Here is a 57152-nt window from a genome sequence, read left to right as displayed (position 1 = left end):
TGCCGCTGCTGTCGGCGATCACCCCCCGTACGCGCTCGGGCCCGAGCCGGCGCGCCAGCTCCACGAGCATGACGGCGCCCCGGTCCTTGAAGGAGAGCGTCGGCATCAGGAAGTCGAGCTTGGCGGTCACGGAAGGCGTCAGCGCGACGAGTGGCGTACGGCCCTCGCCGAGGCTGACCGACGGCGCGTCGAGCGGCAGCGCCTCCGCGTACCGCCAGAGGGAGTTGACCCGCCGGGGCAGCGAATCCAGCTGTACAGAACCGGCGTCGAAGTCGAGATCCCAGGGGCCGCCGCAGCCGGGGCAGCACCAGCCGGCCGTTTCGACGGGTGCGCGGGTGCCGTCCGCCGGGCATCGATACGTCGTGGTCATGGCCGTCAGCATGGCAGCCGTACAGGGAGCGCTCGATGTAAACCCAAGATCATCACTTCGAGTGAAACCATGGCCCACGCTTGCGGTTATCAACCGACGGTTGCCAGGCTGTAGCTGTCTGTCAAGCTGATGGGAGTGGCCCGTGGCCTTCGGTGAGCAGCCCGCCTATCTGCGCGTTGCGAGCGATCTTCGCGAGAAGATCGTCAATGGTGCTTTGCCGCCGCACGCTCGGCTGCCCTCGCAGGCCCGTATCCGCGAGGAGTACGGCGTCTCGGACACGGTCGCGCTGGAGGCGCGCAAGGTGCTGATGGCCGAGGGGCTGGTCGAGGGCCGTTCCGGGTCGGGCACGTATGTCCGCGAGCGCCCCGTGCCGCGCCGTATCGCCCGCTCCGGCTACCGGCCGCCGTCCGGGTCCAGCCCGTTCCGCCAGGAGCAGACGGAGGCCGGCGCGCGGGGCACCTGGGAGTCGAGGAGCGAGCAGGAGGAGGCGAGCGCCGAGATCGCCGACCGGCTCGGGATCGAGCCGGGGGAGCGCGTGATGCGCACGCGCTACGTCTTCCGGGAAGGGGGCGAGCCCATGATGCTCTCCACCTCCTGGGAGCCGCTCACGGTCACGGGGCGCACCCCGGTGATGCTCCCCGAGGAGGGGCCGCTCGGCGGTTGCGGGGTGGTCGAGCGGATGGCGGCCATCGACATCGTCGTGGACAACGTCCTGGAGGAGGTCGGCGCGCGCCCGGGGCTGGCGGAGGAGCTGATGGCGCTCGGCGGAGTGCCGGGCCATGTGGTGATGGTCCTGGAACGGACGTATTTCGCGTCCGGACGGGCAGTCGAGACGGCGGACGTGGTGATCCCCGCCGACCGCTACCGCATCGCGTACCACCTCTCCGTCAAGTGACGCGCAGTCAATGACTCGTATCGGACGTTCTCGTCCGCCCATGTGATCCCGAGCCGGTCTGTCGACGGGCTCGGGATGTCCGTTTTCGTGGTGCTCGTGCGGACTTGGCGGGGCGTACGGGACGGTTGAGTGTGGGGTGTATCCGCCATGGGGGGCGTGAACAGCGGGTTTCCGCCCCCCTGTTTTCGGCGCGTTGTTGGCCGGATGCGTACCTCTTCGTAAAAACACGTATCCGCTCCGTAAAGGTCAGGCGTACGCTCGGGCATATGCGTATTGCGGTTTCCTGGAGATCATCGGAGAGATGCGGGCCGGCGGCGGGAGGGGTGCGATGAACGACGGTGGGACCGCCCTTCCCTGGCTGGTGATACGGCAGGACGACAATGGTGCGCGCTACCGCGTCGGCCGGTACGCGACGCAGGACGAGGCGCAGAAGATAGCCGACAGCCTGCACGGGCGCGGGCATCAGCAGCTCTACTCGGTGGAGCGGGTCGGTCAGTCCGCGCGGTAGCGGTGCCGCCGCTGACGGGTGGGGCGGAATCGGGCCGTACGCGCCTGTAGGCGTACTCCTGCGGCCCTGTGCGCGTCCTCCCGCGGCTCCGGCCGCGCGCCCGTCAGTGGCCCCGCCCGCGCTCGCGCCTGCCCGCCCGGGCCCGCGCGGTCGCTCCGGCCGGCGCCGCGTTACGCTCCGGCGCATGGCTGATCGTGTGGTGGTGGCGGGCGCGGTGTACGACCGGGGGCGGCTGCTGGCCGCTCGCCGGAGCGCGCCGCCCGAGCTGGCCGGGCGCTGGGAGCTGCCCGGCGGAAAGCTGGAGCCGGGGGAGCTGCCGGAGCAGGCCCTCGTGCGCGAGCTGCGCGAGGAACTCGGCGTGGAGGCGCGGCCGGTGGAGCGGATCCCCGGCGAGTGGCCGCTGAAGCCCGGTCTGGTGCTCCAGGTGTGGACGGTCCGGCTGCTCTCCGGTGAGCCCCGGCCCCTTGAGGACCACGACGAGCTGCGCTGGCTCGGCCCCGACGAGATCCACGCGGTGGACTGGCTCGACCAGGACCGCCCGGCCGTGGCCGAGGCCGCCCGGCTGCTGCCCGCCTCGGGATGGTAATTGTCCCGATTATCGGGTAAGTGAATATTTACCGCCCCAGAAGGCGCGGGTCCCCCGTCTGTTCGGGATGTGGTCGGCTTGATCGACACGGAGAACGGTGCGTGTGCCGAGTGGACCTTCCCCGCCGAACCCGACGCCGTGCGCACCGCCCGCCATGTCGTGCGCGACACGCTCCGCGGCTGGAGTCTGCCCGTCGCGGTCGCGGAGATGGCCGTCCTGCTGGTGAGCGAGTTGATGACCAACTCCCTGCGGTACGCGTCGGGGCCGATCGGGGTACGGCTGGTGCTCGGCGGCGCGCGGACCGCCGTACCGGCGGAAGCCGCCGCGCCCGCGCCACTTGCCGAAGCCGCTGAAGCCGTCGAAGCCGCTGAAGTCGCCGAAGTCGCCGAGGCTGTCGATGCCGCCGATGCCGCCGAAGTCGCCGGGCCCGGCGACCTGCTGGTGGAGATCTCCGATCCGCTTCCCGATCCTCCCGTCGAGCGCGCCCCCGGACCCGACGACGAGCGCGGCCGGGGGCTGCGTCTCGTGGCCTGTTCCGCACGCCGTTGGGGAACGCGACGTGGGAAGACAGGTAAGACCGTGTGGTTCGAGCTGCCCCTCTCTGGTTAGAAGTGTGAAGGGACAACGATCACGCCCGACTCGGCTCAAAAAGAGCGAGACTGTGCTGTGATCGTGAACGGCGTGCCGGCCGGGGCCGTAGTGCTGAATACTGCGGGCAAGGCCGGTCCGGTGCGTGAGCTGGAGGGGACGGTCGCGTGAGCGAGATATCTGGGGCGGCGGGCGACGTCGTATGGCAGAGCAGTCCGCCCGGCTCGATCTATGACTACATCAAGGCCGCTTCGTTCTCGATCGGCCCGGACGGTCTGGTCGATCAGTGGAGCCAACGGGCCACCGAGCTGTTCGGCATGGGCGCGCACGAGGTCAGAGGCAGGGACCCCGTTGAGGTGCTCATGCCCGCCGATCAGCGGACGCGTGGGCGCCGCAAGGTGCGGGAGATCCTCGACGGCAAGGAGTGGACCGGGCTGCTCCCCTTCCGTGCGCCCGGCGGGCGCGGGGAGCCGGGGCTCGCCGAGGTCTATGTGATGCCCAGTGAGACGGAGACCGGCGAACGGGCCGCGCTCTGCATCGTCGTGGACGTCCGCGCGCTGCGCCGGATCGAAACCGACCTGGCATCGTCGCAGGCTATTTTCGGCCAATCTCCCTTCGGGTTTCTCCTGTTCGGCACGGACCTCAGAGTGCAGCGCGCCAACCAGCGTTTCGCCACCGTCTTCGGCGGCGGGGTCACCGATCACCGGGGCCGCACGGCGTACGACTACCTTTCCCGCTCCGAGGCCGACCGGCTGACCGCCGCGCTCCAGCGGGTCCTGGAGACGGGGGAGTCCGTCACCGACCTGCCGATCGTCGGCGTCAGGCCGGCCGACCAGGAGCGCCGCAACTGGTCGCTGAACCTCTACCGCGTCCACAGCGGTTCCGGGAACGTCCTCGGCATCGCCGGGGTCGGCACCGATGTCACGCACCGGCACGCCGCCGCCCGCGAGGCCGCCAGCGCCCGCCGCAATCTCGCGCTCCTCAACGAGGCGAGCGCCCGGATCGGCAACTCGCTGGATCTGGAGACCACCGCCCGCGAGCTGCTCGACGTCGCCGTGCCCGGCTTCTGCGACCTCGCCTCCGTCGACCTGTACCAGTCGCTGATCACCGGCGAGGAGGCGCCGCCGGGGCGCTGGGAGTCCTCCGGCGCCGAGTCCGGCGGCGGCAGCGCCCGGCTGCGCAGGGTCGGCTTCGCGAGCGCCGTCTCCGACGGGCCGCTGACGGGTCCCGTCGGCACCGACGACGAGGGGTACGTACCGCCGGACGTCGGCGCGGTCCACCGCTTCCCCTTCAGCTCGCTCAGCGCGAACGCCCTGCGCACCGGACAGGTGCAGACCATCCCGGGCGAGGCGGGCAGCCTGGTCCAGTCCAGCTTCGCCGTCCCGATGGTCGCGCACGACACCGTCATCGGGCTGGTCCAGTTCTCCCGTACGAAGGGCAGCGAGCCGTTCGGCGAACGGGACCGCTTCCTGGCCGTGGAGCTGGCCGCGCGCGCCGCCGTCTGTATCGACAACGCCCGCCTCTACCGCAGGGAGCACGAGCGCGCGCTGATCCTCCAGCGCAGCCTGCTGCCGCCCGGCGACCCCGAGGCGGCGGGTCTCGACATCGCCTGCCGCTATCTGCCGGGCACCACGGCCACCGAGGTCGGCGGCGACTGGTTCGACGTCATCGAGCTGCCCGGCCACCGGACCGCGCTGGTCGTGGGCGACGTCATGGGACGCGGTCTGCGCGCCGCGGTCGCCATGGGCGAACTCCGTACGGCCGTAAGGACCCTGGCGCTGCTCGATCTGGAGCCCGCCGAGGTGCTCTCCGCGCTGGACGAGATCGCCCGCGGCCTCGGCACGCCCAGCGGGGCCCAGCAGGCGTCGCGCGTCGCGCACAAGTCACGGGACGCGGACCTCTCCGAGGTCTACCTCGCCACCTGTGTGTACGCGGTCTACGACCCGGTCACCCGGCGCTGCACGTTCGCCAACGCCGGGCATCTGCCGCCCGCCGTGGTCGAACCGGGCGAGGAGGCGCTGATGCTCGACGTACCGCCGGGGATGCCGCTCGGGGTGGGCGGCGAGCCGTTCGAGCAGGTCGAGGTGGATCTGGCGGAGGGAGCGCTCCTCGCGCTCTACACGGACGGGCTGGTCGAGTCCAGGGACCAGCCGCTGGACGAGGGGCTCACCGCGCTCCGGGCGGCCCTCGCCAACCAGGGCCGGCCCCTGGAGGACGTCTGCGACCACGTGCTGAACACCCTCGACACCCGGCACGGCGAGGACGACATCGCCCTGCTGATGGCCCGTATCCAGGGGCTGCCCACCGAGGCGGTCGGTGACTGGCGGCTGCCGCGCGAGCCGCGCTCGGTCGGCCGGGCCCGGGAACTCTCCCGTGCGCAGCTGGTCGCCTGGGACCTCGAACCGCTGGTCGACACGGTCGAACTGCTCGTCAGCGAGCTGGTCACCAACGCCCTGCGGTACGGCGAGGGCGAGATCAGGCTGCGGCTGCTGCGCGACCGCACCCTCGTCTGCGAGGTGTGGGACGCGGGCCTGGTGCAGCCCAGGCGCCGCAGGGCCCGCGACACCGACGAGGGCGGCCGGGGGCTGCAACTGGTCGGGCTGATGAGCGCGGCGTGGGGCTCGCGCCGTACCCCGCGCGGCAAGACGGTCTGGTTCGAACTCGCCCTGCCCGACGGGGGCACGGCGGCGGAGCCGACGGTGGAGCAGCTGCTGAGCATGTTCTGAGGGCGCGGTCCCGGGCGGCCCGGCGGGCGCGCTCTCAGCGGGCGCGGCCGCGCCCGCTGAGAGCGCGCCCGCCGCCCGGTGTCGTGCGGCGCGCCATCCGCCGCTTGCGCTTGGTGTACGTGTACGCGGCGACGCCCGCGGAGCCGAGCACCACGGCGACGGGCAGTACGAGATTGACCGCCGCGCCCTGGTCGGCCGGGCTCCTGTGCGGATCGCGTACGTCCCCGGCGGACAGCCGGACGTGGTGGCACGCGTGCGGCCGGTCGAGTGCCCGGCACGCCCCGGCCCGGTCGTCGCCGAGCGCGCCCGCCCTGTCGGTGATCCGACCCTGCTTGTCGAGCGTCACCGGCCCCTCGGCCCGCGCGCCCTCCGTACCCGGTCCCGCCAGCCAGCACGCCAGGACCAGCAGCGCGAGCACGGCCCGGGCGGCTGTCCGGGTCCGGGTGGCGCGCGCGGAAGTCATCACAATCGGGAGATTATGTCCCGATAAGGGGGTGCGCGACCGGACTGTACGGCGGGCGCGGGCGCCTTCCAGGTGGAGGAAGGCAGGGAAACTTGCAAGGTTGCCTGTCTACCTCCTACGGTGAACAGATGACCGAACAGCCCGAAGGCCCGCCGGTGGAGACGCCGACCGCCGAGCGTCTGGCGGACGACGTCACCACCGTGGTCGGCAGACTCGCGCGGCGCATGCGGGTGGCCGCGGGCCACGACAGCAGGCTCACGCCCTCCCAGCGCACGGTCCTGGCGCGGCTGGAGGCGGAAGGCCCGGCCACGACGGCGGCCCTGGCCCGCGCCGAGTACGTACGCCCGCAGTCCATGCGGCTGACCCTCGCCGCCCTGGAGGAACAGGGCATGGTCGAGCGGACGCCCGACCCCGACGACGGCCGGCAGTCCGTCGTGTCGGCCACCCGGACCGGCCTGACCACGCTCGCCGAGCTGCGCGCGGCCAAGCGGGGCTGGCTGACCGAGGTCATGGCCCGCGAACTGGACGCCGCCGAACGCCGGGCGCTGGCCGAGGCCGTGACGCTGCTGGAGCGGCTGGTCGAAGGGGGTGACTCGGACGGAGGCAGGCGATAACCCGGCAGGCCGCGCGGCACGCGGCGCGGGCGTCGGTACGGACGTATCGCAAGCAAGTACGGGCGCGGGTGGTACGGGTGGTACGGGCGGTACGGGCGCGGAACCGGCCGCCGGATCCGCGGCCACCGTCGCCGTACCGGCTCCCGCGTCCCCGCCCGTCCCCGGGTCCCCCTCCGTCCCCGGGTTCAGCGCCCGTCTCACCGCGCCGCTGCTCCTCGGCTCCGTACTGAACCCGCTCAACACCACTATGATCTCCACCGCGCTGGTGGCGATCGGGCACCACTTCGGGATCGGCGCCGCCGACACCGCGTGGCTGATCTCCGTGCTCTATCTCGCCAGCGCCGTCGCCCAGCCCGTCCTCGGCAAGCTCGCCGACACGCTCGGCGCGCGCCGGATCTTCCTCGCCGGACTGGTCGTCGTCTTCGCGTCCGGACTGATCGGCATGGCGGCGCCGTCCTTCGGCTGGCTGATCGTCTCCCGGCTGCTCCTCGGCGTCGGCACGTCCTCCGCCTATCCGGCCGCCATGTCCGTGCTGCGCGACGAGGGCCGCCGGGTCGGCCGGCCCGCTCCCCGTCCCGTACTGGCCCGGCTCTCCTTCGCCACGCTCGGCTGCATGGCCGTCGGGCCCACCCTCGGCGGGGTGCTGGTGATGCTGGTCGGCTGGCGGGGGATCTTCGCCGTCAACCTGCCCGTCGCGCTGATCGCCTTCGTCGTCGGAACGCTCTGGATCCCCGCCGATCCGCCCCGGGCGCTGGCGCCCTCCGGCGAGTCGCTCGGCAGGTCGCTCGACCCGCTCGGCATAGGGCTGTTCGCCACCGCCCTCACCGTCCTCGTCTTCTTCCTCCTCGACCTCGCCCCTCCGGTGTGGTGGCTGCTCGCGCCCTTCGCCGTCCTGGCCGGTCTGCTCGCCTGGTGGCAGCTGCGCAGGCCGCGGCCGTTCATCGATCTGCGGATGATCGCCGCCAACGGCCCGCTCGCCCGCACCTATCTGCGGCACGGCACCAGCTATCTGCTGATCTACTGCGTGATGTACGGCTACACCCAGTGGCTGGAGGAGGCCAGGGGCTTCTCCTCCGGGGACACCGGGCTGCTCATGCTGCCGATGTCCCTGGCCGCGCTGGTCTGTTCGCTGCTCGGCGCCCGTACCAAGGGGATACGCGGCCCGCTGACCCTCGGCTGTCTCTCGCTGACCGGCGGCGCCGTCCTGCTGTTCTTCTTCAGCGGCTCCACGCCGCTGCCCGTCCTGCTGCTCGCCGGGGTCTGCTTCGGCGTGCCGCAGGGGCTGATCGGGACCAGCAACCAGGCCGCCGTGCAGGCCCACGCGCCGCCCGAGTCCATCGGCTCCGCCGCCGGACTCCAGCGCACCGCGCAGTACATCGGCGCCATCTCCGCCTCCAGCCTGATCGCCCTCGCCTACGGACAGCGGGCGAGCGACAGCGGTCTGCGCCTCATGGCGGGCGCTTGCGCCCTCCTCGGGGTGTTCCTGATCCTCCTGACCCTCACCGACCGGGCCCTGCGCCCCGCCCGGGGCGTACGCCACTGAGCGCCCGGCACCGACCCCTCACCGCAAGGAGCAACACCATGACCGCCACCACCCTCGACCCCAGGACCGCACTGGTCGTCGTCGACCTCCAGAAGGGCATCGTCGGACTGCCCACCGTCCACCCCGCCGCCGGTGTCGTGCGGCGCGCGGCCGAACTCGCCGCCGCCTTCCGGGCGAAGGACCTGCCCGTCGTGCTCGTACGGGTCACCGGCCGGGCGCCGGGCCGTACGGAGGAGCCCCCGCGCGCCGGTGGTCTGCCCGCCCCCGACTGGGCCGACTTCGCGCCCGAACTGGGGCAGCGGGACAGCGACATCGTCGTCACCAAGCACACGTTCGGCGCCTTCCACGCCACCGACCTCGACCTCCAGCTGCGCCGCAGGGGCGTCACCCAGGTCGTGGTGGCCGGCATCGCCACCAGCAAGGGCGTCGAGTCCACGGCCCGCGCCGCCCACGAGCACGGCTACCACGTCACCATCGCCACCGACGCGGTCACCGACATGGACGGGGGCGTGCACGACAACTCCGTCGGGAAGATCTTCCCGACGCTCGCCGAGACCGACACGACCGAGGCGATCCTGAAGCTGCTCGGCTGAGGATCCGTCGGAGCCCGTCGGAGCCCGTCGGAGCCCGCCGCCGTCCGGCGGGGCCCCGCCCGTACCGTGCGCCGTCCCGCGTGCGGTACGGGCGGGCTCCTCCCGTACGTCAGCCGCGCTGGCGCCCGATCCTGCTGCCCAGCCACACCAGCGGGTCGTACTTGCGGTCCACCGCCCGCTCCTTCAGCGGGATCAGCGCGTTGTCCGTGATCCTGATGTGCTCGGGGCACACCTCCGTACAGCACTTCGTGATGTTGCAGTAGCCCAGCCCGTGCTCGTCCTGCGCGGCCTTCGCGCGGTCGATCCCCGCCTCCCCGGCCGCGTCCAGCGGATGCATGTCCAGCTCGGCCACCCGCATCAGGAAGCGCGGCCCGGCGAAGGCGGCCTTGTTCTCCTCGTGGTCCCGCACCACATGGCAGGTGTCCTGGCACAGGAAGCACTCGATGCACTTGCGGAACTCCTGCGAGCGCTCCACATCGATCTGCCGCATCCGGTACTCCCCGGCCGCCACCCCCGGCGGCGGCACGAAGGCCGGGATCTCGCGCGCCTTCGCGTAGTTGAAGGACACGTCCGTCACCAGATCGCGGATCACCGGGAAGGCGCGCAGCGGGGTGACGGTGACGGTCTCCTCGCGGGAGAAGACCGACATCCGGGTCATGCACATCAGCCGGGGCCGTCCGTTGACCTCCGCGCTGCACGAACCGCACTTGCCCGCCTTGCAGTTCCAGCGCACCGCCAGATCCGCCGCCTGTGTCGCCTGGATCCGGTGGACGATGTCGAGGACGACCTCGCCGTCGTTCACCTCGACGGCGAAGTCCTTCAGCTCCCCGCCGTCCGCGTCGCCCCGCCAGATCCGGAACGTCGCCTCGTAGGAGGCGGAAGCGCTCGCGTTCATCCGTGAAGCTCCTCTTCGGCGAGATACTTGACCAGCTCTTCCTTGTCGAACAGGGCGAGCAGGTCCGGACGGATGGGCTCGGTGGTCCGCCGGGTGAGCGCGATCCGGCCGCCCGGGCTGTCCTTGAGCCGGCAGTACAGATTGATCCGCCGCCAGTCGGCGGCCATGGCCGGATGGTCCTCCCTGGTGTGGCCGCCGCGGCTCTCCGTACGCTCCAGGGCCGCGCGCGCCACGCACTCGCTGACCAGCAGCATGTTCCGCAGATCGAGCGCGAGGTGCCAGCCGGGATTGAACTGCCGGTGCCCCTCGACCCCGGCGCGCGCGGCCCGCAGCCGCAGCTCGGCCAGCTTCTCCAGCGCCCGGACCATCTCGGCCTCGGTTCTGATGATGCCGACCAGGTCGTTCATCGTCCGCTGGAGTTCCTGATGGACGCTGTACGGGTTCTCCGGGCCCGGCGGCACGGTGCCGGAGCCGTCCGCCGCCGGCCCCCGCGCCACAGGCCCCTCCGCCACATGCCCCTCCGCGCCGAACGGCCGCAGCGCCTCGGCCGCCGCCGCGTCGATCTGTCCCTGGTCCGGGACCGGGCGGGCGGTGCCTCCGGCAGCGTCCGCGAACCCGCTCGCGTACCGCGCCGCGTACAGCCCGGCCCGCCGTCCGAAGACCAGCAGGTCGGAGAGGGAGTTCCCGCCGAGCCGGTTGGAGCCGTGCATCCCGCCCGCCACCTCGCCCGCCGCGTACAGCCCCGCGACGCCCGGCGCGGCGGCGGTCTCCGATTCGACGGCGACGCCGCCCATCACGTAGTGGCAGGTCGGTCCGACCTCCATCGCCTCCGCCGTGATGTCGACATCCGCCAGCTCCTTGAACTGGTGGTACATCGACGGCAGCCGACGCCGGATCACCTCCGCGGGCATCCGTGTCGAGACGTCCAGGAAGACCCCGCCGTGCGGGGAGCCCCGGCCCGCCTTCACCTCGGAGTTGATGGCGCGGGCCACCTCGTCGCGCGGCAGCAGCTCGGGCGGGCGGCGGTTGCGGTCGGGGTCCTCGTACCAGCGGTCGCCCTCCTCCTCGGACTCCGCGTACTTCTCCTTGAAGACATCGGGGACGTAGTCGAACATGAACCGTCTGCCCTCGGAGTTGCGCAGCACCCCGCCGTCCCCGCGCACGGATTCGGTGACGAGGATGCCCTTGACCGAGGGCGGCCAGACCATCCCGGTCGGATGGAACTGCACGAACTCCATGTTCAGCAGCGGGGCGCCGGCGAGCAGCGCCAGCGCGTGCCCGTCGCCGGTGTACTCCCAGGAGTTCGACGTCACCTTGAAGGACTTGCCGATGCCGCCGGTGGCGAGCACCACGGAGGGGGCCTCCAGCACGAAGAAGCGGCCGGACTCGCGCTCGTAGCAGAAGGTCCCCGCGATCCGGTCGCCGTCCTTCAGCAGCCGGGTGACCGTGCACTCCTGGTAGACCTTGAGCCGCGCCTCGTGGTCGCCGTACTCCCGGAAGTCCTCCTGCTGGAGCGAGACGATCTTCTGCTGGAGCGTACGGATCAGCTCCAGGCCGGTGCGGTCGCCGACGTGGGCGAGGCGCGGGTACTCGTGACCGCCGAAGTTGCGCTGGGAGATCCGGCCGTCGGGGGTGCGGTCGAAGAGCGCGCCCCAGGTCTCCAGCTCCCAGACCCGGTCGGGCGCCTCGCGCGCGTGCAGCTCGGCCATCCGCCACTGGTTGAGGAACTTTCCGCCGCGCAGGGTGTCGCGGAAGTGGGTCTGCCAGTTGTCGCCGGAGTTGACATTGCCCATGGAGGCGGCGATTCCGCCCTCGGCCATCACCGTATGGGCCTTGCCGAAGAGGGACTTGCAGATGACGGCCGTACGGGCGCCCCGCTCGCGCGCCTCGACGGCGGCCCGCAGCCCGGCACCTCCCGCGCCCACCACCACGACGTCCCAGGCCCGGCGTTCGAGTTGCGTCATGTCGGACGATTCCCCCCTGGTGATCAGAACAGACGCGGGTCGGTGAAGGCCCCGGAGGCGAGCAGATAGACGTAGAAGTCGCAGGCGGCGACGCTGACCAGCGACGCCCAGGCCAGCTGCATGTGGCGGCTGTTCAGCTTCCCGGCCCAGCTCCACAGCCGGTAGCGCACCGGGTGTTTCGAGAAGTGCCGCAGCCGGCCGCCGACGATGTGCCGGCAGGAGTGGCAGGAGACGGTGTACGCCCAGATCAGAACGATGTTGACGAGGAAGATCAGCGAACCGAGGCCCAGATGGCCCCAGGCGTACTCCTCGTCGCGGAAGGTCAGCGCGGTGTCGTACGTCAGGACGCAGGCGACCAGCAGAGCCGCGTAGAAGAAGTACCGGTGGATGTTCTGGAGGATCAGCGGGAAGCGGGTCTCGCCGGTGTACTTCTTGTGCGGCTCGGCGACGGCGCAGGCGGGCGGCGAGGCCCAGAAGCCCCGGTAGTACGCCTTGCGGTAGTAGTAGCAGGTCAGCCGGAAGCCCAGCGGGAAGATCAGGATCAGCAGCGCGGGGGACAGCCCCCACCAGCCGCCGAACAGCTCCCAGTTGGGGCCGTGCCGCATCGGGACGCAGCTCTCCGCCAGACAGGGGGAGTAGAACGGCGAGACGTAGGGAGCCGCGTAGTAGTCGCTGCCGGAGAAGGCGCGCCAGGTCGAGTAGACGACGAAGGCGAGGAGCCCCGCGGCGGTCCCGGCGGGCGCCAGCCACCAGCGGTCCGTCCGCAGATGGCGCGCCGCGATGGCGGCGCGGGAGGCGCCGCGTACACCCGTACCGCCGGAGGGTCCCGTGGTCCGGGGCGGTGGTGGTTCGGTTCCGGTGGCCAAAGACGTCTCCTCGGTCCGTTGCGATCCTGGGTCGTACGACGCTCCGGTGCTTTCGGGCGCTAAGGCGCGCGCCGGTCGCGCACGCCCAAGCCCTCGTCGTCCGAGTCCGTCCACAGCGTGCTGTCGTACGGGGTGTCGGGGATGGTGACCAGGTCCTCCACCCGGGCGGGCGCGCAGGCGCGCGGCTCGCTCCCGGGGGCGTGCGGCCCGTTCCCCGGGGTGCGGGGGAGGTTCCGCTCCAGCTGCTCCACCGTGCGGACCAGATCGTCCAGGCGACGCCTGACCGCTGTCATTTCCTCTTGCAGGGACATGAGTTGCCCTCATTTCCACGATCACCAGTGGGCTACGGGGGATTCCCAGAGTCACTTCCCGGGTGCTCTCTGTGCTTCCTGCGAGTGTCGCGCGTCACATCGGTCCTTGTGAAGGCCGCGTCGGGATTTAGGGGGGTCCAGGGGGGCCCGCGCGGGGCGGCGCGCGCCCGGCGCGGGGGCCGTCGTTGGGCCGCACGGGTGGCGTTCGCCGCCGTACCGCCGTGTCTGCGCGGCCCCTTCCGTTCGGTCACCTTCAGTGGGTGGGCAATAGGTGTGATCATCTCTAAATTCCACAAACAGGACGAAGAGGTAACAGCCATGTCCCACGTCGGCCCGCGCGGGAGGACATGCTCCCGAACGCTCCGCTCCGTCGCGCTCCTCACCACCGGTGTCCTCGCCCTGCCCGTCCTGTCCGGGTGCACCTCGGACAACGACAAGGACGGCACCAAGGGCGCCGCGGCGCCCGATGTCGCACCCGCCGCGCGGAAGTGGGTCGAGCAGGGGGGCACCGTGCACTGGGCGGTCGACACCGTGCCCGCCACCCTCAACGCCTTCCAGGCCGACGCGGACGCCGCGACCGGCCGGATCGCCGACGCCGTACTGCCGTCCCTCCACACGCTCGACCGGAGCGGCCGGCCCCAGCTCAACCCGGACTATCTGGAGTCGGCGAAGGTCGTCGAGCGCGAGCCCAAGCAGGTCGTGCTCTACAAGCTCAACCAGAAGGCGGTGTGGAGCGACGGCCGGGAGATCGGGGCGCCGGACTTCGTCGCCCAGTGGCGCGCGCTGCGCGGCAAGGACTCCGCGTACTGGACGGCCCGCAACGCCGGGTACGAGCGGATCGAGAAGATCGAGCGCGGCGCGAACAACCTGGAGGTCCGGGTCACCTTCAACAAGCCGTACGCGGACTGGAAGTCCCTCTTCAGCCCCCTGTACCCCAAGGACGTCACGGGGACGCCCAACGCCTTCAACGACGGAGCGCGCAAGGCCCTGAAGATCACGGCGGGCCCCTTCCTGGTCAAGAAGGTGGACCGGGGGGCCAAGGAAACGACGCTCGCCCGCAACCCCCGCTGGTGGGGCGAGCCGGCCAAGCTCGACTCGATCGTGCTGAGAGCGGTGCCCAGGGGCAAGCGCGCGGCCGCGCTCGCCGACGGCAAGCTCGACATCGCGGAGATCGACAGCGGGGCGGCGAAACGTATCGCCCTGGCGCACAAGGACAAGGGATCGGGCGGTTCGCGGCCGCTCACGCACGGCCCCGGCGCCGACATCACCCCGGCCTCCGCCCTCCGTTCCTGGGCCGAGGCCAACGGTTCGGACGACGACAAGGCCGAGGAGGCCCAGGAGATCAGGGCCCGGAACGCCGAGGCCGTCGCGAAGTACGCCCGGGAGCAGAAGGGCCTGGGCGGCTTCGCCGTACGGAAGTCGCTGGAGCCCGCCTACACGCAGCTCGCCCTGAACGGCGAGTCGGGCCCGCTCGCCGACGAGCGGGTACGGCGCGCCGTGGCCCGCGCGCTGGACCGCCAGGAGCTGGCCGACCTCGTGCTCAAGCCGCTCGGGCTGCCGGCCAAGCCGCCGGGAAGCCATCTGGCGCTGCTCGGCCAGCACGCGTACGCGGACAGCAGCCGGGCGCTCGGCAAGCAGGACACCCAGGAGGCGCAGGCGCTGCTGGCGGACGCGGGCTGGACGCCGGGCGGGGCGAACAAGAAGAAGACGGGCGAGGGGACCAAGGCGGGCAGCGAGGGGCAGGGCGCGAAGGCCGGGGAGAAGAAGGACGAGTCCTCGGACGAGAAGAAGGACGAGAAGTCGCAGGACAAGAGCGGATCCTCCGCTTCCGGATCCGGCTCCGGCTCGGCGTCCGCTTCCCGTTCCGACGCCCTCTCCGACGCCGCGTCCGACGAGGGCACCTACATCGTCGGCGACGACAAGCCCCGCCAGGCCGGTCCGCGCCCCGAGTCCGCCACCCATGTCCTCGCCCCCGCCCGCACCGCCGCGGTCCAGGGCATGGCGCTGCTCCACCAGGCGGCCCGCGCCGACGACTCCGAGGTCCGCGGCCAGACGGTGAACGCCGCCCAGGACAGCCACGACAAGAAGCCCGGCGGCATGGCGGGCGCCTACGCCCCGCGCGGCACGGCGGCCCCCGCCCCCGAAGCCTCGGGAGCCGTCCCGCAGAGCGGCCCGCTCGGCAAGGACGGCAAGCCGCTGACCCTCCGCTTCGTCCTGCCCGCCGGTGAGGGCGGCGAGTCGCTGCGCGCCGTCGGCGAGCGCATCTCGCGGATGCTGGACCGCATCGGGATCGGCACGGAGATCACCAAGGTCTCCGACGACAGCTACTTCAAGGACCACATCGCCTCGGGCGACTACGACCTGGCCCTCTACTCCTGGCCCGCCACCGCCTACCCGGCGACCGACGGCCGGCCGATCTACGCCAAGCCCGTACCCGCCAGCGACGGATCGCTGCTGGTGGAGCAGAACTACACGCGCGTCGGTACGAACCACATCGACCAGCTCTTCGAGCACGCGGCCTCCGAGCTGGACGAGGGCAAGGCCCGCGACCTGGTCAGGCAGGCCGACGCCCGTATCTGGGCCGCCGCCGGCTCCATCCCCCTCTACCAGCGTCCGCAGCTGGTGGCCGCCAAGCCGGGGCTGCGGAACGCGGGCGCCTTCGGCTTCGAGGCACCGCGCTACCAGGACATCGGCTACCGGAAGGCCGGTGCCTCGGGCCCGGATCTCCAGGACCCGAAGAAGAAGTGAGAAGAACGGGCGAAGAGCAGACGAAGGCTTCGGGACCGGCTCCGTAACCGGAGACGAAAAGGCAGGTCAAACCCGCCTCGCAAGCTCAGAAACCCATCAATTGACTTGCCCGCCGGCCCGCCCGGCGGGCAAGCTCGTATCCGTCCACGACCCGGGCACCTCCTCCTCACACCCCAGCCCCGTGCCACGCCCCCGCGCACCCTGACGCACACCTCTCCGATCGGGCCGGGAAGCCCCCGACGCCTCAGCCCCGTACCATGGGACGAGCCGTGGCTGCTCCGCCCGGCGGGCGTACGAGCAAAAACAACGCCGCACCCACGATCGAGAGAAGCTCCAGCCAGCATGCCCACGCGCCACGACATCCGTAACGTTGCCATCGTCGCCCACGTCGACCATGGCAAGACCACTCTGGTTGACGCCATGCTGAAGCAGGCCGGCGCCTTCGCCGCGCACGCCGCTGAGCAGCTCGACGACCGGATGATGGACTCGAACGACCTGGAGCGTGAGAAGGGCATCACGATCCTGGCCAAGAACACGGCCGTGAAGTACCACCCGAAGACCGGTGGCGACCCGATCACGATCAACATCATCGACACCCCCGGCCACGCCGACTTCGGTGGTGAGGTAGAGCGCGGTCTGTCGATGGTGGACGCCGTGGTGCTGCTGGTCGACGCCTCGGAAGGCCCGCTTCCGCAGACCCGCTTCGTGCTCCGCAAGGCGCTCCAGGCGAAGATGCCGGTCATCCTGTGCATCAACAAGACGGACCGCCCCGACTCCCGGATCGCTGAGGTCGTCGACGAGACGTACGACCTCTTCCTGGACCTGGACGCGACCGAGGAGCAGATCGAGTTCCCGATCGTCTACGCCTGCGCGCGGGACGGCGTCGCCTCGCTGACCAAGCCGGAGGACGGTACGGTCCCGGCCGACAGCGACAGCCTGGAGCCGTTCTTCAACACGATCCTGGCCCACGTCCCGGCCCCGGAGTTCGACGAGGACGCGCCGCTCCAGGCCCACGTCACCAACCTGGACGCCGACAACTTCCTCGGCCGTATCGCGCTCTGCCGCGTCGAGCAGGGCGAGCTGAAGAAGGGCCAGACCGTCACGTGGATCAAGCGCGACGGCACGATGTCCAGCGTCCGGATCACCGAGCTGATGATGACCGAGGCGCTCACCCGCAAGCCGGCCGAGAAGGCGGGCCCCGGTGACATCTGCGCCATCGCGGGTATCCCGGACATCATGATCGGCGAGACGCTGGCCGACCCGGAGAACCCGATCGCGCTGCCGCTCATCACGGTGGACGAGCCGGCCATCTCGATGACCATCGGTTCGAACACCTCGCCGCTGGTCGGCAAGGGGGGCAAGGGCCACAAGGTCACCGCCCGCCAGGTCAAGGACCGTCTCGACCGCGAGCTGATCGGTAACGTCTCGCTCCGTGTCCTGGACACCGAGCGCCCCGACGCCTGGGAGGTCCAGGGCCGCGGTGAGCTGGCGCTGGCGATCCTGGTCGAGCAGATGCGCCGCGAGGGCTTCGAGCTGACGGTCGGCAAGCCCGAGGTCGTCACCAAGCAGGTCGACGGCAAGACGCACGAGCCGATCGAGCGCATGACGATCGACTCCCCCGAGGAGCACCTCGGTCCCATCACCCAGCTGATGGCGGTGCGCAAGGGCCGTATGGAGACCATGACCAACCATGGTTCGGGCTGGATCCGCATGGAGTGGATCGTCCCGTCCCGCGGCCTCATCGGGTTCCGTACGGAGTTCCTCACGCAGACCCGCGGCACCGGCATCGCGCACTCGATCTTCGAGGGTCACGAGCCGTGGTTCGGCGACCTGCGCACGCGCCACAACGGCTCGCTCGTCGCGGACCGTTCGGGCTCGGTGACGCCGTTCGCCATGGTCAACCTCCAGGAGCGCGGTGTCATCTTCACCGAGGCGGGCACCGAGGTCTACGAGGGCATGATCGTCGGCGAGAACTCGCGCGCCGACGACATGGACGTGAACATCACCAAGGAGAAGAAGCTCACCAACATGCGTGCGGCCTCCGCCGACACCACGGAGAACGTGGTGCCGGCCAGGAAGCTGTCGCTGGAGCAGTCCCTGGAGTTCTGCCGCGACGACGAGTGCATCGAGGTGACCCCGGAGACCGTCCGTATCCGCAAGGTCGTCCTCGACCAGAAGCTGCGCGGCCGCGCGGCCTCCCGCGCCAAGAACGCCTGACCCTCCGGCGCCGGCACCCCGCAGGACCACGGCCCGGCCCGCTCCTCCCCGTACACCGGGGGGAGCGGGCCGGGCCGCTTCGCGGGTTGTGGGCTTCTGCCGACATTGCGTTCGCTACAGATTTTTCTCGTATCTCAAGTGTTCCTCAAATCACTTGAGCAACCTCAAATGCCCCTGCATACTCAGCACATCGCGTTGATTCGCGCGATGTCATCAACGGGGCTGACGCGTATAATTTGCGTCAGCTAATGGGGGAATCATGCGCAAAGTAGTGGCTCTCGTGCTCTCGGGAGCGGCTGTGTCGCTCGCGTTCGCGGGTCCGGCCGTGGCGGCTCCGGCGGGCAACGACCCGATGTGCAACCCGGGGTCGAACAAGCTCACCTGGTCGTCCACCAGCAAGCCGTGGCTCGTGACGCACCGGAAGGTCGTGGAGAACTACACGGGCGGCACGGCGACCAAGACCTTCAGTGCCCAGAAGGTGTCCGAGGTCACGGCCTCGGTGACGGCCACCGCGGGGACCAAGGTCAGCGGGAAGGTCGGGATCGCGAGCCTGGAGGCCAATCTCGGGCTGGAGCTGAAGGCCGAGAAGAAGAAGACCAACACGAAGGCCGAGTCCATCAGCTACACGCTGTCGAAGAACGGCACGTACGTGCTGTACGCGGGCACGAAGAAGGCCACCGGCTACTACACGCAGTACCGCTGCGACCGTGGAACGAAGTGGATCAAGACCGGCCGGTACGGCAAGGTCGTGAGCTGGACCGTACCCACCGAGGGCGGCCTGCGGTGCGGCACGACTCCGCCGAAGGCTTCGCTCGCCGCGACGGTCAAGAAGAAGTACTGCTGACCCCGCGGTCCGTGGTACGGACGCCCCGGTCGCCCGCGCTTCGCGCGGGTGGCCGGGGCGTCCCGCTGTTCCGGCGCGGGTCGTCCTCCGGTCGAAGTCGAACGCTCCGCGCAACCGGTTTTCCTTGGCCATGTGTCCGGATGTCGAACATGATTCTCCGGAACATGTGTTAACGGTCCGTTTCGCGGGTGTCTGTCTGCGCTCACTTTGTCCGTATTTCGGGCGGGCTCGGCCCGGCATGTTGCCAAAACGAGACACTTTAAGTGTGGTTTACGGCCCGGACGTACTTAATAGTTGGCCATTGAGCTCGGGTCAATGGGCCATGCGCTGTGGGGGGCGCCGACTCACGAGCAAAAGCACACCAGGGGTACTCGAAAAGGCGCACTGTCAGGGGTGTCAGCGCGCGTAGACAAGTGCCCCTCTCGCAGTGACCAGTGGACTCATGAGGAGGACCCCATGCGTGGTGCCATAAGCGCCAAATGGGTCGGGCGTGCGGTTGTGATCCCTGTGGGGGAAGAGCGATCGTGACAAGTCCAGTACAGACCGAGGACGCCGCGGCGTCCACCCCTCCCGACGCGGGGAACGTGTCGGGAGACGGGATCCAAGAGGCGAAGACGCCTGCGGGACTCTCGCCCGGCCAGCTGATGTGGCGCCGCTTCAAGCGGGACCGTACCGGGGTCGTTTCGGCCATTGTCGTCATCTTCTTCTTCGGGATCGCGCTTCTCGCGCCCGTGATCAAGATGGTGTACGGCAAGGACCCTTACACCCTGTACGGGCAGGACAACCTCGACCTGCTCGACGATTTCAACATGCCGACGGGCGGGGCCGGGGGCATCTCCGCCGACCACTGGTTCGGCATCGAGCCGAACCTCGGCCGCGATGTCTTCATGCAGCTCGTCTACGGCATGCGTACCTCGATCTACACCGCGCTGGTCGCGACCGTCCTGATGGTCGTCGTGGGTGTGCTGATCGGTCTGCTCGGCGGGTACTACGGCGGCAAGGTCGACTACTGGCTCGGCCGGCTGACCGACTTCCTGCTCGGCTTCCCCAGCCAGCTGTTCTTCATCGCCTCCATGCCGGTGGTGGTGGCCGCGTTCGTACGGCCCGACGAGGAGACCCCCACGTCCCTCCGGGCCGCCGCGATCATCCTGGTGCTGTCGTTCCTGGGGTGGATGGGGCTCTCCCGGCTCATCCGCGCCGCCACGCTCTCCCTGCGCGAGCGGGAGTTCGTGGAGGCCGCGAAGATCGCCGGAGCCTCGCCCTGGCGCATCATCCGCAAGGAACTCCTGCCCAACCTGGTCACGCCGATCCTGGTGCAGGGCACCCTGCTGCTGCCGTCCACCATTCTCTCGGTGGCGTTCCTCTCCTTCGTGGGGGTCGGCTTCGTCGAACCCACGCCCGACTGGGGCCGGATGTTCGCCACGGGCGCGGACATCTACGAGCAGGACCCCTTCTACATGCTCTTCCCGGGTGTCGCCATGGTCATCTTCGTGGTGGCGTTCAACCTTCTCGGCGACTCGGTACGAGACGCCTTCGACCCCAAGTCCGGACGCTGACGTCCCAGTTGCGGGATTCGCTGCCCCCACCGGGCGCCGGTACCGGACCGGACGCACCGGCAGCAACGTTGGATCACTACTGACAGATAGGTACTCATCATCATGAGCATCTTTGGCACGCGTAAGACACGCGCTGTCGTCGTCGCCCTGGCGGCCGGCTCGCTCGCGCTGACCGCCTGTGGCGGCAACGACAACAGCGGCAGCAAGGACACGGGCAAGGGCAAGGAGGACGCCGCCAAGCAGTCGGTGGCCGTCGCCTACGGTGACGCGAAGGCGTCCACCGGCCCCGCCGCCGAGGTCACGGGCGCGAAGTCCGGTGGAACGATCTCCGTCTACCAGGAGGCCGACTTCTCGCACCTGGACCCGGGGCAGAGCTACGTCAGCGATGCCAAGACGCTCGACCGGCTGCTCCAGCGCGGTCTGACCCAGTACCTGGAAGACGACGACGGCAAGATGACCGTCGTCGGTGACCTGGCCACCGACTCCGGCAAGGAGTCCGACGGCGGCAAGACCTGGACCTTCACGCTCAAGGACGGGCTGAAGGACCAGAACGGTTCCGCGATCACGTCGAAGGACATCCGCCACTCCGTCGAGCGGCTGTACGCGCCGTTCATGACGGACGGCCCGACCTACATCCAGCAGTGGCTCTCCGGCGCCGGCACCACCTACCGCAAGGCGCTGCCGGACGGCCCGTACAAGGGCAAGCACCTGCCGGACTCGGTCCTGGCGACCCCGGACGCGAAGACCATCGTCTTCAAGTTCAAGGACCCGCAGCCCGACCTGCCGCAGGCGCTCGCGATGCCCGGCTACTCCGTCGTGCCCGAGAAGACGGACACCAAGGAGAAGTACGACACGGCCCCGGTCTCCACCGGCCCGTACAAGATCTCCTCGTTCAAGCCGGGCAAGTCGCTCACGCTCGTCAAGAACACCAACTGGGACCCGAAGACCGACTCGGTCCGGCACCAGTACGTGGACGGCTGGAACATCGAGTTCAACCACGACAAGGACGACCAGACCAAGACCATCCTGGCCGACCGCGGCGATGCCAAGAACGCCACGATGTTCACCGGTCAGATCGCCACCAACCAGGTCCGTAACGTGGTCTCCGACCCCGAGGCGAAGAAGCGCACGGTCGAGGGCTACGCGCCCTACGTCTGGCAGCTCAACTTCAACCTGGACCGGCTGAAGGACAAGAAGGTCCGCGACGCCATCGCCTACGCGATGCCCAGCGCCCAGATCTACAAGCTCGACGGTGGCGCCTACGGCGGTGAGACCGCGACCGGTCTGATCTCCCCGACCACCCCGGGCTACGAGGACGACTACGATCCGTTCGGCAAGAAGAAGAAGCCCAACGGTGACGTCGAGAAGGCCAAGGCGCTGATCAAGGAGGCCGGCGCCGAGGGCAAGAAGGTCGTCTACGCCTACGCCAACACCCCGGTCCGCCAGCAGCAGGCCGTCGTCATCGCCGACCGGCTGAAGGCCATCGGCCTGGACGTCGTCAAGAAGGAGATCGACGCCGCCACCTGGTACGAGCAGGTCGGCAAGGTCGACAACGGTCTCGACCTCTACATGACCGGCTGGGGCCAGGACTGGGCGGGCGCCTCCACGGTCATCCCGCCGCTGTACGACGGCACGCAGCTCCAGGACGGCTCGTCGGTCTACTCGCACATCAACGACAAGAAGATCAACGCCGAGATCGCCCGTGTCCTGAAGATCACGGACCCGGCCGAGGCCCAGAAGGCGTGGACCGCGCTGCACCACGACATCGTCGAGCGCATCAACCCCGCCGCGCCGATCTACTACACCAAGGTGTTCCAGATCGTGGGCTCCAACGTCGGTGGCGCGCGCTACTCGTCGGACTCCAGCTACGTCGACGTCACGCGTCTGTTCCTGAAGAAGTAAGCACCGCGTAGGCAGGTTCCGGGGGTGCGCACACGGCGGAGTGCGCACCCCCGGACCGCCGATCCTCTCCTCTCGACCCCCTCACAGCCGCCGTCCTGAGAGCAGCGACCAGCCATGCTTCAATTTCTTCTGCGCCGGAGTTTCGGCGCGGTTCTGACACTGTTTCTGATCAGTGCCGTCACGTTCTTCATGTTCTTCGCGATCCCGCAGGACCCGGCGCTCCTCGCCTGCGGCAAGAACTGCACTCCGGACGCGCTGGCTGTCATCCACCAGAACCTCGGTCTCGACAAGCCCGTGACGGTGCAGTTCTGGAACTTCATCGTCGGCATCTTCGCCGGCCGCGACTTCGCCGTCGGCCACTGCGCGGCCCCCTGCTTCGGCGTCTCCTTCGCGAACCAGCAGCCGGTGTGGGACACCATCGTCGACCGCTTCCCGCTGACGCTGTCCCTCTCCGTCGGCGGACTCATCGTCTTCCTGATCGTCGGCCTGAGCGCGGGCATGATCGCGGCGTGGAAGAAGGGCACCTACATCGACAAGGTGTTCAGCTCCGCCTCGCTGGTGCTCAGCTCGATGCAGATCTACTTCCTCGGCCCGGTCGTCCTCGGCCTCTTCGTCTACAGCACCGGCTGGCTGGACAAGCCCAAGTGGGTCCCGCTCACCGAGAGCCCGAGCGGCTGGTTCATGGGCCTGCTGATCCCCTGGCTCGTGATGTCGGTGATCTTCACCGCCAACTACACCCGTATGTCCCGGTCGACCATGATCGAGCAGCTCCAGGAAGAGCACGTCAGAGCGGCCCGCGCCAAGGGCATGAGCAGCCGCTACGTCTTCTTCCGCTACGCGTGGCGCGGTTCGCTCATCCCGATCGTCACCATCCTCGGCATGGACCTCGGCGCGCTCTTCGGCGGCGCCATGGTCACGGAGATCACCTTCGGACTGCCGGGTATCGGCCGGCTCGCCCGTGACTCGGTCATCCTCAAGGACCTCCCGCTCACCATGGGCGTGATGATCGTCAGCGCCGCCTTCATCCTCTTCTTCAATGTCATCGTGGACGCCATGTACGCCATCATCGACCCGCGCGTGCGTCTGTCCTAGGAGAACGACCGTGACCACACTCACCAAGACCGAGGACGCCGCCGCCCCCACCGGATCGGACGCGTTTCTCTCGGTGCGCGACCTGCGGGTCCACTTCTCCACCGAGGGCGGCATCGTCAAGGCCGTCGACGGGCTCTCCTTCGACCTGGCGCGCGGCAAGACGCTCGGTATCGTCGGGGAGTCGGGCTCGGGCAAGTCGGTGACCAACCTGTCCGTCCTGGGACTGCACAACCCGCAGAACACCGACATCCAGGGCGAGATCCTGCTGGACGGCCAGGACCTGACGGACGCCTCGGACAAGCAGCTGGAGAAGCTCCGCGGCAACAAGATGGCGATGATCTTCCAGGACGCGCTGACCGCCCTGTCGCCGTACTACACCGTCGGCCGCCAGATCGCCGAGCCGTACATGAAGCACTCCGGCGCGAGCAAGAAGGAGGCCCGCGCGCGGGCCATCGAGATGCTGGGCAAGGTCGGCATCCCGGACCCGAAGAACCGGGTCGACGACTACCCGCACCAGTTCTCCGGCGGTATGCGCCAGCGCGCCATGATCGCCATGTCGCTGGTGTGCAACCCCGAGCTGCTGATCGCCGACGAGCCGACCACGGCCCTCGACGTGACCGTCCAGGCGCAGATCCTCGACCTGCTCAAGGACCTTCAGCAGGAGTTCGGCTCCGCGATCATCCTGATCACCCATGACCTCGGCGTCGTGGCCAACTTCGCCGACGACCTGCTGGTGATGTACGCGGGCAAGGCCGTCGAGCGTGGTTCCGTACGCGAGGTGCTCAAGGCGCCGCAGCACCCCTACACCTGGGGGCTGCTCGGCTCGATGCCGCGGCTCAACTCCGATGTGAACGAGCCGCTGCGGCCCATCCCGGGCACCCCGCCCAGCCTGCTGAACCCGCCCACCGGGTGCGCGTTCAACCCGCGCTGCGACTACGTCGACCTGGTCGACGGCGGCCGCTGCGTGAACGAGCGCCCGCTGCTGCCCGCAGGGCGCGGCTCCGCCTGCCATCTGCCGGCGGACCGCAAGCAGCAGGTATTCATCGAGAAGATTCAGCCCCGGCTGGGCTGATGTACCGGCAACTGGGGCTATGACCATGAGCGAGAAGAACACGACCACCACCGCCGCCGCCGGGATTTCGCCGCAGCGCGGTGCCGCCTCGACCTCGGCCGAGCCGCTGCTCGAAGTGAAGGGGCTGACCAAACACTTCCCCATATACGGCGGCTTTCCGATCAAACGGAAGGTCGGCGCTGTCCAGGCCGTCGACGGCGTGACCATGAGCGTCTACCCGGGCGAGAGCCTGGGCCTGGTCGGCGAGTCGGGCTGCGGGAAGTCGACCACCGGCCGGCTGCTCACCCGGCTGCTGGAGCCGACCGGCGGCACCATCACGTACAACGGCCAGGACATCACCCACGCGGGCCGCAGGCAGCTGGCGCCGATCCGGTCCGAGATCCAGATGATCTTCCAGGACCCCTACGCGTCGCTGAACCCGAGGCAGACGGTCGGCACGATCATCTCCAGCCCGATGGAGATCAACGGCATCAAGCCGCCCGGCGGCCGTGAGGCGCGGGTGCGGGAGCTGCTGGAGATCGTCGGTCTCAACCCGGAGCACTACAACCGCTTCCCGCACGAGTTCTCCGGCGGTCAGCGCCAGCGCATCGGTGTCGCCCGCGCGCTCGCGCTGGAGCCGAAGCTGATCGTGGCGGACGAGCCGGTCTCGGCGCTCGACGTCTCCATCCAGGCGCAGGTCGTCAACCTCCTCCAGGGCCTCCAGCGGGACCTGGGGATCGCCTTCGTCTTCATCGCTCACGACCTGGCCATCGTGCGGCACTTCTCGGAGCGCGTCGCCGTGATGTACCTGGGCAAGGTGGTGGAGGTCGCGGACCGCGACTCCCTGTACAACCGTCCGCGCCACCCGTACACCCACGCCCTGCTGTCGGCCGTGCCCGAGACCGACATCGACCTGGACAAGCGGGAGCGGATCCGGCTCGCCGGGGACGTTCCCTCGCCGATCATGCCGCCGTCCGGCTGCCGGTTCCGTACGCGCTGCTGGAAGGCGCAGGACAAGTGCGCGACGGAGGAGCCGCCGCTGGTCCAGCTCTCGGACAGCGCGGGCGGACACCTGACGGCCTGCCACTTCCCGGAGGACCCCTCGACCGGGGCGCGCCAGGAGGACGTCGTGCTCGACCCGGCGCTGGCGGCCATCGAGAAGGAGCTGTCCGACGGGGAGTGATCCGTCGGTGGTACGAGAAGGGCCCGCGCCCGGGGATGTCCCCGGGCGCGGGCCCTTCTCGTGTGCCGTCCTCGTGTGCCCTTCTCGTGTGCCGTTCGGATGCCGTGAAAGTCGTCCGTAACATTCCGCCGGTCCCGGGCGTGTTTGTAGCAGAGGCAGAAACGAGTGAGGGAATCGGGACGGGGGGACGATGGCGGACGGGGTGACCAGGGCGTTCAGAGCGGACAGAACGATCGGGCCGGCCGGACGGGCCGGGCCGGGCAGAGTGCTCGGACCGACCGGGCCGGTGCGGGTGCGCGGCGCCGACGGTGCGGAGGGGCCGAGTGCGTCGGAGGAGTTCGACGCGTTCTACGCGGCCACGGCGAAGCGCCTGGTCGCGGCGGTGTACGCGGCGACCGGCGACCTGGCGGAGGCCGAGGACGCGGTCCAGGAAGCGTATGTGCGGGCCTGGCAGCGCTGGTCGAGGCTGACCCGGGAGGGCGATCCGCTGCCCTGGGTGCGGACGGTCGCGATGCGGCTGGCGATCAGCACCTGGCGCAGGACGCGCAACCGGCTGCGGGCGCAGTTCCGGCACGGGCCGCAGCCCGATCTGCCCGGTCTGTCGGCCGACCGGGTGGAGCTGATCTCCGCGCTGCGTGAGCTGACGCCGGAGCAGCGGCAGGCGGTGGTGCTGCACCATCTGCTGGACCTCCCGGTGGAGCAGGTGGCGCGGGAGACGGGCGCGTCGAGCGGTGCGGTACGGACCCGGCTCAGCCGGGCCAGGAAGATCCTCGGCGAGCGGCTCGCCGATTCCGGTGTACGGCGTGAGCGTGAGGGAGTGGTGATCCATGGCTGAGGCCGAGGAGCTGCTGGACGAGGTGGCCATACGGATGCCGAGCGCCGCGGAGGTGCGGGCCCGCGGTTCGCGGCGGCGGGCCCGCCGCAGGACGGGCGCGGTGGCGACGTTCGCCGCGATGGTGATGGCGGGCACGGCGTGGGCGATGGTGCCGGGGCCGGGCGGAGACTCGGTGCGGCCGGCCGATTCGCCCGCCGAGAAGAACCCGTACATCGAGAACGGCCAGGTCACGCTGCTGGAGGGCAGGGATCTGCCGCAGTTCGAAGCCATGCGCTGGGAGGAATCGGACTGGTCCTGGGACGAGTCGCTCCCGGTCGCCGGCATCAACGGTGTCTGCCCGTTCGTGGTGCCGTCGGACCAGGTGGAGCCGTCGGATCAGGTGCGGTACACCCGCTGGTTCGACAGCGAGGAGGGGGGCGTCGCCCGGCAGCGTGTCATCGACTACTCCGACGCCGACCAGACGGCCGAGGATCTCGCTGTCTACCGGGAGGCTCTCACCAACTGCGGACTGAGCCGGCACGGCAAGGGCGCGGAGACCTACTACGAAGGAGTGACGAAGGGGGGACCCCGGCTACGGGTGTCCATCGAGCACGGCAGTACCTGGATCTCGGTTGTGGAGGAGCAGGACCGCTTGCCGTAGTGCCCTCCCTCAGGATCGCCGCGGTCCGTCCACTGCCGTTTGACCGCCCGTACAGCCGCCATAAAGGTGCGGTTCGTCACTGTATGGGGTGTATTTGGGAGGCATTAGGACTTGCGTCTGACGAGGAGGCACATTCATGCGCGGAGCTGCTACGCACGCCAAGTGGGCCGCATGCGCGGTGGCCGTCGCCCTGGCGGCCACCGGCTGCGGTGGTGGGGGAAGCGGCGGTGGCAGCGGGGGTGGAGGTGCCGATGGTGTGGTGCGTTCGTCGTGGGGCGACCCGCAGAATCCGCTGGAGCCGGCGAACACCAACGAGGTCCAGGGCGGCAAGGTCCTCGACATGATCTTCCGGGGACTGAAGCGGTACAACCCGAAGACCGGCAAGGCCGAGGACGCGCTCGCCGAGAAGATCGACACCAAGGACTCGACCAACTTCACCGTCACCGTCAAGAAGGGCTGGACCTTCAGCAACGGGGAGAAGGTCACCGCGAAGTCCTTCGTGGACGCGTGGAACTACGGCGCCGATCTGAAGAACAACCAGAAGAACGCCTACTTCTTCCAGTACATCGACGGATACGCGAAGGTCCACCCGGACACCGGACAGCCCACCGCCCGGACACTCTCGGGGCTGAAGGTCACCGGCCCCCAGACCTTCACCGTCAAGCTGTCGCAGCGCTTCTCCACCTGGCCGGACACCCTCGGCTACGCGGCCTTCGCACCGCTGCCCAGGGCGTTCTACGACAACCACGCGGCCTGGCTCTCCAAGCCCGTGGGCAACGGCCCGTACACGGTGCAGAATTACACCAAGGGCTCGCAGATGTCGCTGCGCACCTGGAAGGGCTACCCCGGGCCCGACAAGGCCCGGAACGGCGGGGTGGACCTGAAGGTCTACACCGACAACAACACCGCGTACACGGATCTGGTCGCGGGCAATCTGGATCTCGTCGACGACGTTCCGGCCGCCCAGCTGAAGAACGCGAAGGCCGACCTGAGCGGCCGTTACATCAACACCCCGGCCGGCATCATCCAGACGCTCGCCTTCCCGTACTACGACAAGGCGTGGAACACCCCACAGGCCGCCAAGGTCCGCACCGGGCTCTCCATGGCGATCAACCGCAAGCAGATCACCGACACCATCTTCCAGAAGACCCGCACCCCCGCCACCGACTGGACCTCCCCGGTCCTCGGCGCGAGCGGCGGCTACAAGGCGGGGCTCTGCGGCAAGGCGTGCGACTACGATCCGGCCGCCGCGAAGAAGCTGATCAGTGAGGGCGGCGGTATCCCCGGCGGGCGGCTCAAGATCACGTACAACGCCGACACCGGCTCCCACAAGGAATGGGTCGACGCCGTCTGCAACAGCATCAACAACACCCTCGGCAACGACAAGGCGTGCGTGGGCAGCCCGGTCGGCACCTTCGCCGACTTCCGCAACCAGATCGGCCAGAAGAAGCTCACCGGACCGTTCCGCGCGGGCTGGCAGATGGACTACCCGCTCATCCAGAACTTCCTCCAGCCGCTCTACTACACCAACGCCTCCTCCAACGACGGCAAGTGGAGCAACCCCCAGTTCGACAAGCTGGTCAACGAGGCCAACGCCGACACCGACACGAAGACGGCGATCAGTAAGTTCCAGCAGGCCGAAGGGGTCGTCCGGGACCAGATGGCGGCCATTCCGCTCTGGTACCAGAACGGCAGCGCCGGGTACTCGGACCGGATCACCCATGTCGAGCTGAACCCGTTCAGCGTCCCCGTCTACAACGAGATCAAGGTCAGCTGACGCCGGCGGACAAACAGGGCCCGACGCTCCGGCGCTCCCGCCACCACGACCCCTGGAGCCGTTCATGGGACGTTATGTGATCCGGCGCCTGCTGCAGATGATCCCCGTCTTCATCGGCGCCACCCTGCTGATCTTCCTCATGGTCAACGTGATGGGCGACCCCATCGCGGGACTCTGCGGCGACCGGCAGTGCGACCCGGCCACCGAGGCCCAGCTGCGCAAGGACTTCGGCCTCGACAAGCCCGTCTGGCAGCAATACCTCACCTATATGGGCCATGTCTTCTCCGGGGACTTCGGCATCGCCTTCAACGGCCAGAAGGTCATCGACCTGATGGCCACCGCCTTCCCGATCACCATCCGGCTGACGATCGTCGCCATCGTCTTCGAGATCATCGTCGGGATCATCTTCGGCGTGATCACGGGGCTGCGCCGGGGCCGTCCGGTCGACACCTCCGTGCTGCTGCTGACCCTGGTGGTCATCGCCGTGCCGACCTTCGTCACCGGCCTGCTGGCGCAGCTGCTGCTCGGCGTCAAATGGCATGTCATCGAGCCGTCGGTCTCCTCCGCCGCGCCGCTCGGTGAGCTGATCCTGCCGGGACTGGTGCTCGCCTCGGTCTCCCTGGCGTACGTCACCCGGCTGACCCGGTCCTCGATCGCCGAGAACGTGCGCTCCGACTACGTTCGCACGGCCATCGCCAAGGGGCTGCCGCGCCACCGGGTGATCACCCGGCATCTGCTGCGCAACTCGCTGATCCCGGTGATCACCTTCATCGGTACGGACATCGGCGCGCTGATGGGCGGGGCGATCGTCACCGAGCGGATCTTCAACATCCACGGCGTCGGCTTCCAGCTCTACCAGGGCATCCTGCGCCAGAACACCCAGACCGTCGTCGGCTTCGTGACCGTGCTCGTCATCGTCTTCCTCGTGGCGAACCTGCTGGTCGACCTGCTGTACGCCGTGCTCGACCCGAGGATCCGCTATGCCTGAGCCGCAGGGGCCCGGCCCCGAGAGCAGCCACGAATCCATCGCGCCGACGGGCGCCGGCGGTGCGATGGACCTCGCCACCAGCGAAGGATTCACCCTGGAGAAGGGCCCCGAGGGGCCCGACGGCGGCGGGCCCGCGAGCCGGCCGCGCAGTCTGTGGTCGGACGCCTGGCGGGATCTGCGTCGCAACCCGGTCTTCATCATCTCCGGACTGATCATCGTCTTTCTGGTGATCATCTCGATCTGGCCGTCGCTGATCGCCAGTGGCAACCCGCTCTCCTGCGACCTCGCCAAGGCCCAGGAGGGATCCCAGCCCGGCCACCCCTTCGGCTTCAACGGGCAGGGCTGCGACGTCTACACCCGTACCGTCTACGGCGCCAGGACCTCGGTGGTGGTCGGTGTGCTGGCCAGCCTCGGCGTCGCCGTCGTCGGCTCCGTCCTCGGCGGCCTCGCCGGGTTCTTCGGCGGTTTCTGGGACGCGATCCTCTCGCGCGTCACCGACATCTTCTTCGGGATCCCGGTGGTCCTCGGCGGGCTGGTGCTGCTGTCCGTGGTCACCAGCGCCACCGTCTGGCCGGTGATCGGCTTCATGGTGCTGCTCGGCTGGCCGCAGATCTCCCGGATCGCCCGCGGATCCGTCATCACCGTCAAACAGAACGACTTCGTGCAGGCGGCCCGGGCCCTCGGCGCCTCCAACCCCCGGATGATGCTGCGGCACGTCCTGCCCAACGCGATCGCGCCGGTGATCGTCGTGGCGACCATCGCGCTCGGCACGTTCATCGCGCTGGAGGCGACCCTCTCGTACCTCGGCGTCGGCCTGAAACCACCCACCGTCTCCTGGGGGATCGACATCTCGGACGCCTCGCCGTACATCCGCAACGCCCCGCACATGCTGCTCTGGCCGGCCGGGGCGCTGGCCGTGACCGTACTCGCGTTCATCATGCTCGGCGACGCGGTGCGCGACGCCCTCGACCCCAAGCTGCGCTGAGGAGTGCGTCCATGCTGCTCGAAGTACGCGATCTCCAGGTGGAGTTCCACACCCGCGAGGGAGTCGCCAGGGCCGTCAACGGAGTGACGTACTCGGTCGCGGCCGGTGAGACGCTCGCCGTGCTGGGGGAGTCGGGCTCAGGCAAGTCCGTCACCGCCCAGGCGATCATGGGGATTCTGGACTCGCCGCCCGGCCGGATCACCGGTGGCGAGGTGCTCTTCCAAGGCCGGGACCTGCTGAAACTCAAGGAGGACCAACGGCGCGGGATCCGTGGCGCCGAGATGGCGATGATCTTCCAGGACGCGCTGTCCTCGCTCAACCCCGTCCTCACCGTGGGCACCCAGCTCGGTGAGATGTTCATCGTCCACCGGGGACTGAACCGCAGACGGGCGCGGGCGAAGGCCATCGAGCTGATGGACCGGGTACGGATCCCCGCCGCCAAGGAGCGGGTGGACGACTATCCGCACCAGTTCTCCGGCGGGATGCGCCAGCGCATCATGATCGCCATGGCGCTCGCCCTGGAGCCCGCCCTGATCATCGCGGACGAGCCGACCACCGCCCTTGACGTGACGGTCCAGGCCCAGGTCATGGATCTGCTCGCCGAGCTCCAGCGCGAGCTGAACATGGGGCTCATCCTGATCACCCACGACCTGGGCGTCGTCGCCGACGTCGCCGACCGGATCGCCGTGATGTACGCGGGCCGGATCGTGGAGACCGCCCCCGTGCACGACATCTACAAGGCCCCCGCCCACCCCTACACCCGCGGGCTGCTGGAGTCGATCCCGCGGCTGGACCAGAAGGGCCGCGAGCTGTACGCGATCAAGGGTCTGCCGCCGAACCTGCTGCACATCCCGCCCGGCTGCGCCTTCAACCCCCGCTGTCCGATGGCCCAGGACGTGTGCCGTACCGAGGTGCCGCCGCTGTTCGAGTCCGGAGAGGGCCGGCACAGCGCCTGTTTCTTCTGGAAGGAGACGCGTGATGGCTGAAACCGCGACGGCCGGTGCCACCCGGGCCACGCCCACCGCCGAACCCCTCCTGGAGGTCCGGGACCTGGTCAAGCACTTCCCGCTGACCCAGGGCATCCTGCTCCGCAAGCAGATCGGCGCGGTCCAGGCCGTCGACGGGGTCTCCTTCGACCTGGCGCCGGGCGAGACTCTGGGCATCGTCGGGGAGTCCGGCTGCGGCAAGTCGACCGTGGCCAAGATGCTGGTGAACCTGGAGCGGCCCACCTCCGGCGTGATCCGCTACAAGGGCGAGGACATCACCCGGCTGTCCGGTCGGGCGCTCAAGGCGGTCCGCCGCAATATCCAGATGGTCTTCCAGGACCCGTACACCTCGCTCAACCCCCGGATGACGGTCGGCGACATCATCGGCGAGCCGTACGAGATCCACCCCGAGGTGGCGCCCAAGGGCGACCGGCGGCGCAAGGTGCGCGAGCTGCTGGACGTGGTCGGGCTCAACCCGGAGTACATCAACCGCTATCCGCACCAGTTCTCCGGCGGCCAGCGCCAGCGCATCGGCATCGCCAGGGGACTCGCGCTCCAGCCCGAGATCATCGTCGCGGACGAGCCGGTCTCGGCTCTCGACGTCTCCGTCCAGGCGCAGGTCATCAATCTGATGGAGAAGCTCCAGGGCGAGTTCGGGCTCTCCTACGTCTTCATCGCGCACGACCTGTCGATCGTCCGGCACATCTCCGACCGGGTCGGTGTGATGTATCTGGGCCGGCTCGCGGAGATCGGTTCGGACGAGGAGATCTACGACCACCCGACGCACCCCTACACGCAGGCGCTGCTCTCGGCGGTGCCGCTGCCCGACCCCACGGCGCGTGAACACCGCGATCGGATCATTCTTTCGGGTGATGTTCCGTCCCCGGCGAACCCTCCGTCCGGGTGCCGGTTCCGTACGCGCTGCTGGAAGGCGCGGGAGCGGTGCGTGGTGGAGGTCCCGGAGCTGGCGGTGCCGGAGGTCTTCCGCGGCGGGGGCGGGCCCGCGGCGCATCCCTCGGCCTGTCATTTCGCGGCGGAGCGGCGGATCGCACCGACCGCTACGGAGGGGGGCGAAGGTAGATAAAACACATCAATTTCGTTAACACGCAAGCAACTTCGCCGACCCGTCACCGATATACGGACCCGTCAGTCTGAATGACGTACGGCCGTGCGGGTGCCGTAAACCGGCCGGGGCTTCCAGGAGCACCGGCCGGTTGCCGTCTGTCCGTACGCCCTCCGAGGGCTCACTTCATGTTCAGCGACCTCTTCAGGAAGTCGACCTGGAGCAGCAGCAGGTTCTCCGCGATCTCCTCCTGCGGCGTCATATGGGTCACGCCGGTCAGCGGCAGCACCTCGTGCGGCCTGCCCGCCGCGAGCAGCGCCGCCGACAGCCGCAGCGAGTGGGCCACCACCACGTTGTCGTCGGCCAGTCCGTGGATGATCATCAGGGGCCGCGCCGGGTTCTCCGGGGCCGACAGGCCGTCGTCCGTGACGAGCGAGTGGGCCGCGTACAGCTCCGGCTCGTCCTGCGGGGTGCCGAGATAGCGCTCCTCGTAATGGGTGTCGTAGAGCCGCAGATCGCTCACCGGGGCGCCGGCGACCCCCACGTGGAAGACGTCCGGGCGGCGCAGCACCGCGAGTCCGGCGAGGTAGCCGCCGTACGACCAGCCCCGGATCGCCACCCGCCCGGTGTCGAACGGGAACCGCCCGGCCAGCTCCTGGAGCGCCTCGACCTGGTCGTCCAGCGTGAGCAGCAGATTGCGGTGCACGGCCTTCTCCCAGGCGGGGGAGCGACCCGGAGTGCCCCGGCCGTCCGCGACGAGGACCGCGAACCCCTGGTCGGCGAACCACTGCGAGGTCAGGTACGCGTTCTGCGCGGCGACCACCCGCTGGCCGTGCGGACCGCCGTAGGGGTCCAGCAGCACCGGCAGCGGACCGTCCGACTCCCGGTAGTCCCGGGGCAGGAGCACGGCGCACGGAATGCGCCGCGCGCCGGCCTCGGTGAGCCGCGCGTGCGCCGTGAGCACCGGGGTCTCGGCGTACGAGTCGATGGTGACCGGCCGCGCGCCGTCCCTGAGCACCCGCACGGACGCCCCGGAGGTCTCCGGCCGCGCGGACACCAGGACGGTCACCCCGCCCGTACGGACGGCCGTGTGCACCCCGGGACCCTCCGAGAGCCGCTCGACGCCCAGCTCGTTCACCCGGTACACATGGATCTCACCGGTCTCGGGAGCCTCGGCCTCCTCGCCCGCCGACGCCGTGACCAGCACGTCGTGCGCACCGATGTCCAGCACCGCGCGCACATGCAACCGCGCCCCGGTCAGCGGCCGGTCGCCGACCACCAGGACCCGCGCGCCGCCCTCGTCGGCGATCCGTACCAGCCGTCCGTCCGGCGCCCAGGCGGGCACCCCGGCGAACAGTTCCAGCCACGCCGGATCCTCGTCCCGGTGCACGGGGGTGGTCGCGCCGGTGCCGGGATCCACCGCCAGGTACACGGCCTCGCGCTGGTCACGGCTCTGCACCAGCAGCAGCGGCGCCCCCGCCGCCGACCAGTGCACCCGCGCCAGATACGGGTAGCGGGCCCGGTCCCAGGCCACCTCCGTACGCGATCCGTCCAGGCCGACGAGGAGGAGCCGCACCTCGGCGTTGGGCGTGCCGGCCGCCGGATAGGCGACCTTGGCCGGCTCCCGGTCCGGATGCGCGGGGTCGGAGATCCACCACCGCCGTACGTTCGCGGTGTCGGCCCGCGCGACCAGCAGCCGGTCGGAGTCGGGGGACCACCAGAAGCCGCGCGAACGGCTCATCTCCTCGGCCGCGACGAACTCCGCGAGACCGTAGGTGACATCGGCCCCCTCGCCCTCCGCGCGCCCCGCCAGCTCCCGGTCCCCCTCGCCGTCCGCGCCGGTCACCCGGAGCACTCCGCGCGCCACGTACGCGATGTGCCGACCGTCCGGCGAGGGCCGGGGATCGACCACCGGTCCGGGAACGGTGAGCCGGCGGGCCGTCCCGTCCCGCAGCCCGGCCGCGTAGAGGCGCCCTGAGAGCGCGAACGCGGCGAGTCCGGCCTCCGCGTCCACCGCGTACCCGACAATGCCTCCAGCGCCCTCTCGTGCCCGTTCACGCCGTGCCCGCTCCTCGGCCGGGAGCTGCTCGCGCGCGCCGCTCAGCAGTACGTCAGGATCGGCGGCGATCCGCGCCTCCCCGTTCGGGTCGTCAAGATCCTGTACCCAGAGGCGGTTTACGCGATCCGTGCCGGATCCGGAACGCAGGAAAACCACGCGCGCGCCGTCCGGGGACACGGCGAAGGAGCGTGGGGCACCGAGGGTGAACCGCTGGGTCCTGGCGTGCTGACGTGGGAACGAGAGCTGCTGCGGCGAAGTCATACGGGCGAACCTAACGGGCGCGCGCCAGTCCGTGCGCCCCCATGTGCTGCCGTGCACCGATCGATGCGTACGCACGGATAGTTATGATCCGTAGCGATAGGTGGGTAGGAATCTGCCGGGCACATGCATGCTGCGTTTTCCCGACTGAATATCTATGGAGGTGAACCGCCGTGGCACTCTCGATTTCGGCGGTGGTGCTGCTGGCGATCGTCGTCTTCCTGCTGGTCCGGAAATCCGGGCTCAAAGCGGGACACGCGGTGGTCTGCATGCTGCTCGGTTTCTACATGGCCAGTTCCTCCATCGCCCCCACGATCAGCGAACTCACCACGAACGTGGCGGGGATGATCGGTGGCATCAAGTTCTAGTGCCCCGCGGGCACTAGGACACGTCCGGGAAGCACCACGCCCTGTCCCGGACAGGATCAGCGCCACCCGGCCGTTCCCCGGCCACCGTCCCCTCGGCCGACACCACCGCCCACTGGCCGAGGGGCCGGCTCGTCATGCCTCGTAGGCTGTCCCCATGACCGATCTACCCGCCCGCCGTCTGCTGCTCGTGCACGCGCACCCCGACGACGAGTCGATCAACAACGGCGCCACGATGGCCAGGTACGCGGCCGAGGGCGCCCTCGTCACGTTGGTGACCTGCACCCTCGGCGAGGAGGGCGAGATCATTCCGCCCGCGCTCGCTCATCTGGCGGCAGACCGCGACGACCGTCTCGGCCCCCATCGCATCGGTGAACTCGCCGCCGCCATGAAGGAGCTGGGCGTCGCCGACCACCGCTTCCTCGGCGGCCCCGGCCGGTTCCGGGACTCCGGAATGATGGGCGTCGCGCAGAACGACCGGGAGAACGCCTTCTGGCAGGCGGACCTCGACGAGGCCGCCGGATACCTCGTGGAGGTGATCCGCGAGACGCGTCCCCAGGTCCTGGTCGCCTACGACCCGAACGGCGGCTACGGCCACCCCGACCACATCCAGGCCCACCGCGTCGCGATGCGCGCCGCCGAGCTGGCGGCCGACGCCGGCTTCCGGCCCGGATCCGGCGCCCCGCACGCCATCGACAAGATCTACTGGAACCGGGTGCCGCGCTCGGTCGCCGAGGAGGGCTTCGCCCGGCTGCGCGCCTCGGGCGCTGGCTTCCCCGGTGTCGCCGAGATCGACGACATTCCGGGCGTGGTCCCCGACGCGGAGATCACGGCGGCCGTCGACGGCGCGCCCCACCGGGAGCACAAGGCCGCAGCGATGCGCGCCCACGCCACGCAGATCGCCGTGGACGGCCCGTTCTTCGCGCTCTCCAACGACCTCGGCCAGCCGCTCTTCGCCACCGAGTACTACCAGTTGGCGCACGGCACGTCCGGAGCGGCGCCGGGGGAACGCGAGAGCGACCTCTTCGCCGGAACCGCCGGAACCGCCGGAACCGCCGGAACCGCCGGAACCGCCGCCGGATCAGCCGGATCAGCCGGAACCGCCGGGGATTCCGGGGCGAACGGATGAGCGGGCAGCCGCCGGGCTCGTTCCTGGCCGGACCGGTCAGACCCGGCCGGATCGCCGCGTATCTCGGCCTCGCCGTACTCGGGGTGCTCGTCGCGATCGCCGGGTCCCTCATTCAAGGCGGCTGGTTCCCGGGCGGTTTGGTGCTCTCGCTGCTCGCCACCGCCGGACTGTTCTACGGCGGTCTGCGTGCCACCGGTACCCAGATCGGGGTGGGGGCTCCGGCGGCCGGCTGGCTGATCGCCGTGGTCTGGCTGAGCTTCGGCCGTACCGAGGGGGACGCGGTCTTCTTCCTCGCGGGTATCGGACCGCTGGTCTACCTGCTCGGCGGGATGGCGGCGGCTGTGATGTGTGCCACGATGTCGCGGTTGCCGCAACCGAGCACTCAGTCCGGCCGTATTGGGATGTGACGCGCCCGGCCGCCGCCGAATTGACCTTGGCCGTACGGTCGGCGGAGCATCGCTTGCCTCGGTCGTCGGGTCTCTGTCGGTGGAGGCCAGTATGGTGGTGCGCGCTCCGGGCCTTCCCCTCCGCCTCCGGCAGTGGGGGACCTGAACAGCTGAGTACCAGTAAGAACGGGCGGCGGAGCCAACCGGGAGAACCTGCTTTGAGTCGTGAAACTGACAGTTCGTCCTCCGGGCCCCAGGGGCGCGGCGGAGCCGCGTACCCCTCGGGGACGCCGCCGTACGGCACCCGCCAGTATCCGTCGCTGCATCCCCAGCAGGACGCTCCGGAGGAGACAGAGACCGCGCCCGCGCCACAGCCGGACGAGCCCAGAACCGAGACCACGCTGACCACGCGGATCCGGATCAACATCCCGGGCTCCCGGCCGATCCCGCCCGTCGTCATGCGTACGCCCGTGGCCGACGGCGACAGCACCAACGGCCGGGGTGTCCCGGTCGCCGAGCGCACCGCGAGCATTCCCCGGCCCGAGGTGCCCGCCGAGACCGCCGAGCCCCGGCAGGCCGAACCCGCGCGGGAGGAGCCGGCCGAGGAGAAGGCGCCCACCAGCGACTGGTTCGCCCCCCGCAAGCCGTCCTCCGGCACGGGCCCGGGAGCCGGTACGGCGGCGGGCATGGGCGCCGGAGCCGCCGCCGTCTCGGGGGGTGGCCGTTCGGAGTCGCCGTACCCCTCGGAGCCGTACTCGTCGGAGCCCTACCCGTCCCAGGGCTCCGCCCAGGACGGGCTGTCCGGGACCGGCGGTCCGCTCGGCGGGCTCGCCTCGGAAGCGGGCGCCTCCGGCGCCGCCTCCAACGGCTTCGCGCCCGGCCCCGTCACCCCGCCGCTCGGCGGCCGTCCCTCCGGCGCGGACGGCGCACCCAGCGGCCCGACCACCGGACCGGTCACCGGCGGCCTCTCGCTCGGTACCGCGCCCGCCTCCCTGGGCACCCCGCCCACCGGCGGCGCGCCCCGGATGTCCGACGACACCGCCGTACTGACCCCGCAGCAGCCCGCTCCCGTACCCGGGAGCGGACCCGGCGTGCCCGGCACGGCCGCCGGTCCCGGTGGCCCCGGCGGCCATGTCTCCGGTGACACCCTCACCAGCGGCATCCCCGTGGTGCCGCCGGAGCACCACGGAGGCTTCCCCGGCTCGGGCCCCGGCACGGGCGGTCCCGGCGGCGGCCCGCGCACCGGCGCGCGCCCCGGATCCGAGGGATCCGGCTCGCCGGGCCAGGAACAGGGCTTCTCCGCACCGGACTTCCCCGGCCCGGTCGGCTCCGCCCAGGGCGCCCCGCCCTCCGGTACCGCCCCGCGCGCGGCGGCCCCGGCCCCGGCGGCGCCCGCCAAGAAGAAGGGCCGCTCGAAGCTGACGCTCCTCGGCGTGGCCGTCGTCGTGCTCGGCGGCGGTGTCTACGGCGCGGGCCTGCTGATGAACCACTCCGAGGTCGCCAAGGGCACCACCGTCCTCGGTGTCGACATCGGCGGCGGTACCCGCGAGGAGGCCGTCGCCAAGCTCGACGCCACCCTCGGCGGGCGCGCCGCCAAGCCGCTGCGGCTCGACATCGGCGGCAAGACCGAGGAACTCTCCCCGGACAAGGCCGGACTCAGCTTCGACAGCCAGGCGACCGTGCGCGGCGCGGCGGGCAGCGACTACAACCCCGTCTCGGTGATCGGCTCGCTCTTCGGCGCCGCCCGGGTCGCCGAGCCGGTGATCCCCGTGGACGAGGAGAAGCTCAGCGCCGCCCTCAACGACCTGGCGGGCACCTCAGGGTCCGCCACCGAGGGCACGATCAAGTTCGAGCCGGACAAGGCCGTCGCCGTACCCGGGAAGTCGGGCAAGGCGCTGGACGTCAACCACTCGATCATCTCGACCAGGGACGCCTACCGCACCCAGGTCCAGACCGGCCGGACGAACCCCGTCGAGCTGCCCGTCACCACCCGTGAGCCGACGATCGGCCAGGCGGAGCTGGACCGGGCCATGAACGAGTTCGCCAAGCCCGCGATGTCCGGTCTGATCACCATCCAGGCCGGTGGCAAACAGATCCAGTTCGGTCCTTCCCGGTCCCTGCCGCAGATCCTCTCCATGAAGCCGATCGACGGAAAGCTCGTCGAGGTCTACGACCGGAACGCCATCGACCAGCTCCTCGAAGGCGTCTTCGACGGCATCACGATCACCAAGGGCGACGGCAAGCAGTACCCCGTCTCCTCCACCGACGTGGCGCAGGCGATGCAGAAGGCGCTGCGCGGCAAGACCCCCACCGAGCGCACGCAGACGATCGATCTCGACCCCAGCTGACCGGACCGGCCCCGGCGGCGCACGCCGTACGGCCCGTCCGACGCCTTCCCGACCGTGCCCCCGCCCGACCCGGCGGGGGCACGGTCACGTCCGCCGGATGACGGATGTCATGCCAGGTCCACGATGTGCGGCACTGCCGGGGCGAGCCCTCCCCGGGAGAGGCTTTCCGTATGACGACAACGGCAGTGCGCACCACCGACGTGGTGCGTTTCGACAAGGTCAGCAAGAGTTACGGGGACGTCCGTGCGGTCGACGGGCTCACTCTGACGCTCCGCCCCGGCGAGACGGTGGCCCTCCTCGGCCCCAACGGCGCCGGGAAGTCCTCCACCCTGGATCTGCTGCTCGGTCTGCGCCAGGCCGACTCCGGCACCGTCACCCTCTTCGGCACCACCCCGCGCGAGGCCATCGCCGCCGGCCGGGTCGGCGCGATGCTCCAGAGCGGCGGCCTGATGGAGGACGTGCGGGTCCGTGAACTGGTCGCGCTCGCCTGCGCGCTCCACCCCGAGCCGTTCCCCGTCTCCGAGGTGATGGCCAGGGCCGGGATCACCCAGATCGCCGACCGCATGGTCAACAAGCTCTCCGGCGGCCAGGAGCAGCGCGTGCGCTTCGCCCTCGCCACGGCGGGCGCCGGCGACCTGATCGTCCTGGACGAGCCGACCACCGGTATGGACGTCACCTCCCGCCACGCCTTCTGGGCCACCATGCGCGAACGGGCGCGGGAGGGCCGTACGGTCCTGTTCGCCACCCACTACCTGGAGGAGGCCGACGCGATCGCCGACCGGGTGCTGGTCCTGCACCGGGGCCGGCTGCTGGCCGACGGCACCGCCGCCGAGATCAAGGCGCGGGCCGGGGCGCGCAGGATCTCCTTCGACCTGGAGCCCCCGCACGGCGGCGCGGTGGACGAGAGCGCCCTGCGCGCCCTGCCGTTCCTCAGTGCCCTGTCGGTCTCCGGCTCCACCGTGCGCATGCAGTCGCACGACGCCGACGCGACCGTCCACGCGCTCTACGGGCTGGGCCTCTACCCGCGCAACCTCGAAGTCGCCGGGCTCGGCCTGGAACAGGCTTTCGTCGCCATCACCGAGGCCGAGGAGGCCAGGACCGCGTGAACACTCTGATCAGGCTCGAAATCGCCCGCACCCTGCGGAACAAGAAGTTCATGTTCTTCTCGGTCGTGTACCCCTCGGTGCTCTTCCTGATGATCGCCGGGCCGCAGGACAACAGCACGGTTCCCGGCACCGGCCTGCCGATGGGCGCGTTCTACATGGTCGCGATGGCCTCGTTCGGCGCGCTCACCGCCGTACTCATGGGCAACAGCGAGAAGATCGCCAAGGAGCGCGAGAAGGGCTGGGTGCGCCAGCTGCGGCTCACCCCGCTGCCGGGGCGCGGTTACGTCCTCGCCAAGATGGCCGCGGCGGCCGTGGTCACCCTGCCGTCGATCGTCGTGGTGTTCGTCGTCGCGAGCGTCTCGAAGGACGTACGGCTCGACCTGTGGCAGTGGCTCGCCCTCACCGGGGTCATCTGGGCGGGCAGCCTGTGCTTCGCCGCGCTCGGGGTGGCGCTCGGCTATCTGGTCTCCGGCGACGCGGTCCGCCCCGTCACCATGATCACGTACTTCGGTCTCTCCATCCTCGGCGGGCTGTGGCTGCCCGTCACCACCTATCCGCGGTGGCTCCAGAACATCGCGGAATGGCTGCCCACCCACGCCTACGCCGGCCTCGGCCAGGCCATCGAGCTGGGCGGCGCGCCGCACCTGAAGGACGTGTCCATCCTGATCGGGTACTTCCTGGTCTTCGCGGGCGGTGCGGCCTGGCTGTACCGGAAGGACACACTGAAGGCGTGAGCAACGAGACCGTCGTCCCGGTGGGGCGGCCACCGGTGAACCGCCGTCAGTCCCTCGCCAAGGTGATGTGGATCCTCATCTGGCTGACCTTCCTGGGCGCCCCGCTGAGCGATCTCCTCGGCCCGGACCACACCACGTGGGCCGACGTGCTCGGCGGGATCGGGCTGCTCGTCTTCGTGGGCGCCTATCTGCTCATGGTCTTCCGGCACACCAGCAAGCCGTTCCGGCCGCGCATGGTCTGCACCACCCTCGTCCTGCTGTGCGCCCTGGCGGTCCTGCTCTCCCTCACCATGGGGCCCGCGTGGCTGGTGCTGTTCGTGTACGTCTCGGTGACGGCGGGGGCGGCCCTCCCGGGACCGATCGCCTGGGGCACGATCGTCGCCGTCACCGGCGTGATGGCCCTGCTCGGTCTGCACCAGGAGGACGCGACCGACTTCGTCACCGGCCTGGTGATCCCGGCGCTGCTCGGCGGCTTCGCCATGTCGGGCATCCGGCAGCTGATCCGTACGACGGTCGAGCTGCGCCAGGCACGGGCGACGGTCGCCGAACTCGCCGCCAACGAGGAGCGGCTGCGGCTCGCGCGCGATCTGCACGACCTCCTCGGCCACTCCCTGTCCCTGATCACCCTCAAGAGTGAACTCGCCGGACGGATGCTCCCCGGTCTGCCGGACCGGGCCGCCGAACAGGTCGCGGACATCGAACGGGTCAGCCGCCAGGCGCTGAAGGACGTACGGGAAGCGGTCACCGGCTACCGCAGGCCCACGCTCCCCGGCGAACTGGCCGGCGCGCGTACGGCGCTGGCGGCGGCCGGGGTCGCCGCCGACATCCCGGCCGACCCGCCCGCCGCCCTGCCCGGCGGCCCGCTCGCCGAGGAGAGCGAGGCGGCGCTCGCCTGGTCGCTGCGGGAGGCCGTCACCAATGTCGTACGGCACAGCGGCGCCCGCCGCTGCGTCATCTCCCTCACCCCGCGCCAGACCCTGGAGGGGCCCGTCCTCGAACTCACCGTGGAGGACGACGGGAACGACGAGCCCGCCGCCCCGTACGGCAACGGCCTCACCGGCTTGGGCGAGCGCCTCGCCGCGGTGGGCGGCAGCCTGGAGACCCGGGCCTCCCGCAGGGGCTTCACCCTGGTCGCGCGGGTGCCGACCGGGCCGATGGGGACGCCGGACGGCCCTGCCCTAGGATCCCGTGCATGAGCGGCACGATCAGAGTCCTCCTCGCCGAGGACCAGTCCATGGTCCGGGAGGCACTGGCGGCGCTGCTCGGGCTCGAACCCGACATCGAGGTGGTCGCCCAGGTCGCGCGCGGCGACGAGGTGGTGGACGCGGCGCTGGCCCGTGAGGTGGATGTCGCGCTGCTCGACATCGAGATGCCCGGCATGACGGGCATCGAGGCCGCCGCCGCCCTGCGCGAGGCGCTTCCCGCGCTCAAGGTGGTCGTCCTCACCACCTTCGGGCGCCCCGGCTATCTGCGCCGCGCCATGGAGTCGGGCGCCGCCGCCTTCCTGGTGAAGGACGCCCCGGCCGCGCAGCTCGCGGACGCCGTACGGCGGGTCCTCGCCGGTGAGCGGGTCATCGACCCCACCCTGGCCGCCGCCGCGCTCGCCGAGGGCGCCAACCCGCTCACCGAGCGGGAGCGCGAGGTCCTGCGGGCGGCGGCCGACGGCTCCACCAACGCGGAGCTGGCCGCCGCGCTGCACCTCTCGCAGGGCACCGTGCGCAACTACCTCTCGACGGCGATCCAGAAGCTGACGGCCCGCAACAGGGCGGAAGCGGTACGGATCGCGCACGAGAAGGGCTGGCTGTAGGCCCTGTCCGGGCCGTCCCGCCGGACGGGGCCCGTTCACCGGCCACGCGCGGCCCCTCCCGTACCGCTCAGTTCAGCCGGGCCCGTGCCGCCCGCGCCCGGCGGCGGATCGCCTCCGCCGTGGACGGCTCGACCGAGGCCACCACGCGTGCGTACTCGTCCATTTCCGCCGCTCCGCGCAGGAACTCCCCGCGCTGTACGAGCAGTTGCGCGCGGTCGTAGCGCAGCCGCGCCGGATGGGCGGGCAGCAGGAGGGCGAGTTCGACCGCCCACAGCGCCACATCGGTGCGTTCGGGCCGGGCCGCCGCCCAGGCGCGGATGTTGTTCAGGACGCGCTGGACGATGTCGAGCGGTCCCGCGGGGGTGAACGCCGGTCCGCCCGCCGAGAGGCCGCCGGGACCGGCCGCCCCCGCCATCAGCTCGTCCGCCTCGTGGCCCGTCAGGAGCCGGCCCGCCGCGAACGGGTCGGCGAGCACCCGCTCGCCGGGGCCCGCCGGATCGCCGAAGCCGACGACGAAGTGGCCCGGCAGTGCCACCCCGTACACCCGCCCGCCGGCCCGGCGGGCGACCTCGATCCACACCACGCAGAGCAGGATGGGCAGCCCCCGGCGGCGCCGCAGCACCGCCGGCAGCAGCGAGGACTCCAGCCGCCCGTAGTCGGCCGGTCCGCCGTGGAAACCGCAGCGGGAGCCGAGCAGTTCGGCGAGCGCCGCCGCCCAGGCGTGCGGCCCGGACAGCCCGTGCGGCAGCAGCCCGGCCAGCCGGTCCAGCTCTTCCTCGGCCGCGTCGAGCCCGGCCTCGCCGAGGGACGGTTCGCCCTGCGCGCCCACCATCAGGCAGAGCGTCGCCAGGTCGGGCCGCTCCGCGCGGGCCTCCTCGGCGAAGCGGCGGCGCTGTTCGGCGGATTCGGGGTGCATACCGGCCTCGTACCCGTTCAGGGCGATCGGAAGTGGTGGTAGTGGTGGTGGACCGTGAAGCCCATGCCCTCGTACAGGGCGCGCGCCGCGTCGTTGTCCGTCTCGACCTGGAGCCAGGCGGCGGACGCGCCCTCCTCCAGGGCGCGGCGGGCGAGCGCGGTCATCACGGCGGTGGCCAGGCCCTGGCGGCGGTACTCGGGGCCGACCTCGACGGCCATGAACCCCGCCCAGCGGCCGTCGGTCACACACCGGCCGATCGCCGCCGGGACGTCGCCCGCGCCGGGCACGGTGGCGAACCAGACGGAGGGGCCCGCGCCCAGCACCTGGCGGACGTGCGGCCCCGGCGCTCCGGTCCGCTGGTAGTGGCGCAGCCAGCTCTCGTCGACGGCCCGGTCCAGCCGGACCCGCGCCACGTCGGCGTCGCGGTCCCCGAGCGGCGCGAGCGCCCCGATCCGTACCTCCGCCGTCACCTCGGAGCGCCAGCCGCGCCGTTCCAGCTCAGCGCCCAGCAGCTCCTGGGTGTCCGCCGCGCCGGTCGCGATCTGCGCGTACGCGGGCAGCCCACGCTCCCCGTACCACCGGCGGGTACGCGTCAGCGCCGCGTCCAGCTCCATCCCGGGGTCGCCGAGCGGGAGCGCGGAGTTGGCCCGGCGGGTGAAGCCCACCCGCCCCGGTCCGCCGCCGGGCGCCGGGCCCGCCGCCGCCCGCAGCGTCCACCCGCCCAGCCGCTCGCTCTCCACGGGCTGCCAGGCCCGCGCGCCGGCGCGCGCCAGCTCCTCGAACGTCGCCGCGGGCCCCCGGCGCCTGGCCGGCGCGGCCGGCACCACCTTCCCCGCGACCAGGGCAGCCGCCGGGACACGGACGCTCTCACCGGTACGCCGTGTGATGAGCAGCACACCGTTGTCCCAGGATGTGAGAACGCCCACCGTGTCGGTGAACTTCTCCGCACCGGGACCACTGCCGGTCAGCTGTCTGACTGATACCCGTTTGCCCACGTCAGCGGGTGTCACCCGGACCTCAAGCCGTCCGCCCGCAGTGAATTCCACAGCTCTGTCCGCCCCTCCTGTTCGGATCGCGCCCAAGAACGGAGATACTAGATGTGGGCATCGACGACGCCGCGCTCCCGCGCGCCCGTGGACGGAGCCGCAGATCGGCCCGCCGCGCCCTATCGAGGAGGAACGACAGCGTGACCTACGTCATCGCGCAGCCTTGTGTCGACGTCAAGGACAAGGCGTGCATCGAGGAGTGCCCGGTCGACTGCATCTACGAGGGCTCGCGGTCCTTGTACATCCACCCGGACGAATGCGTCGACTGCGGAGCCTGTGAGCCGGTCTGCCCGGTCGAGGCGATCTTCTACGAGGACGACACCCCGGAGGAGTGGAAGGACTACTACAAGGCGAACGTCGAGTTCTTCGACGAGCTGGGCTCGCCCGGTGGTGCTTCCAAGCTCGGCCTGATCGAGCGCGACCACCCCTTCGTCGCCGCGCTGCCGCCCCAGAACGGCTGACAGCGCGCCCCCCGGTCCCCGTACGGCTCGCCGCTGTGCGGGGCCGAGGTGTTTCCGGCCCCCGCCGTACGGTCCCGGCCCCTCGGCCGGCCGGTACGGGCCGTACGAGTACGACCGAGTACGAGAAAGAGTGAGCACGTGTCCGCAGTCTCCCCGCGAGTCTCCTCGCGCCTTCCCGTCTTTCCCTGGGACAAGCTGGAGCCGTACAAAGCGACGGCGGCGGCGCACCCGGACGGGATCGTGGACCTGTCCATCGGTACGCCCGTCGACCCGGTTCCCGCGCTGATCCGGCGGGCCCTGACCGGGGCCGCCGACTCGCCCGGGTATCCGACGGTGTGGGGCACGGCGGAGCTGCGGGACGCGCTGACCGGCTGGGTGGAGCGGCGGCTCGGCGCGCGCGGGGTGGCGCACACCAATGTGCTGCCGGTGGTCGGTTCCAAGGAGCTGGTGGCCTGGCTGCCGACGCAGCTGGGACTCGGCGCCGGCGACCGGGTCGCGTTCCCCCGGCTCGCGTACCCGACGTACGAGGTGGGGGCGCGGCTCTGCGGCGCCGAGCCCGTCCCGTACACCGACCCCACCGAGCTGGACCCGGCCGGGCTGAGGCTCCTGTGGCTCAACTCGCCGTCGAACCCGACGGGCGCGGTGCTGCCGCGCGAGGAGCTGGCGCGGATCGTGGCCTGGGCGCGCGAGCACGACGTGCTGGTCTTCAGCGACGAGTGCTACCTGGAGCTGGGCTGGGAGGCCGAGCCCGTTTCCGTGCTGCACCCGGACGTCTGCGGCGGCACGTACGAGGGCGTGGTGGCCGTCCACTCGCTCTCCAAGCGCTCCAACCTGGCCGGCTACCGCGCGGCCTTCATCGCGGGCGACGCCGACGTCCTGGGCGAGCTGCTGCGGATCCGCAAGCACGGCGGGATGATGACCCCCGCGCCGGTGCAGGCGGCGACCGTCGCGGCGCTCGGTGACGACACGCACGTACGGGAGCAGCGGGAGCGGTACGCGGCCCGCCGCGCCGCCCTGCGCGCCGCGCTGGAGGCGCACGGCTTCCGTATCGACCACAGCGAGGCGAGCCTCTACCTGTGGTCGACGCGCGACGAGCCGTGCTGGGACACCGTGGCCCACCTCGCCGGGCTGGGGATCCTCGTCGCGCCCGGCGACTTCTACGGCCCGGCGGGCGAGCGGCACGTGCGGGTGGCGCTGACGGCCACGGACGAGCGGGTCGCGGCGGCGGTCAAGCGGCTCGGCTGACGCCTGGCGCACGCGGTGGACGCGACGGAAGGGCCCGGGGAGCGCGCGCTCCCCGGGCCCTTCCGCGTACCGGGTGTGGGGGACCCGGAGTCGTCAGCCGTCAGCCGTCAGCCGTTGCCGGTCTTCGGCGGCCGTCAGCCGATCGGCAGGCCCTGGAGCGGCAGACCGCCGAGCGTGCCGCCGGCCGGCGCCTTGGCCGCGCCCGCGCCCTCGGTGGCCGTCGAGGCGGTCCGGCCCAGCAGCGTGCCGGCGCCGCCTGCGGTGTCACCGGCGGTCTTCTGGACGGCGGGGGTGGCGGTCTTGGCGGCCTTGCCGACGGCCTTGCCCGCGGCCGGCACGCCCTGCTCGACGGCCTTGCCGCCCGCGTCGCCCACGGTCTTGGTCGCCTGCCGGGTGCCGCCGTCGATGGTGTCGCCCACGGCGGCGCCGTCGAGCGTGCTCACCGAACCCAGATCGGCCTGCGGCAGCTCCGCCGCGCTCGCGGAGCCGGCCGCACCGATCACCGGGGCCGCGCCCGCCGCGATGAGCAGCGCGGCACGGGCGATCCGACGGGTGAGGGGGAGGTTCGCGGACATGATGCTCCTTTGGGGGAGAGAACGGTGCTTGTCGCTTGTCGTGTGTGGCGCGTCCGTCGACCGGACACACCGTCACAACCCCTCGAAGGGCGCCCGAGGATGCGGTGGGCGCGGGTAAAGAATCAGCAATGTGTCGCATGATCGGGTATGGATAAAAAAGGGCAAACGATCCTCCAGGGGAGGACTGCGAGTGGACGTGGCGAACCGTCACTTCCGGCCGTACGCAGGGCATTCGGCGGCCGTGACCATGTCCGCTCGTACCGATGTCCCGTCGGCTCCCCGGCGGCGCCCGCCCCACCCGTACGAGGGACGGGCCGTACTACCGCGCGGTGCGGATCCTGACCTCGGTCGTGCTCGAAGCCGCCGAACCCTCCGCCGTGCGCCAGCCCTTGGCCGCGTCCTTCGCGCTCCACACCCGGCCCGCGAAGGAGACCTCGTCGATCCCCAGGGCAGTCGACTGCGCCACCGCCCAGTGCGCCAGCTCCCAGCCGTGCCGCGAACCCGACGACGCGTCCACCGAGTTGCCGCGCTGACCGGCGGACCCGGCCGTCGCCGACACCGGTACGGACAGCGTGTCCCCGGCGTCCCCGGCGCCCGCGCCGCCCGGCGCCGACTTCCCGGCGGACGACCCGGCCGGCAGCACGTCCGAACCGAAGGCGCGCACCAACTGCGCCCGTACCTTCGCCGGATCGCCCGTCACCCCGTCGCTCGGCGCCGAACAGGTCAGCGAAGCCGCCGACCTGCCGGTGAGCGCCGAGGCCAGCAGCGCGGCGTCCGGCTCGTGCTTCGCGTACGCCTGCGGGAAGCCGCTGCGCTGCACGCGCTGCGCGGCCTCGGTGAGCGGCAGCCGCGAATAGCCCGGGACCTTGACCAGATGGTCGTAGAACTGGCCCGCCGAGTAGACGGGGTCCTGGATCTGCGCCTCGGTGCCCCACCCCTTCGAGGGGCGCTGCTGGAAGAGACCGAGCGAATCACGGTCCCCGTAATCGAGATTGCGCAGCGCCGACTCCTGGAGCGCGGTCGCCAGCGCGATCGTCACGGCGCGCTCCGGCAGCCCCCTGCTGGTACCGACGGCCGAGATCGTCGCCGCGTTCACCGCCCGGTCCGGACTCATCGAGTACGAGGGGGCGTCCCCGTCCGGCGCCCCGGTGCCCCGCACCACACAGTGCGGGGCGCTGCCGCGGCTGGTCATGTACTGCATGTACGTGTACCCGGCCAGGGCCAGCAGCACGGTGAACGCGGCGACGAGGCGGAGGGGGCGTCCGCGACGGGAGGGAGAAGCGGTCTCGGGCACGCGCCCACCGTACTGGAGTCCCAGGCCCCCCACGGCATCGTCGGCGGCGCCGTCGGCGGGCGGCCCGCGACGGGCGCCGTATTAGGGTCGGACCATGTCCCACACCACTTCGGAGCCCGCGCTCGACCTCACCCTCGACGGCCCCGCGCTCACCGCGGCGCTCGTGGACTTCCCCTCGGTCAGCGGCGAGGAGAAGCCGCTCGCCGACGCCATCGAGCAGGCGCTGCGCACCCTGCCGCACCTCACCGTCGACCGGCACGGCAACAACGTCGTGGCGCGGACCCGGCTCGGGCGCGGGGAGCGGGTCGTGCTCGCCGGGCACATCGACACCGTCCCGATCGCGGACAACGTGCCCTCCCGGCTCGACGCCGACGGCGTGCTGTGGGGCTGCGGCACCAGCGACATGAAGGCGGGGGTCGCCGTCCAGCTCCGGATCGCCGCGAGCGTCCCCGAGCCCAACCGCGACCTCACCTTCGTCTTCTACGACAACGAGGAGGTCGCCGCGCACCTCAACGGTCTCGGCCATGTCGCCGAGGCCCATCCCGACTGGCTGGAGGGCGACTTCGCCGTCCTGCTCGAACCGTCCGACGGCGAGGTCGAGGGCGGCTGCCAGGGCACGCTGCGGGTCCTGCTCCGCACCGAGGGGGAGCGGGCGCACTCCGCGCGCAGCTGGATGGGGTCCAACGCCGTCCACGCCGCCGCGCCGATCCTGGCCAGGCTCGCCGCGTACGAGCCGCGCCGTCCGGTCATCGACGGGCTGGAGTTCCACGAGGGCCTCAACGCCGTACGGATCGAGGGGGGCGTCGCCAACAACGTCATCCCCGACGCGTGCACCGTCACCGTCAACTACCGCTACGCCCCCGACCGGAGCGAGGCGGAGGCCCTCGCCCATGTCCACGAGGTCTTCGCGGAGTGCGGAGTGACGGAGTTCACCGTCGACGACCACTCCGGCGCCGCCCTGCCCGGCCTCGCGCACCCGGCCGCCGCCGCGTTCATGACGGCCGTCGGCGGGACGGCGCGGCCCAAGTTCGGCTGGACCGACGTCTCGCGCTTCGGCGCGCTCGGGGTGCCCGCGGTCAATTACGGCCCCGGCAACCCGCTGCTCGCCCACAAGCGCGACGAGCGGGTCGCCGTGGAACGGATCACCCACTGCGAGAACCGGCTGCGCGACTGGCTCACCCGGTAGGCCACGCCCGGCGGCCGATGGAGCGCTCATCGGCCGGGGACCTGATCGACTGCCGGAATTTCGCCGTTTGTCACGTGCGCCGATCTACCCTTGCGCAGAACAACGCACAGCAGCGGAAGGAGCGGCTCATGGGCATGCCCGACGGAACGCGCAGGCCGGAGGAACAGCGGCTCGGCCCGGTGATCCGCCGACGGGAGCAGGTACAGCCCGGCACGACCGACCAGCGGCTGCTGGACACCGAGGGCGACTCGGAATGGGTGCACACCGACCCCTGGCGGGTGATGCGCATCCAGTCGGAGTTCGTGGAGGGCTTCGGCGCCCTCGCCGAACTGCCGCACGCCATCGCCGTCTTCGGCTCGGCCCGCACCCCGGCCGGATCCGCGGAGTACGAGGCGGGCGTCCGGCTCGGCGGCGCGCTGGTCGACGCCGGATTCGCGGTGATCACCGGCGGCGGCCCCGGCGCGATGGAGGCGGCCAACAAGGGCGCCCGGGAGGCGGAGGGCGTCTCCGTCGGCCTCGGCATCGAGCTGCCCTTCGAGCAGGGGCTCAACCCGCATGTCGACATCGGGGTGAACTTCCGCTACTTCTTCGTCCGGAAGACGATGTTCGTGAAGTACGCGCAGGGCTTCGTGGTCCTGCCCGGTGGCCTCGGCACGCTGGACGAGCTGTTCGAGGCGCTCACGCTCGTCCAGACCCGCAAGGTCACCCGCTTCCCGATCGTCCTGTTCGGTACGGAGTACTGGGGCGGGCTCGTCGACTGGCTGCGGAACACCGTCGTGGCCCAGGGCAAGGCGTCCGAGAAGGACCTGCTGCTCTTCCACGTCACGGACGACGTGGAGGAGGCCGTCGCCCTGGTCACGAAGGAGACGGGCAACTGACACGGAGGCGCGGGCCCGCCGGGCCCGTGCCTCTCCGAGCCCGTCGGACGGCCCCGGCAGGCTCTCAGGCCAGGCCGCGGCGGGCGACCGCCGGCGGCCGGTGGCCCGCGATCGACGCCACCATGTCCAGCACCTGCCGGGTCTCCGCGACCTCGTGCACCCGGTAGATCCTGGCGCCCAGCCACGCCGAGACCGCCGTCGTCGCGAGCGTGCCGGTCAGCCGTTCCTTGACGGGCCGGTCGAGTGTCTCGCCGACGAAGTCCTTGTTCGAGAGGGAGACCAGCACCGGCCAGCCCGTCTCCGCCATCTCGCCCAGCCTGCGGGTCGCCTCCAGCGAGTGCCGGGTGTTCTTCCCGAAGTCGTGACCGGGGTCGATCATGATCCCGTCCCGGCGCACGCCCAGCGCCAGGGCCCGCTCCGCGAGACCCAGCGTCACCCGCAGGATGTCGGCCATCACATCGTCGTACGCGACCCGGTGCGGCCGGGTCCGCGGCTCGGCGCCGCCCGCGTGGGTGCACACCAGCCCCGCCCCGTACCGCGCGGCCACCTCGGCGAGCCGGGGGTCCACCCCGCCCCACGCGTCGTTGAGCACGTCCGCGCCCGCCTCGCAGACCGCCTCGCCCACGTCGTGGCGCCAGGTGTCGACGCTGATCACCACGTCCGGGTGACGCCGCCGCACCTCCGCGACGAAGCCGACCGTACGGCGGGCCTCCTCCGCGGCCGTGACCTCCTCGCCCGGTCCCGCCTTGACGCCGCCGATGTCGATGATCGCCGCGCCCTCGGACACCGCCTGCTCGACGCGGTCCAGGGCCGGTTCGTCCAGGAAGGTCGCGCCCCGGTCGTAGAAGGAGTCCGGTGTCCGGTTGACGATCGCCATGATCACCGGCTCGTGCGCGCCGAATTCCCGACGTCCCAGCCGCAGCGTGCCGCGCATCCCCTGCATCCTCCCAGCGTTCGGTTCGCCTGACCTTAACCGGCTTCGCCCGCCCGCACTGTCGGTGGCTCATGGCACGATCGGCATCGGACGTTTCCTGCCCCCGGGAGAAGCACGTGTTCTTGTTCTTGCTCATCGCGATGGTCATCGTCGTGGCCGCCGTCACGCTCGCGGTCGTCGGCGGCGGCGACAGCACCGTCCTGCCGGACGTCCCTCCGGAGCAGCTGGTCGACCCGCTGCCCGTGACCCGTCCGGTCGGCCGCGCGGACGTCGAGGCGCTGCGGCTGCCGGTCGGCGCGCGCGGCTACCGGATGGCCGACGTGGACGAGGTGCTCGGCCGGCTCGGCGCCGAACTGGGCGAGCGGGACGCGCGGATCGCGGAGCTGGAGGCGGCGCTGGCCGGGGCGCAGGCCGCGGCGCTCTCCTCTCCCGACCTCTTCAAGAAGCCGGGAGAGGAGACCGGACGATGAGCGACGGCACGGCTGTGGCCGGTCCCGACGGGCGCCCGCGCTGTCCTTGGGGCGTGTCGACCGAGGACTATCTCGCCTACCACGACGACGAGTGGGGACGGCCGGTCCACGGCGACGACGCCCTCTTCGAGAGGCTGTGTCTGGAAGCCTTCCAGTCCGGTCTGTCCTGGATCACGATCCTGCGCCGCCGCGAGGGGTTCCGCACCGCCTTCTCCTCCTTCGAGATCGCGTCCGTGGCGGAGTTCACCGACAAGGACCGGGAGCGGCTGCTCGCCGACCCCGGGATCATCCGCAACCGCGCCAAGATCGACGCGACCCTCGCCAACGCCAGGATCCTGGCGCAGTGGCCCGCCGGCGACCTCGACAGCCTGATCTGGTCGCACGCCCCCGCCCCGGCCCGGCCCGCGCCCGTGACGACCGCCGATGTCCCTGCGGTCACCGACGAGTCCACGGCGCTCGCCAAGGCGCTCAAGAAGCGCGGCATCCGCTTCGTGGGCCCGACCACGGCGTACGCCCTGATGCAGGCGTGCGGTCTGGTCGACGACCATCTGGCGGCCTGTGTGGCCCGGCGGGGCTGAGACCGGCGTACGAGGCGTACGTGGCGTACGTGGCGTACGACGGGGGCGGGCGCCGGGGCCGGGACGGGGGCCGGGGTGAACGGGGCCGGACCTCAGCGCCCCACGTACCGGGGCTTCTCCTTCGCCAGGAACGCGCGCACCGCGATGGTGTGGTCCTCCGACGCGCCCGCCCGTGACTGGAGTTCCTCCTCCTTCGCCAGCGTCTCGGCCAGCGAGTGCCCCGCGCCGTACGCCAGCGACTCCTTGAGCGCCGCCAGGGCGAGGGTGGGGCCCGAGGCCAGCGCACGGGCGACGGCGCTCGCCTCGGCCGCCAGATCCGCCGCCGGGACCACCCGGTCGACCAGCCCCCACGCGTGCGCCTCCGGAGCGGGCACCGAGCGCGGGAAGAGCAGCAGGTCGGTGGCGCGGCCGTGGCCGACGAGGCGGGGGAGCGTCCAGGACACCCCGGAGTCCGCCGTCAGCGCCACTCCGGCGAAGGACGTGTTGAACGACGCGGTGTCGGCCACCACCCGGTGGTCCGCCGCCAGCGCGAAGCCCAGACCCGCGCCCGCCGCGACCCCGTTGACCCCGGCCACCACCGGCTTGGCCATCTCGGTGATCGCCCGCAGGATCGGGTTGTAGTGCTCGCGCACGGTGCTCATCGCGTCACCCGTGCCGTCCCGCCGCGCCACTTCGAGCAGCGCCGTGTGCTCCTTGAGGTCCTGGCCCACGCAGAACGCGCGGTCGCCGGACCCGGTCAGCAGCACACCCCGTACGGCGGTGTCGGCCGCGGCGGCGGCCAGCGCGTCCCGCAGCGCCACCTTGGCCGCCGTGTTCATCGCGTTCATGGCCTCGGGCCGGTTGATCGTGATCGTCGCCAGTCCGTCGGTGACGTCGTACAGCACGGTGTCGGTCATGAATCGGGGTCCCTTCACGGCTCGGGCAGGTCCTGTCCGGCCCCAGCATGTCGGAGATCTTCGGCGGCGGGCATGTGACCTGCGTCTAAGAAACCGGCCCCCCGGCGGAGCGAACGGCGGCGAAGTATCGCAGCAGGATCGCCGAATTGGGGGGTTTTGCGAGAGCGCGTTGCGCAAGCGATGCCGTCCGATGTTGGTCATCGGGTCCCGCCATGCGGGATAATGGGCTGGAAGCAATGTGTTCGATGCCGGTGACACAGCGCCTGTCATGGGGCCGCCGGCTGCGATGAGCTGGTTTCAGGAAGGGGAACGAGCATGGCGGCCATGAAGCCGCGAACGGGCGACGGCCCGCTCGAGGTGACCAAGGAGGGGCGGGGCATCGTCATGCGCGTTCCGCTCGAAGGCGGCGGTCGGCTTGTCGTCGAGCTGACTCCGGACGAGGCGGAGGCGCTCGGCGACGCGCTGAAGAAGGTCGTCGGCTGAGCGGAACGTTTTACGGGTCTTCGGGGTGACCACGTCACCCTCGGACAGACAGACCTCTGCCCCGGTACGGAGTTCTTCCGTACCGGGGCAGAGGTCTGTCCCGGGTCCGTTCGGACATCGGAGTCCTAGGATCCGGGGAATCCCGTTGGTATCGGAGTCCAGGGATTCGGAGTCCAGGGATCCGGAAATCCGGGAAACCCCGGATCCGGCTCGCGCGGGGCGCTGTCTCAGCCGCGCCGTACGGCGCAGAGCAGCCCGTCGCCCACCGGCAGCAGCGTCGACTGCAGCTCCTGGCTCTCCCGTACCGCCCGCAGCAGCTCCCGCACGCGCAGGACCTCGGCGGGCTGGGCCGAGGAGTCGACGGTCCGTCCGTTGGCGAAGACGCCCTCGAAACAGACCAGCCCGCCCGGCCGCAGAAGCCGCAACGATTCAGCGAGGTATTCGAGCGATTCGAGCCGGTCGCCGTCGCAGAAGACGAGGTCGTACCCGCCGTCCGCGAGGCGCGGCAGCACGTCCAGGGCGCCGCCCGGGATGAACCGCGCGCGGTTTCCCGCGAATCCGGCGGCGCGGAACGCGTGCCGGGCGAGCTGCTGGCGGTCCGGCTCGGTGTCGACCGTGGTCAGCACACCGTCCGGGCGCATTCCCTGGAGCAGATAGGTGCCGGAGACGCCGGTGCCCGTCCCGATCTCCGCCACCGACTTCGCGTCGAGCGTGGCAGCGAGCAGCCGCAGCGCGGCACCCGTGCCTGGTGACACCGAGCGGAGCCCTGAGTCCCGGGCCCGGTCACGGGCCCATCGCAGTGCTTCGTCCTCGGCGACAAAGGCGTCGGCGAACGCCCAGCTCGTCTGCCGGTTGGCGGTAATGACCCTCTCCTTGTCCCCGTTGGCGGCGCAACGGTGACTGTATCCGCTGCGCCCGGGAACCCGCAGATGGGACCGGGCGTTAAGAAGAGGCAGAAGGCAAGGCGCGGAAGACCGGGATCACGGCCGTGACCGGGCCCGGGGGCCGGGCCCAAATTCGCGTAAAGATTCTTATCCGGAGCTAACGGGCGGAGTGGCTATGGTAGGGGCTCCACTGGACACCACCAGAGCCGATAGGGGAGGTGCGGCTGCGCCTGTGGATCGGGGAGGAGTGCTCTGGCGTCTTCTCAGGTCAGGCGGCGAGCCGAAATCCGTGACCAAGTCTGCTGACCGTTCCCGCTCCACCGACTCCGCAGTTACCGCGACCTTCGCATCGGATGCGGAATCGCAGGCGTGGACGCCTCCCAGCTGGGAGGAGATCGTCAGCACGCACAGCGGACGGGTCTACCGCCTCGCCTACCGCCTCACGGGCAATCAGCACGACGCCGAGGACCTGACGCAGGAAGTCTTCGTGCGGGTCTTCCGCTCGCTGTCGACCTACACCCCCGGCACCTTCGAGGGCTGGCTGCACCGCATCACCACCAATCTCTTCCTCGACATGGTCCGCCGCAAGCAGCGCATCCGGTTCGACGCGCTCGGCGACGACGCGGCGGAGCGGCTGCCCAGCCGTGAGCCGTCGCCCCAGCAGGTCTTCCACGACACGCACTTCGACGCGGACGTCCAGCAGGCGCTGGACACCCTCGCGCCCGAGTTCCGGGCCGCGGTGGTCCTCTGCGACATCGAGGGGCTCTCGTACGAGGAGATCGCCGCCACCCTCGGCGTGAAGCTCGGCACCGTGCGCAGCCGGATCCACCGCGGCCGCTCGCATCTGCGCAAGGCGCTCCAGCACCGTTCCCCCGAGGCCAGGGCCGAGCAGCGCGCGTTCGCGAGCGTGGCCGGGGAGGGCGGATCGGCGTGAGCGGCAGCAGCCAGACCCCCGCCGAGGAGCATCTGGGGGACCGACTAGCGGCCCTGGTGGACGGAGAGCTGGACCATGACGCGCGCGAGCGCGTGCTGGCCCATCTCGCCACCTGTGCCAAGTGCAAGGCGGAGGCCGACGCGCAGCGCCGGCTGAAGAGCGTGTTCGCGCAGACCGCGCCGCCGCTGCCCTCGGCCGGGTTCCTCGCCCGTCTGCACGGGCTGCCCGGCGGCCCCCCGGGCCCCGGGGACGACGACAACGGGAAAGGGCTGTTCGACGGGGGACGCTTCGGCGACGGCGTCTTTCCCGTCCGGTCCGATGCCTTCGGCCATGTCCCGGCGGGCGCCCACGCCGTCGCGCTGCCCGGCGGCTCCGGCTTCCGTATCCACGAGGTCGGGCGGCAGGACGCCGAGCGCTCACCGTGGCGCGGACGCCGCTTCGCCTTCGCCGCGGCCAGCGCCGTGTCGTTCGCCGCGATGGCCCTCGGCGGGACGATGCCGCTGGGCACGACCGCCGACATCCTGCCGCGCGGCGCGGGCAACGCGGTGACGCCCATGCGCGCCCCGGGCGCCGGCTCCCCGGTCCCGGTCGGCGAGAGCGCCCGCCGTCAGGGCGGCGGCATGCTCCCGCACTCCGTCGACCGGCCCACGCCGACGGATCCGCCCGGCAGTCTCCGCGCGGAGACCCTCGCCGAGGAGTCGTTCGCGCCGGGCACCCTGACCGGTCCTTCGGCGGCGCTGTGGATACAGCCCACCGGCTCGGCCTTCCAGATCGACGACACCTCCGGCGCCGGTCCCACGGCCACGCCCCACCCCACCCGCCTCGCCGCCCCGACGCTGCCCACCGCGCCGCTTTCGGCCAGGCGCTGAGCCCACGCCCTGCGGGAATCTCCGCGGACCTGGTTGAATCCCTGGCTAGGGGTGGCCCCACGGGGGCGCGCGGAACGGCAGTTGCGGGGAGAGCATGGACGACGGGAAGCCCAGCGGACCGAAGACGAACTGGTGGAGCCGTCCCGCGCCGGGACGACGCACACCGGACGCGACCGAGGCGGAGCCGGCCCTCGACGACGAGGCGCAGGCCGGCCCGGCCGCCGCGACTGACGGCCCATCAGGATCCGTCGAGCCGGTCCGCGACGGCTCCCGGCCCGCGGAGCCGGGGCCCGGCACGGGCGCGCAGAGCCCCGCCGACGCGGTCGCGGCGCCCCAGGAGCGCCCCCGGCCGCTGCACGAGCCCGATGCCTACAGCACCCCGCCCTACGGCGGCCCGGGGCCCTGGGCGCCCGCACCGCCCGTACAACTGCCCACCCCGGCCCACGGCACCACGCTGCCCCCCGAGTACGGCGCCGCGCCCGCCCCGCACGACGGACAGACGCCCCCGCCCGCCTATCCGCC

Annotated in this window: 54 protein-coding genes and 1 pseudogene (2 of these 55 running past the window's edge); 41 read left to right on the top strand and 14 right to left on the bottom strand. The window is 71.0% G+C overall.

Annotated elements, in window-relative coordinates:
- A protein-coding gene (locus OG627_RS11070; RefSeq protein ID WP_443073451.1) for a threonine synthase crosses the window boundary here: on the bottom strand, positions 1-370 show its beginning. It extends 737 nt beyond the left edge of the window; the window shows 370 of its 1107 coding nt (coding positions 1-370); its start codon is at positions 368-370; the stop codon falls past the left edge of the window.
- A 142-nt stretch (positions 371-512) separates the two neighbouring features.
- On the opposite strand from OG627_RS11070, the gene OG627_RS11065 reads away from it, so the two are divergent.
- The 5 genes from OG627_RS11065 (at position 513) to OG627_RS11045 (ending at position 5673) form a co-directional block, all read left to right on the top strand.
- Positions 513-1265, top strand: coding sequence for a GntR family transcriptional regulator (locus tag OG627_RS11065; RefSeq protein ID WP_329063916.1), 753 nt, complete (start codon positions 513-515; stop codon positions 1263-1265).
- A gap of 328 nt (positions 1266-1593) precedes the next feature.
- Positions 1594-1773 (top strand): SPOR domain-containing protein, encoded by a 180-nt coding sequence (locus OG627_RS11060; protein WP_329063914.1) that lies wholly within the window; start codon positions 1594-1596, stop codon positions 1771-1773.
- Between the two features lie 184 nt (positions 1774-1957).
- The gene (locus OG627_RS11055) at positions 1958-2359 is read left to right on the top strand and encodes a (deoxy)nucleoside triphosphate pyrophosphohydrolase (RefSeq protein ID WP_329063912.1); all 402 of its coding nucleotides are present in this window, start codon (positions 1958-1960) and stop codon (positions 2357-2359) included.
- Positions 2360-2428: 69 nt separating this feature from the next.
- Entirely contained in the window at positions 2429-2968 is a 540-nt protein-coding gene (locus OG627_RS11050; protein ID WP_329063910.1) for an ATP-binding protein, read from the top strand.
- A gap of 146 nt (positions 2969-3114) precedes the next feature.
- A complete protein-coding gene (locus OG627_RS11045) occupies positions 3115-5673 on the top strand; it encodes a SpoIIE family protein phosphatase (RefSeq protein ID WP_329063909.1) in 2559 nt (852 codons plus the stop codon).
- 34 nt (positions 5674-5707) lie between these two features.
- Here OG627_RS11045 and OG627_RS11040 read toward each other — a convergent pair whose 3' ends face one another.
- Positions 5708-6136: a hypothetical protein gene (locus tag OG627_RS11040; RefSeq protein WP_329063906.1), complete on the bottom strand. Its 429-nt coding sequence runs from the start codon at positions 6134-6136 to the stop codon at positions 5708-5710.
- A 128-nt stretch (positions 6137-6264) separates the two neighbouring features.
- Between OG627_RS11040 and OG627_RS11035 the strand changes: the two genes are divergently transcribed.
- The 3 genes from OG627_RS11035 to OG627_RS11025 are packed head-to-tail and all read left to right on the top strand — an operon-like array spanning position 6265 to position 8886.
- Positions 6265-6750: a MarR family winged helix-turn-helix transcriptional regulator gene (locus OG627_RS11035; RefSeq protein ID WP_329063904.1), complete on the top strand. Its 486-nt coding sequence runs from the start codon at positions 6265-6267 to the stop codon at positions 6748-6750.
- Positions 6725-8293 carry an MFS transporter gene (locus OG627_RS11030; RefSeq protein WP_443073450.1) on the top strand — a complete coding sequence of 523 codons (1569 nt, stop codon included), beginning with the start codon at positions 6725-6727 and terminating at the stop codon, positions 8291-8293. Before OG627_RS11035 ends, OG627_RS11030 begins: the two co-directional genes overlap by 26 nt.
- Positions 8294-8331: 38 nt before the next feature.
- Complete coding sequence (locus OG627_RS11025) at positions 8332-8886, top strand: isochorismatase family protein (protein ID WP_329063902.1); 555 nt, start codon at positions 8332-8334, stop codon at positions 8884-8886.
- 109 nt (positions 8887-8995) lie between these two features.
- Here the strand turns inward: OG627_RS11025 and OG627_RS11020 are convergent, their stop codons facing one another.
- Genes OG627_RS11020 through OG627_RS11005 form a run of 4 tightly spaced genes read right to left on the bottom strand, consistent with a single transcriptional unit; the run spans position 8996 to position 12922 of the window.
- Positions 8996-9781, bottom strand: a complete 786-nt coding sequence (locus OG627_RS11020) for a succinate dehydrogenase/fumarate reductase iron-sulfur subunit (protein ID WP_329063900.1) — start codon at positions 9779-9781, stop codon at positions 8996-8998.
- Entirely contained in the window at positions 9778-11745 is a 1968-nt protein-coding gene (locus OG627_RS11015) for a fumarate reductase/succinate dehydrogenase flavoprotein subunit (RefSeq protein WP_329063899.1), read from the bottom strand. The genes OG627_RS11020 and OG627_RS11015 overlap by 4 nt, the downstream gene beginning before the upstream one ends.
- A 23-nt stretch (positions 11746-11768) precedes the next feature.
- Positions 11769-12611 carry a hypothetical protein gene (locus tag OG627_RS11010; RefSeq protein WP_329063896.1) on the bottom strand — a complete coding sequence of 281 codons (843 nt, stop codon included), beginning with the start codon at positions 12609-12611 and terminating at the stop codon, positions 11769-11771.
- 59 nt (positions 12612-12670) lie between these two features.
- Positions 12671-12922, bottom strand: a complete 252-nt coding sequence (locus OG627_RS11005; protein WP_329063894.1) for a hypothetical protein — start codon at positions 12920-12922, stop codon at positions 12671-12673.
- A gap of 318 nt (positions 12923-13240) precedes the next feature.
- On the opposite strand from OG627_RS11005, the gene OG627_RS11000 reads away from it, so the two are divergent.
- From OG627_RS11000 to OG627_RS10930, 15 genes are all read left to right on the top strand, one after another.
- Positions 13241-15670, top strand: a complete 2430-nt coding sequence (locus tag OG627_RS11000; RefSeq protein ID WP_329063892.1) for an ABC transporter family substrate-binding protein — start codon at positions 13241-13243, stop codon at positions 15668-15670.
- A 342-nt stretch (positions 15671-16012) separates the two neighbouring features.
- Positions 16013-17887, top strand: coding sequence for a translational GTPase TypA (typA, locus tag OG627_RS10995; protein ID WP_329063890.1), 1875 nt, complete (start codon positions 16013-16015; stop codon positions 17885-17887).
- A gap of 259 nt (positions 17888-18146) precedes the next feature.
- Positions 18147-18731: a hypothetical protein gene (locus tag OG627_RS10990; protein ID WP_329063888.1), complete on the top strand. Its 585-nt coding sequence runs from the start codon at positions 18147-18149 to the stop codon at positions 18729-18731.
- A gap of 584 nt (positions 18732-19315) precedes the next feature.
- Entirely contained in the window at positions 19316-20287 is a 972-nt protein-coding gene (locus tag OG627_RS10985; protein ID WP_329072564.1) for an ABC transporter permease, read from the top strand.
- Positions 20288-20389: 102 nt separating this feature from the next.
- A complete protein-coding gene (locus OG627_RS10980) occupies positions 20390-22189 on the top strand; it encodes an ABC transporter substrate-binding protein (RefSeq protein ID WP_329063886.1) in 1800 nt (599 codons plus the stop codon).
- 114 nt (positions 22190-22303) lie between these two features.
- The gene (locus tag OG627_RS10975; RefSeq protein WP_329063884.1) at positions 22304-23281 is read left to right on the top strand and encodes an ABC transporter permease; all 978 of its coding nucleotides are present in this window, start codon (positions 22304-22306) and stop codon (positions 23279-23281) included.
- 10 nt (positions 23282-23291) lie between these two features.
- Positions 23292-24353 (top strand): ABC transporter ATP-binding protein, encoded by a 1062-nt coding sequence (locus OG627_RS10970; RefSeq protein WP_329063882.1) that lies wholly within the window; start codon positions 23292-23294, stop codon positions 24351-24353.
- Positions 24354-24378: 25 nt separating this feature from the next.
- Entirely contained in the window at positions 24379-25515 is a 1137-nt protein-coding gene (locus tag OG627_RS10965) for an ABC transporter ATP-binding protein (protein ID WP_329063880.1), read from the top strand.
- 292 nt (positions 25516-25807) lie between these two features.
- Positions 25808-26350 carry a SigE family RNA polymerase sigma factor gene (locus OG627_RS10960; RefSeq protein WP_329072562.1) on the top strand — a complete coding sequence of 181 codons (543 nt, stop codon included), beginning with the start codon at positions 25808-25810 and terminating at the stop codon, positions 26348-26350.
- A complete protein-coding gene (locus OG627_RS10955; protein WP_329063878.1) occupies positions 26343-26990 on the top strand; it encodes a hypothetical protein in 648 nt (215 codons plus the stop codon). Before OG627_RS10960 ends, OG627_RS10955 begins: the two co-directional genes overlap by 8 nt.
- A gap of 136 nt (positions 26991-27126) precedes the next feature.
- Entirely contained in the window at positions 27127-28767 is a 1641-nt protein-coding gene (locus tag OG627_RS10950; protein ID WP_329063876.1) for a peptide ABC transporter substrate-binding protein, read from the top strand.
- A 64-nt stretch (positions 28768-28831) separates the two neighbouring features.
- A complete protein-coding gene (locus OG627_RS10945) occupies positions 28832-29755 on the top strand; it encodes an ABC transporter permease (RefSeq protein ID WP_329063874.1) in 924 nt (307 codons plus the stop codon).
- Positions 29748-30740 carry an ABC transporter permease gene (locus OG627_RS10940; protein ID WP_329063872.1) on the top strand — a complete coding sequence of 331 codons (993 nt, stop codon included), beginning with the start codon at positions 29748-29750 and terminating at the stop codon, positions 30738-30740. The genes OG627_RS10945 and OG627_RS10940 overlap by 8 nt, the downstream gene beginning before the upstream one ends.
- Before the next feature lie 11 nt (positions 30741-30751).
- Complete coding sequence (locus tag OG627_RS10935; RefSeq protein WP_329063870.1) at positions 30752-31726, top strand: ABC transporter ATP-binding protein; 975 nt, start codon at positions 30752-30754, stop codon at positions 31724-31726.
- The gene (locus OG627_RS10930) at positions 31719-32810 is read left to right on the top strand and encodes an ABC transporter ATP-binding protein (RefSeq protein WP_329063868.1); all 1092 of its coding nucleotides are present in this window, start codon (positions 31719-31721) and stop codon (positions 32808-32810) included. Before OG627_RS10935 ends, OG627_RS10930 begins: the two co-directional genes overlap by 8 nt.
- A 160-nt stretch (positions 32811-32970) precedes the next feature.
- Here the strand turns inward: OG627_RS10930 and OG627_RS10925 are convergent, their stop codons facing one another.
- Positions 32971-35109, bottom strand: a complete 2139-nt coding sequence (locus OG627_RS10925) for a prolyl oligopeptidase family serine peptidase (protein ID WP_329063866.1) — start codon at positions 35107-35109, stop codon at positions 32971-32973.
- 170 nt (positions 35110-35279) lie between these two features.
- Here OG627_RS10925 and OG627_RS10920 point away from each other — a divergent pair, with 170 nt between their 5' ends.
- The 8 genes from OG627_RS10920 (at position 35280) to OG627_RS10885 (ending at position 42981) form a co-directional block, all read left to right on the top strand.
- On the top strand, positions 35280-35474 hold the full coding sequence (locus OG627_RS10920) for a DUF2304 family protein (RefSeq protein ID WP_114622452.1): 195 nt from the start codon (positions 35280-35282) through the stop codon (positions 35472-35474).
- 154 nt (positions 35475-35628) lie between these two features.
- Positions 35629-36600 carry an N-acetyl-1-D-myo-inositol-2-amino-2-deoxy-alpha-D-glucopyranoside deacetylase gene (mshB, locus tag OG627_RS10915; protein WP_329063863.1) on the top strand — a complete coding sequence of 324 codons (972 nt, stop codon included), beginning with the start codon at positions 35629-35631 and terminating at the stop codon, positions 36598-36600.
- Complete coding sequence (locus OG627_RS10910) at positions 36597-37007, top strand: DUF6113 family protein (RefSeq protein ID WP_329063862.1); 411 nt, start codon at positions 36597-36599, stop codon at positions 37005-37007. Before mshB ends, OG627_RS10910 begins: the two co-directional genes overlap by 4 nt.
- Positions 37008-37204: 197 nt before the next feature.
- Entirely contained in the window at positions 37205-39334 is a 2130-nt protein-coding gene (locus OG627_RS10905) for a hypothetical protein (RefSeq protein WP_329063860.1), read from the top strand.
- Between the two features lie 170 nt (positions 39335-39504).
- A complete protein-coding gene (locus OG627_RS10900) occupies positions 39505-40440 on the top strand; it encodes an ABC transporter ATP-binding protein (RefSeq protein WP_329063858.1) in 936 nt (311 codons plus the stop codon).
- On the top strand, positions 40437-41174 hold the full coding sequence (locus OG627_RS10895) for an ABC transporter permease (protein WP_329063856.1): 738 nt from the start codon (positions 40437-40439) through the stop codon (positions 41172-41174). Before OG627_RS10900 ends, OG627_RS10895 begins: the two co-directional genes overlap by 4 nt.
- Before the next feature lie 65 nt (positions 41175-41239).
- Entirely contained in the window at positions 41240-42370 is a 1131-nt protein-coding gene (locus OG627_RS10890; RefSeq protein ID WP_329072560.1) for a sensor histidine kinase, read from the top strand.
- Complete coding sequence (locus OG627_RS10885) at positions 42367-42981, top strand: response regulator transcription factor (protein WP_329063855.1); 615 nt, start codon at positions 42367-42369, stop codon at positions 42979-42981. The genes OG627_RS10890 and OG627_RS10885 overlap by 4 nt, the downstream gene beginning before the upstream one ends.
- 67 nt (positions 42982-43048) lie before the next feature.
- Here the strand turns inward: OG627_RS10885 and OG627_RS10880 are convergent, their stop codons facing one another.
- Both OG627_RS10880 and OG627_RS10875 read right to left on the bottom strand, forming a co-directional pair.
- Positions 43049-43897: a transglutaminase-like domain-containing protein gene (locus OG627_RS10880; protein ID WP_329063853.1), complete on the bottom strand. Its 849-nt coding sequence runs from the start codon at positions 43895-43897 to the stop codon at positions 43049-43051.
- A gap of 17 nt (positions 43898-43914) precedes the next feature.
- Positions 43915-44943 (bottom strand): GNAT family N-acetyltransferase, encoded by a 1029-nt coding sequence (locus OG627_RS10875; RefSeq protein ID WP_329063851.1) that lies wholly within the window; start codon positions 44941-44943, stop codon positions 43915-43917.
- 140 nt (positions 44944-45083) lie between these two features.
- On the opposite strand from OG627_RS10875, the gene fdxA reads away from it, so the two are divergent.
- A complete protein-coding gene (gene fdxA / locus OG627_RS10870) occupies positions 45084-45404 on the top strand; it encodes a ferredoxin (protein WP_114622457.1) in 321 nt (106 codons plus the stop codon).
- Positions 45405-45542: 138 nt separating this feature from the next.
- Positions 45543-46649, top strand: a complete 1107-nt coding sequence (gene dapC, locus OG627_RS10865; RefSeq protein ID WP_329063847.1) for a succinyldiaminopimelate transaminase — start codon at positions 45543-45545, stop codon at positions 46647-46649.
- Between the two features lie 134 nt (positions 46650-46783).
- On the opposite strand, the gene OG627_RS10860 is transcribed toward dapC, so the two are convergent.
- Positions 46784-47224, bottom strand: coding sequence for an ATP-binding protein (locus OG627_RS10860; protein ID WP_329063844.1), 441 nt, complete (start codon positions 47222-47224; stop codon positions 46784-46786).
- Between the two features lie 319 nt (positions 47225-47543).
- The gene (locus OG627_RS10855; protein ID WP_329063841.1) at positions 47544-48518 is read right to left on the bottom strand and encodes a hypothetical protein; all 975 of its coding nucleotides are present in this window, start codon (positions 48516-48518) and stop codon (positions 47544-47546) included.
- 94 nt (positions 48519-48612) lie between these two features.
- Between OG627_RS10855 and dapE the strand changes: the two genes are divergently transcribed.
- Entirely contained in the window at positions 48613-49704 is a 1092-nt protein-coding gene (gene dapE / locus OG627_RS10850; protein WP_329063839.1) for a succinyl-diaminopimelate desuccinylase, read from the top strand.
- A 128-nt stretch (positions 49705-49832) separates the two neighbouring features.
- On the top strand, positions 49833-50582 hold the full coding sequence (locus OG627_RS10845) for a TIGR00730 family Rossman fold protein (RefSeq protein ID WP_329063837.1): 750 nt from the start codon (positions 49833-49835) through the stop codon (positions 50580-50582).
- A 64-nt stretch (positions 50583-50646) separates the two neighbouring features.
- On the opposite strand, the gene folP is transcribed toward OG627_RS10845, so the two are convergent.
- Entirely contained in the window at positions 50647-51516 is an 870-nt protein-coding gene (gene folP, locus OG627_RS10840) for a dihydropteroate synthase (protein WP_329063836.1), read from the bottom strand.
- A 71-nt stretch (positions 51517-51587) separates the two neighbouring features.
- On the opposite strand from folP, the gene OG627_RS10835 reads away from it, so the two are divergent.
- Positions 51588-51986, top strand: a complete 399-nt coding sequence (locus OG627_RS10835; protein ID WP_329063834.1) for a hypothetical protein — start codon at positions 51588-51590, stop codon at positions 51984-51986.
- Positions 51983-52564, top strand: coding sequence for a DNA-3-methyladenine glycosylase I (locus OG627_RS10830; RefSeq protein WP_329063832.1), 582 nt, complete (start codon positions 51983-51985; stop codon positions 52562-52564). The genes OG627_RS10835 and OG627_RS10830 overlap by 4 nt, the downstream gene beginning before the upstream one ends.
- A gap of 92 nt (positions 52565-52656) precedes the next feature.
- Here the strand turns inward: OG627_RS10830 and OG627_RS10825 are convergent, their stop codons facing one another.
- Positions 52657-53460, bottom strand: coding sequence for an enoyl-CoA hydratase/isomerase family protein (locus OG627_RS10825; RefSeq protein ID WP_329063830.1), 804 nt, complete (start codon positions 53458-53460; stop codon positions 52657-52659).
- A gap of 315 nt (positions 53461-53775) precedes the next feature.
- Here OG627_RS10825 and OG627_RS10820 point away from each other — a divergent pair, with 315 nt between their 5' ends.
- Positions 53776-53943 carry a DUF3117 domain-containing protein gene (locus OG627_RS10820; protein ID WP_009997451.1) on the top strand — a complete coding sequence of 56 codons (168 nt, stop codon included), beginning with the start codon at positions 53776-53778 and terminating at the stop codon, positions 53941-53943.
- Positions 53944-54170: 227 nt separating this feature from the next.
- On the opposite strand, the pseudogene OG627_RS10815 reads toward OG627_RS10820, so the two are convergent.
- Positions 54171-54837 (bottom strand): annotated as a pseudogene (locus OG627_RS10815) (O-methyltransferase).
- Positions 54838-55002: 165 nt separating this feature from the next.
- Between OG627_RS10815 and sigE the strand changes: the two are divergent.
- From sigE to OG627_RS10800, 3 genes are all read left to right on the top strand, one after another.
- On the top strand, positions 55003-55761 hold the full coding sequence (gene sigE / locus OG627_RS10810; protein WP_329063829.1) for an RNA polymerase sigma factor SigE: 759 nt from the start codon (positions 55003-55005) through the stop codon (positions 55759-55761).
- Positions 55758-56630, top strand: a complete 873-nt coding sequence (locus OG627_RS10805) for an anti-sigma factor family protein (RefSeq protein ID WP_329063827.1) — start codon at positions 55758-55760, stop codon at positions 56628-56630. The genes sigE and OG627_RS10805 overlap by 4 nt, the downstream gene beginning before the upstream one ends.
- 94 nt (positions 56631-56724) lie before the next feature.
- On the top strand, positions 56725-57152 hold the start of the coding sequence (locus OG627_RS10800) for a trypsin-like peptidase domain-containing protein (RefSeq protein WP_329063825.1). The gene runs 1225 nt beyond the window's last position; 428 of the gene's 1653 nt are visible here — the first part of the coding sequence; it begins with the start codon at positions 56725-56727; the stop codon falls past the right edge of the window.

The sequence above is a fragment of the Streptomyces sp. NBC_01429 genome (assembly GCF_036231945.1).
Taxonomy (GTDB): Bacteria; Actinomycetota; Actinomycetes; order Streptomycetales; family Streptomycetaceae; genus Streptomyces.
This window is presented reverse-complemented; position numbering and strand designations above follow the sequence as displayed.

Excerpts from the sequence above, each read along its gene's own strand:
- OG627_RS11060 (WP_329063914.1), top strand. The coding sequence starts at position 1,594 with ATGAACGACGGTGGGACCGCCCTTCCCTGGCTGGTGATACGGCAGGAC.
- OG627_RS11055 (WP_329063912.1), top strand. The coding sequence starts at position 1,958 with ATGGCTGATCGTGTGGTGGTGGCGGGCGCGGTGTACGACCGGGGGCGG.
- OG627_RS11040 (WP_329063906.1), bottom strand. The coding sequence starts at position 6,136 with ATGACTTCCGCGCGCGCCACCCGGACCCGGACAGCCGCCCGGGCCGTG.
- OG627_RS11035 (WP_329063904.1), top strand. The coding sequence starts at position 6,265 with ATGACCGAACAGCCCGAAGGCCCGCCGGTGGAGACGCCGACCGCCGAG.
- OG627_RS11025 (WP_329063902.1), top strand. The coding sequence starts at position 8,332 with ATGACCGCCACCACCCTCGACCCCAGGACCGCACTGGTCGTCGTCGAC.
- OG627_RS11020 (WP_329063900.1), bottom strand. The coding sequence starts at position 9,781 with ATGAACGCGAGCGCTTCCGCCTCCTACGAGGCGACGTTCCGGATCTGG.
- OG627_RS11015 (WP_329063899.1), bottom strand. The coding sequence starts at position 11,745 with ATGACGCAACTCGAACGCCGGGCCTGGGACGTCGTGGTGGTGGGCGCG.
- OG627_RS11005 (WP_329063894.1), bottom strand. The coding sequence starts at position 12,922 with ATGTCCCTGCAAGAGGAAATGACAGCGGTCAGGCGTCGCCTGGACGAT.
- OG627_RS11000 (WP_329063892.1), top strand. The coding sequence starts at position 13,241 with ATGTCCCACGTCGGCCCGCGCGGGAGGACATGCTCCCGAACGCTCCGC.
- typA (WP_329063890.1), top strand. The coding sequence starts at position 16,013 with ATGCCCACGCGCCACGACATCCGTAACGTTGCCATCGTCGCCCACGTC.
- OG627_RS10990 (WP_329063888.1), top strand. The coding sequence starts at position 18,147 with ATGCGCAAAGTAGTGGCTCTCGTGCTCTCGGGAGCGGCTGTGTCGCTC.
- OG627_RS10980 (WP_329063886.1), top strand. The coding sequence starts at position 20,390 with ATGAGCATCTTTGGCACGCGTAAGACACGCGCTGTCGTCGTCGCCCTG.
- OG627_RS10975 (WP_329063884.1), top strand. The coding sequence starts at position 22,304 with ATGCTTCAATTTCTTCTGCGCCGGAGTTTCGGCGCGGTTCTGACACTG.
- OG627_RS10965 (WP_329063880.1), top strand. The coding sequence starts at position 24,379 with ATGAGCGAGAAGAACACGACCACCACCGCCGCCGCCGGGATTTCGCCG.
- OG627_RS10955 (WP_329063878.1), top strand. The coding sequence starts at position 26,343 with ATGGCTGAGGCCGAGGAGCTGCTGGACGAGGTGGCCATACGGATGCCG.
- OG627_RS10950 (WP_329063876.1), top strand. The coding sequence starts at position 27,127 with ATGCGCGGAGCTGCTACGCACGCCAAGTGGGCCGCATGCGCGGTGGCC.
- OG627_RS10945 (WP_329063874.1), top strand. The coding sequence starts at position 28,832 with ATGGGACGTTATGTGATCCGGCGCCTGCTGCAGATGATCCCCGTCTTC.
- OG627_RS10940 (WP_329063872.1), top strand. The coding sequence starts at position 29,748 with ATGCCTGAGCCGCAGGGGCCCGGCCCCGAGAGCAGCCACGAATCCATC.
- OG627_RS10935 (WP_329063870.1), top strand. The coding sequence starts at position 30,752 with ATGCTGCTCGAAGTACGCGATCTCCAGGTGGAGTTCCACACCCGCGAG.
- OG627_RS10930 (WP_329063868.1), top strand. The coding sequence starts at position 31,719 with ATGGCTGAAACCGCGACGGCCGGTGCCACCCGGGCCACGCCCACCGCC.
- OG627_RS10925 (WP_329063866.1), bottom strand. The coding sequence starts at position 35,109 with ATGACTTCGCCGCAGCAGCTCTCGTTCCCACGTCAGCACGCCAGGACC.
- mshB (WP_329063863.1), top strand. The coding sequence starts at position 35,629 with ATGACCGATCTACCCGCCCGCCGTCTGCTGCTCGTGCACGCGCACCCC.
- OG627_RS10910 (WP_329063862.1), top strand. The coding sequence starts at position 36,597 with ATGAGCGGGCAGCCGCCGGGCTCGTTCCTGGCCGGACCGGTCAGACCC.
- OG627_RS10900 (WP_329063858.1), top strand. The coding sequence starts at position 39,505 with ATGACGACAACGGCAGTGCGCACCACCGACGTGGTGCGTTTCGACAAG.
- OG627_RS10890 (WP_329072560.1), top strand. The coding sequence starts at position 41,240 with ATGTGGATCCTCATCTGGCTGACCTTCCTGGGCGCCCCGCTGAGCGAT.
- OG627_RS10885 (WP_329063855.1), top strand. The coding sequence starts at position 42,367 with ATGAGCGGCACGATCAGAGTCCTCCTCGCCGAGGACCAGTCCATGGTC.
- OG627_RS10880 (WP_329063853.1), bottom strand. The coding sequence starts at position 43,897 with ATGCACCCCGAATCCGCCGAACAGCGCCGCCGCTTCGCCGAGGAGGCC.
- OG627_RS10860 (WP_329063844.1), bottom strand. The coding sequence starts at position 47,224 with ATGTCCGCGAACCTCCCCCTCACCCGTCGGATCGCCCGTGCCGCGCTG.
- dapE (WP_329063839.1), top strand. The coding sequence starts at position 48,613 with ATGTCCCACACCACTTCGGAGCCCGCGCTCGACCTCACCCTCGACGGC.
- OG627_RS10845 (WP_329063837.1), top strand. The coding sequence starts at position 49,833 with ATGGGCATGCCCGACGGAACGCGCAGGCCGGAGGAACAGCGGCTCGGC.
- folP (WP_329063836.1), bottom strand. The coding sequence starts at position 51,516 with ATGCGCGGCACGCTGCGGCTGGGACGTCGGGAATTCGGCGCGCACGAG.
- OG627_RS10835 (WP_329063834.1), top strand. The coding sequence starts at position 51,588 with ATGGCACGATCGGCATCGGACGTTTCCTGCCCCCGGGAGAAGCACGTG.
- OG627_RS10830 (WP_329063832.1), top strand. The coding sequence starts at position 51,983 with ATGAGCGACGGCACGGCTGTGGCCGGTCCCGACGGGCGCCCGCGCTGT.
- OG627_RS10825 (WP_329063830.1), bottom strand. The coding sequence starts at position 53,460 with ATGACCGACACCGTGCTGTACGACGTCACCGACGGACTGGCGACGATC.
- OG627_RS10820 (WP_009997451.1), top strand. The coding sequence starts at position 53,776 with ATGGCGGCCATGAAGCCGCGAACGGGCGACGGCCCGCTCGAGGTGACC.
- sigE (WP_329063829.1), top strand. The coding sequence starts at position 55,003 with ATGGTAGGGGCTCCACTGGACACCACCAGAGCCGATAGGGGAGGTGCG.